The organism is Streptomyces sp. NPDC027663, assembly GCF_055566415.1.
Genome location: NZ_JBVHSK010000004.1, coordinates 401,808 through 456,497 on the forward strand (window position 1 = coordinate 401,808; position 54,690 = coordinate 456,497).

The following is a 54,690-nucleotide window of genomic DNA, read 5'->3' on the forward strand; positions in this document are numbered from 1 at the left end:
CCCCGCCCCGCCCCTGCGCACCCGACGGCTCTCCACACCACTACGGCCTCATCTGACCGTGCCGTTCGGCCCGGGAGACCGCCTGCTGCTGTACACGGACGGCTTCACCGAGGCCCGCGACCGGCGGGGCCGCTTCCTCGACCTGCCCGGCCACGTCGAGGCACACGCCGGCCGCCCCCTGGAGCGCTGGTGACCGGTCTGCGCCGCGACCTCCTGCGCCATGTGCACGGCGACCTCGGCGACGACGCGGCGCTGGTGGCACTGGAGCGGCTGCCCGAGCGGCCGGAGCCGCGGTGACCGGACGGGCCGTCCGGCCGATCGACCGCCCGCCGGACGGCGGACCGTCGATCGGACGTGGGCCGTCCGTGCACCTGCACCGCCACCGCCGTCTGCACCGGAGTCACCCGTGACCTTGTCGAACGTCCCGGAACCAGCGGGCCAATCCCCTGTCCGGCGCAATAACGGTGCGCCGGAGGGGCGCGTGGCCGTGACGGGTGTGACCGTGGGGAAAGGATCCGCGGACGCATCGACGGCGAGGAGAGAGCATGGCGAACGGAGTCGGCGAGGGCTGTGCGCAGCTGAGTGCCGTGGCGGACGCCGTGCTCTACGAGGGCTATCTGCTGTATCCCTATCGCCGGTCCTCGGCGAAGAACCGGGTCCGCTGGCAGTTCGGGGTGCTGCTGCCCCGCAACTGGGTGGAGCGGGACGCGCCGGTCGCGCCCGGGATCTCCGGCTCGGCGGACTCGTGGTACCAGCAGACCGAGTGCCTGCTGCGGGTCCGTGACGCCGACCCGGTCGTCCGGGTGCGGGTGCGGTATCTGCAGATGCAGCACAAGCAGGTGGAGGCGGCCGACGGCAACGGGGGGCATCGCCCGGTCGAGGCCCTGCGGACCGGCGACGGTGCGGCCCATCTGTCGTTCGAGGAGGCGGTGCCCCGCGAGAGCGAGCTGGTGCTGCCGCTGGCGGAGCTGCTGCAAGGCGGTCGGACCACCGCCGTCGGGGCACCCGCCGGGACGGAGTACGAGCCGTTGCCGGCGGGGGCGGGCCGGACGGTGCGCCGGCGCCGGGAGGTGCGGGCCGGGACGACGGTCGTGGCCGAGCCGCTCACGCCGGAGCTGTACCGGCTGCGGGTGCGCACCGAGAACACCGGCGAGGCCCCGGACTCCCGGGCTGCACGCGGTGCGGTGCTGGGCCAGGCGCTGCTCGCCACGCACACCCTCCTCACCGGGGACGGGGTGGAGTTCGTGTCGCTGATCGACCCGCCCGCCACCCTCGCGGAGCAGGCCCGCGGCTGCCGCAACGCCTTCACGTTCCCCGTGCTCGGCGGTGCACCCCCGCAGTCCGGCACCGAGGACGGGGCGACCGGCACCATGCTGCTCTCGGCGCCGATCATCCTGCCGGACCATCCGCAGGTGGCGCCGGAGAGCCCGGGCGACCTGCACGACGCGGCGGAGATCGACGAGATCCTCACGCTGCGCACGATGCTGCTGACCGACGAGGAGAAGGCCGAGGCGCGGGCCACCGATTCACGGGCCGCGCAGATCCTCGACCGGGTGGAGACCATGCCCCAGGAGGTCTTCGCCCGGCTGCACGGCACCATCCGTTCCCTGACCCCCGCTCGGACCGCTGCCGAAGCGCGGCCCTCCTGGTGGCAGGAGGGCGGTGACGACGGTCTGTCCCCGGCGACGGACACCGTGCTGGTGGACGGCGTGCCGGTGGGCGGCGGCAGCCGGGTGCGGCTCCGGCCGCGCGGCCGGGGTGCCGACGCCCAGGACATGTTCCTGGACGGGCGCACCGCGGAGGTCGCCGCGGTCTTCCACGACGTGGACGGCAGTGTCCACCTGGCCGTCACGGTGGACGACGACCCGGCCGCCGAACTGCACGGCTGGTACGGCCGGTTCCACTACTTCCGGCCCGACGAGGTGACACCGCTCGGCCGGACCGACGGCGACACGCCGTCCCGTCCCCCTGCGGACGCCCCCGAACAACTCCCTGCCCCTACCCTCGCGGCCCCTTCGGCCGCGGCCTACGACCGACTCCGAGACCGGCTGCAACGGAGGCCGCAGACATGACCACACAGAGCGGTACCACCGAGGTACGCGGCGAGCCCAGCAGGGCCGAGGCCCGCGAAGGCTTCGACGAGATCACCATCCTCTGGATCTCCGAGGGCATGAGCTGTGACGGTGACACCGTCTCGCTCACCGCCGCCGGCCAGCCCTCCATCGAGGACGTCGTGCTCGGCCTCATCCCGGGCCTGCCGAAGGTGAACCTCGTCAACAAGGTGCTGTCACCCAGCCTGGGCGGCGAGGACTTCCTGGCCCCGTACCGGGCCGCGGCCCGGGGCGAGCTGGAACCCTTCATCCTCGTCATCGAGGGCTCGATCCCGAACCAGAACATCATCGAGGGCGACGGCTACTGGACGTCGTTCGGCAACGACCCGGACACCGGTGAGCCGCAGACGCTGAACGACTGGATCGACCAGCTGGCGCCCAGGGCCTGGGCGGTGGTCGCCGCCGGTACCTGTGCGACGTTCGGCGGCATCCACGCCATGGCCGGCAACCCGACCGGCTGCATGGGCCTCGCGGACTACCTGGGCTGGGACTTCAAGGCCCGGTCGGGGCTGCCGGTCGTGAACGTGCCCGGCTGTCCGATCCAGCCGGAGAACTTCATGGAGACCCTGGTCTGGACACTGCAGCACGCCGCCGGTGCCGCTCCCCCGCCGCCGCTGGACCACATGCTGCGTCCGCAGTGGCTGTTCGGCAAGACCGTGCACGAGGGCTGTGACCGCGCCGCCTACTACGAGCAGGGCGACTTCTCGAAGGACTACAACTCCCCCAAGTGCCAGGTGAAGGTGGGCTGCTGGGGTCCGGTCGTCAACTGCAACGTGCCCAAGCGCGGCTGGATGGCCGGCATCGGCGGCTGCCCGAACGTCGGCGGCATCTGCATCGGCTGCACCATGCCGAGCTTCCCCGACGCCTTCATGCCGTTCATGGACGAACCCCCCGGCGGCACGCTGTCGTCGATGGTGATCAGGCCCTACGGCGCCGTCATCCGCCGGCTGCGCGGCCTGACCAACGACATGGTGAACCACGAGCCCAAGTGGCGCCACAACAAGCAGAAGCTGACCAGCGGTTACGACCCGCGCTGGCGCGCATGACACCGCCGCCGGCCGCGCCCGTCCCGCATCCCGCCACCGACCCGCGAAACCCGAACAGCGAGGGGCAGTACCGCAGATGACCACCACCGAGTCCCGGCAGTCAGCACGCAAACCCGCCCAGATCGTGGACATGTCGTGGGATCCGATCACCCGGATCATCGGCAACCTGGGGATCTACACGAAGATCGACTTCGCCAACCGGGAAGTCGTGGAGTGCCACAGCACCTCGTCACTGTTCCGCGGCTATTCGGTGTTCATGAAAGGCAAGGACCCGCGTGACGCCGGGTTCATCACCTCGCGGATCTGCGGCATCTGCGGCGACAACCACACCACCTGCTCCAACTACGCCCAGCAGATGGCGTACGGTGTGAAGCCGCCGAAGCTGGCCGAGCACATCACCAACCTGGGCGAGGCGGCGGAGTACATCTTCGACCACACGCTCTTCCAGGACAACCTGGTCTTCGTGGACTTCTGCGAGGCGATGGTCAAGGCCACCAACCCCGGTCTCCTCGCCCGCGCCGAGCGGACCGACGCGCCCCGCGGCGACATCCACGGCTACCGGACCATCGCCGAGATCATGAAGGCCTTCAACCCGTTCGAGGGCGAGGTCTACAAGGAGGCGCTGAAGGTCAGCCGGATCACCCGGGAGATGTTCTGTCTGATGGAGGGACGGCATGTGCACCCCTCCACGCTGTACCCGGGCGGGGTCGGCACGATGCCGCAGCCGAACACCTTCACCGACTACCTCAGCCGCCTGATGCGCATCATCGACTTCATCAAGAAGGCGGTGGCGATGAACGACGACGTCTTCGACTTCTTCTACGAGGCCCTGCCGGGCTACGAGGAGGTCGGCAAGCGCCGCATCATGCTGGGCTGCTGGGGCGCCTTCCAGAACCCGGACGTCGTCGACTACCGCTACGCGACGATGAACGAGTGGGGCAGGGCGATGTACGTCACCCCGGGCATCATCGTCGACGGGCAGCTCGTCACCAACAACCTCATCGACATCAACCTCGGCCTGCGCATCATGCTGGGCAGCTCGTTCTACGAGGACTGGGTCAACGAGGACCCGTTCGTCACCCACGACCCCCTCGGCAACCCCGTCGACATGCGCCACCCGTGGAACCAGACCACGGTGCCGGTGCCGCAGAAGCGGGACTTCGACGGCAACTACAGCTGGGTGATGAGCCCCCGCTGGTACCACCCGGGGACCGGGGAGCACCTGGCCCTGGACACCGGCGGCGGCCCGCTGGCCCGGCTGTGGTCGACCGCGCTGAGCGGCCTGGTCGACACGCCGTACATCAAGACGACGGGCGGCAGCATCCGCATCACCCTGCCCAAGGGCGAGAAGCTGCCGGAGACGACCCTGGAGTGGCGCATCCCCAAGTGGAGCAACACACTCGAACGGGACCGCGCCCGGCCGTACTTCATCGCCTACGCCGCCGCCATGGCCCTGCAGTTCCTGGAGGAGGCCATGGGAATGCTCAGGAACGGCGACACGAAGGTGTACGAGAACTTCGAGGTGCCGGACGAGTCGATCGGCTGCGGCTTCCACGAGGCGGTGCGCGGGGTCCTCTCGCACCACCTGGTGATCCGGGACAAGAAGATCGCCAACTACCACCCGTACCCGCCCACCCCGTGGAACGCCAGCCCCCGCGACATCTACGGCACCCCGGGACCGTACGAGGACGCCGTCCAGGGCCAGCCGATCTTCGAGGAGAACGGGCCCGACGACTTCAAGGGCGTCGACATCATGCGCACCGTCCGCAGCTTCGACCCCTGTCTGCCGTGCGGTGTCCACATGTACATGGGCAAGGGCAAGACCCTGACCACCGTGCACTCGCCGACGTACGGAGCCAACCATGGCTGAGGCCGCCGTACGGCTCCCGGACCCGGCGGTGGAGGCGCGGCTCGCCCGGCTCGACGAGGTGCTGGCCGCGCTGGAGGCCACGCCCGGCCCGGCGCTGGAGGCGGTGCGGCTGCTGACCGAGGTCTACGGCGAGGCCCTCGCCCGGGTGCTGGACCATGCGGAGGCGCCACTGCGGGAGCAGCTGGCCGACGACGAGTTGCTCGCGCATCTGCTGGTCCTGCACGACATCCACCCGGAGTCCCCGGAGGCCCGGGCCGCCCGGGCGGTGGAGAAGCTGCGGCCGGCGGTGCGCGAGCGCGGCGGTGACCTGGAGTGGGCCGGCGTCGACGGCCGGGTGGCGCGGGTGCGGCTGAGCACCGGCGGCGGATGCGGTTCGGGGTGCGGCGGCGGATCGGCCGGCATGGCCGAGGCCGTGCGGGCGACCGTGCTCGCGGTGGCCCCGGAGCTGGAGTCCGTCGAGCCGGTCGGCACGGAGCGCAAGGCGGCCCCCGCGTTCGTACCGCTGAGCACGATCAAGCGCCGGGCCGTGCCCCAGGAGGCCGGGTGAGCGTGGACGGGGCACTCGCCCGGGTGATCCGCTCCGCCGCCGGCCGCGCGGCGCGGGAGGATTCCGAGACCTGTGAGCTGTGCGCCGCCCGCGTCGGCGCGGACCATCCCCACCTGTACGACACCGGGCCCGCCGAGGTGCGGTGCGTGTGCGGCCCCTGCTCGGTGCTGTTCGCCGACGACGGGGCGGGCGAGGGCCGCTACCGGCTCGTGCCCCGGCGCCGGATGCGGCTGCCGCCGGTGGACACGGCAGTGCTGGGTGTCCCGGTGGGCCTGGTGTTCTTCGTGCCGCGCTCCGACGGCACGGTGACCGCGCAGGGGCCGAGCCCGGCCGGGGCCATGCGGTGGGAGGTGGACGCGGCGGCCTGGCAGCGGCTGGCCGCCACGGTTGCGCAGCTCGCCGCCATGACCCCCGATGTGGAGGCACTGCTGGTGAACACCGTGCGGGGCCTCGACGAACACTGGATCGTGCCGGTCGACGACTGCTACCGGATGATCGCCCTGGTCCGCCGCGAGTGGCAGGGCCTCTCCGGTGGCGGTCGGGTCTGGCCGGCCGTAGAACAGTTCTTCAGGGAGCTGACCGAGCGGTCGTAAGGACCCGGAAGGAGATCCGACATGGGCAGCATCCGAGTGGGCCGCCCCCAGGCCAAGCCCGACACGCCCAGCCACGTGCGCGGACTGCACCAGGGCAACAGGGGCCCGTACAAGCACCAGACCGGACACCACAAGGACGGCAGCTCCGATGCGCGCCGCTCCACCGGTATCCACTGGAAACGGCATGACGCCCTGATCAAGGACATGCCGAACATCTCGCCGGGATGAGAGGGCAGAAAGTGACCGCGATGAACATCGCCATCAGAAGACGAAGGGCCGGCCGGGCCGGGATGTCCGGACGCCGGCTGCTCATGGCCCAGGCAGCCCTGGTCGGCGGCCTGGCCACGGCCCTGTTCGTCAAGGAGTTCCCGGGGATCGTGCGCGAGCTGCGGATCTACCGGATGACCGGCGGGCTGCGCGCAGGCCGCCGGTATCCGTGAGGCCGGCGTGCACGAGCTGTCGATCGCGACCGCGATCGTGGAGCAGGCCGGGGAGATCGCCCGGGCGGACGGCGCCGGCGCAGTCTCGTCGGTGACCGTCCGCGTCGGCGAACTGGCGGGTGTGGTGCCGGACGCGCTGCACTTCGCCTTCGAGGTGGCCCGCGACGGCACGGCGCTCGCCGGGGCGCAGCTGGTCGTGGAGCAGGTGACCGCCCATGCCTGGTGCGCGGGGTGTGCCGAGGAGTTCGCGGTCGGTATGCCGCCGTTCTTCTGGTGCCCGCGCTGCGACCGGCCCTCGCAGGAGCTGCGCAGCGGGCGGGAGCTGGAGATCACGGGGGTCGAACCGGCCCCGGCCCCTGCTTGACGGCGCGAACCCCCCGGCCCCCGCCTGATGGCGGGGGCCGGGGGGTTCGTCGGCCGGCTCGGGGGCGACGGCTCAGCAGATGCGGGGCAGTTGTTCGCCCAGCGGCAGGTCCACCACCCGGGTTCCGCCGAGGCCGGTGGCGACGACGACCATGCCCGGGTGGTCCGCGACGCACTCCCCGATCAGTGCGGCACCCGCGCCCTGCGGATGGGCGTGCATGGCCGCCAGGACCGCTTCGGCGTGCTCCGGAGGCACGAAGGCGACCAGCCGGCCCTCGTTGGCGACGTACAGCGGGTCGAGGCCGAGGAAGCCGCAGGCGTTCGCGACCTCGTCCGGGACCGGCAGCGCCCGCTCCCGCAGCAGCACCCCGGTGCCGGAGGCGCGGGCGATCTCGTTGAGGGACGTGCCGAGGCCGCCCCGGGTGGGGTCGCGCAGCACGTGGATGGCCCGGGTGACCGCCAGCATGGCCGCCACCAGGTCCGCCAGGGGGGCGGTGTCGGAGGTGATCTCGATACCGAACTCCAGGCCTTCGCGCACGCTCATGACGGCCACGCCGTGCAGGCCGATGGGGCCGCTGACGATGACCGCGTCGCCCGGCCGGGCGCGCTGCGGGCGGATGTCGACTCCTTCGGGGACGAGACCGACGCCGGTCGTGGTGACGTAGACGCCGTCGCCGTGCCCGGACTCGACCACCTTGGTGTCGCCCGTGGCCACGGTGACGCCCGCCGCCTCGGCGGCAGCGCCGAGGGCGCGTGCCACGCGGTCCACGACGGCGATTTCCACGCCCTCCTCCAGGATGAAGGCGGCGGACAGGAACGCGGGCCGGGCACCGCTCATCGCCAGGTCGTTGACGGTGCCGTTGACGGCCAGGTCGCCGAGGCTGCCGCCGGGGAAGAACAGCGGGCGCACGACGTAGGAGTCGGTGGAGAAGGCCAGCCGGGCGCCGCCGAGGTGGAGCACGGCGGAGTCGGTGAGGGCGGCCAGGGTGGCGTTGCCGTAGGCGGGGGCGAAGACCTGCTCGACCAGTTCCGCCGACAGGGCACCGCCCCCGCCGTGGCCCAGGACCACGACGGGCTGGTCGCGCAAGGGGGCGGGGCAGGTCCAGCCGGCCGGGTCGAGGGGGGCCGTGTCGGGGGTGAAGAGGTCAGCCAACGGGGTTCATCTCCTCCTGCGGGATCCGGGATCCCTGGGCTGCCGGGGCGTTCATCCGGCGATACAGGTAGTAGGCGGCGCAGGCACCCTCGTTGGAGACCATGGTGGCGCCGAGCGGGGTGCGCGGGGTGCAGGAGGTGCCGAACGCCCCGCACTCGGTGGGTTTGATCAGCCCCTGGAGGACTTCGCCGGCTCGGCACACGGCGGGTTCCTCGGTGCGGATGCCGGTGACGTCGAAGCGGTGTTCGGCGTCGTACGCGCGGAAGGCGTCGGTCAGCCGCCAGCCGCTGCCCGGAATGCGGCCGATGCCCCGCCAGTTGCGGTCGGTGACCTCGAAGACCTCCTCGATCATGCGGACGGCCGCCGGGTTGCCCTGGTCGCGTACGGCGCGGGTGTAGGCGTTCTCCACCCGGTGCTCGCCGCGTTCGAGCTGGTGCACGGCACGGCGGATGCCTTCGAGGATGTCCAGCGGCTCGAAGCCGGTGACGACGACCGGGACCCGGTGCTTCTCGGCGAGGTCCGGGTACTCGGCCGTGCCCATCACGCTGCACACGTGCCCGGCGGCGAGGAAGCCCTGCACCCGGCAGGTGGGGGCCGTCATGATGGCCTCGATCGCCGGCGGGACGCGGACGTGGGAGACCAGCAGGCTGAAGTTGTCCACGCCCAGGCGCCGGGCCTGGTGGACGGCCATCGCGTTGGCCGGGGCGGTCGTCTCGAAGCCGATGGCGAAGAAGACCACCTGCCGTTCGGGGTGTCTGCGGGCCAGGTCCAGCGCGTCCAGCGGCGAATAGACGACCCGTACGTCGCCGCCCTCGCCCTTGACCCGGAACAGGTCCCGGTCGGTGCCGGGGACGCGCAGCATGTCCCCGAAGGAACAGAAGATCACGTCGGGGCGGGCGGCGATCGCCAGGGCCTTGTCGATGACGTCGAGCGGGGTCACGCACACCGGGCAGCCGGGCCCGTGGATCAGCTCCACCTGCTCGGGGAGGAGTTGGTCGATGCCGTGGCGGATGATGGAGTGGGTCTGGCCGCCGCAGACCTCCATCAGGGCCCAGGGGCGGGTGACGGTGGCCCGGATCTCGTCCAGCAGCCGGCGCGCCAGCTCAGGGTCGTTGAACTCGTCGATGTACTTCACCGGACCTCATTCCCGCTCTCCTGCCGCGCCGCCTGCTCCCAGGCGTCGCCGAACTCCTCTTCCAGCAACCCCAGTTGCCCGAACAGCTCCAGGGACGCCCGCGCCGACTGCTCGTCCAGGCGCTGCAGGGCGAAGCCGACGTGGACGATGACGTACTCCCCCACCTTGACGTCGGGCAGGTACTCCAGGCAGGCCTGTTTGCGTACACCGCCGAAGTCGATCAGCCCGGTGAGGGGGTCGGCACGATGGTCGATGGACACGACCTTGCCGGGCACTGCCAGACACATGGGTCACTCCGTCTCGTCGTTGACTGCTGTTCCCGCGACCATCAGCTGGCCGAGCGCCAGACCCCCGTCGTTCGGGGGGACTTCGCCGTGCAGGAGGACCGTGAAGCCGGCCGTGCCCAGAAGCGTGGCGGCCTCCTCCTCCAGCAGGGTGTTGGCGAAGACACCGCCGGTGAGGGCGACGGTGGTCAGGCCGGTCTCCGCACGGGCCCGGCGGCAGACGTGCGCCACCGCGCGGGCCACGCCCCGGTGGAAGCGGGCGGCCATCACGGGTACGGGGGTGTGGCGGGCCCGGTCGTTCAGGAGTGCACGCAGGAGGGGTGCCGGGTTGATCTCCCACCCGCCCGCCGGGCTCTGCCGGTCAGGAAGCCGGCGGCCCGGGACGGCACCCCGGCCGCCGGGGGTCCTGGCCAGCGCGACCGGGTACGCGACCCTGTCCGCGTCCCTGGCCTCCAGCGCCGCCGCCTCCAGCTCCATCGCCGCCTGCGCCTCGTAGCCGGCGCGCTGGCACAGTCCCACGAGGGACGACACCGCATCGAAGAGCCGGCCCATGCCGGAGGTCGGCACGCAGGCCACCTCGCGTGTCAACTGCTGACGCAGTACGGCGAGTTCGGTCTCGGTGCACGCCCGGACGCTCGGCAGGCCCGGATCCCAGGGCAGCCCCGCCGCCCACAGCCGGGCCAGGGCCAGCCGGCAGGGGTTCGCCACGCCCGCGTCGCCGCCGGGCAGCGGAGCGGGGGTCAGGTGGGCGTAGCGCCGGTAGCCGGTGTAGTCGGCGAGCAGGATTTCGCCGCCCCACACCGTGCCGTCGTCGCCGTATCCGGTGCCGTCGAAGGCGACGCCGATCACGGGCGTGGTGCCGTCGAGGCCGTGTTCGGCCATGGCGGCGGCGATGTGCGCGTGGTGGTGCTGGACCAGCCGCGGGATGCGCGGGCCGAGTCCGGCGGCGCGTCGGTGCGCCCAGCGCGTCGAGTGGTAGCCGGGATGCCGGTCGGCGGCGATCACAGCCGGGGTGACGTTGGTGAGGCGGGTGAGGTGGCGTTCGGCACGCTCGGCGGCCTCGACGGTGGCCAGGTCGCCCATGTCGCCGATGTGGGGCCCGAACCATGCGTGCTCGCCCTCGCCCATGCACAGGACGTTCTTCAGGTCGCCGCCGACCGCGAGCGTGGGGCGGACCGGGAGCGGAAGGCGCAGGGGGCGCGGGACGTAGCCGCGGGAGCGCCGCAGGACCTGTTCGGTGCCGTCGGGGCGGACGCGCAGCAGGGAGTCGTCGCACGGGGAGGCGATGGGCCGGTCGTGGCCGAGCCAGGCGTCGGCGAGTCCGGCGAGCCGGAGCAGGGCCTCGCCGTCGTCGGTGACGATGGGCTCGCCGGAGCGGTTGCCGCTGGTCATGACCAGCATCCGGGGGCCGGGAGGATCGCCGGGCAGCCCGAACAGCAGGGTGTGCACGGGGGTGTAGGGCAGCAGCACGCCGACGTGCGGGCTGCCCGGGCAGACCTCGCCGGCCAGGCGGGGGCCGTCCGTGGAGGTGCGCCGGCGCAGCAGGACGATGGGGCGCCGGGTGCTGGTGAGCGCGGTCCGTTCGGCGGCGGAGAGCACCGCGATGCGCTCCGCCGTGTCGAGGTCGGCGCACATCACCGCGAAGGCCTTGCCGCCCCGCTCCTTGCGGCTGCGCAGGGTGGAGACGGCCTGGGCGTCCGTGGCGTCACAGGCCAGGTGGTAGCCGCCGACTCCCTTCACGGCGACGATCCGCCCGGCGGCGAGCAGCGCCCGGGCCGTGGCGAGCGCCTCCGCGTCTTGGGCGGGCCGGACGCCGAGACCCGCGGCCGGAGTGAGGGTGAGGCGCGGGCCGCAGTGGGGGCAGGCGACGGGCTGGGCGTGGAAACGCCGGTCGGCCGGGTCGCCGTATTCGCGGGCGCAGGCGGGGCACATGGGGAAGCCCGCCATGGTGGTGGCCGGACGGTCGTACGGCATGCCGGTGGCGATGGTGAAGCGGGGGCCGCAGTGGGTGCAGGTGACGAACGGGTGGCGGTGCCGGCGGTCGCCGGGGTCGGCGAGTTCGCTCAGGCAGTCGGCGCAGGTCGCGGTGTCGGGCGGGAGCTGGGTGCGTCCCTGGGCCTGCTCGCTGGGGCGGATGGCGAAGGGCCCGGTGGTGCCGGTGGCGGGGATGTCCTCGCAGCCGACGCCGGTGACGGTGGCCAGCGGGGGCGGCTGCTCGGTCAGCCGGCCGGCGAACCGGTCCACGTCCTCGGCGGGGCCCTCCACCTCGATGAGGACGCCGTCCGCGGTGTTGCCGACGAACCCGGCCAGCGCGAGGCCGGCGGCCAGACGGTGCACATAGGGCCGGAAGCCGACGCCCTGCACCGTGCCGCGCACGATGATCCGGCGGCGTACCAGGCCGCCGGCGGGTGCGGTCACGAGGCGGGGGCGGAGACGGTGTGGTGGTGGCCGTGCGGGTGCGGGGCGAGCGGCGGGTGGTGCAGGGTGATGCCGTCGCGGGCGGCGAGGGCGCGGTCGAGCAGGGTGCCGACGCCGGCGCCGGTGCGCGCGCAGGACCTGACGATCTCCACGCCCGGGTTGACCCTGTGCACGTACTCGTGGAAGAGGCTCTCGTCGAAGCCGGCCGGTCCGGCGAGGTCCGTCTTGGTGATGACGACCAGGTGGGCGGAGCCGAACGCGGTCGGGTACTTCAGCGGCTTGTCCTCGCCCTCGGTGACCGCCATCAGCACGATCCGCAGGTTCTCGCCGAGGTCGTAGGCGGCCGGGCAGACCAGGTTGCCGACGTTCTCCACGAACAGCACGGAGGTCTCCGGGGGCAGCCAGTCGGTCAGCCGGGTGCGGACCTGGCGGGCCTCCAGGTGGCACAGTCCGTCGGTGTGCAGCTGCTGCACGGGCAGGCCGGAGCGGGCCAGCCGGACGGCGTCGTTCTCGGTCGCGAGGTCCGCGGTCAGCGCGGCGGCCGGCACGCCGCGCTCCCGTGCGCGGGCCAGTACCCGGCCGAGCAGTTCGGTCTTGCCGCTGCCGGGGCTGGACAGCAGGTTGACCAGGGCCACGCCCTGCCGGGCGAGGTCGGCGCGCAGGCTCGTGGCCAGGCCGTCGTTCTTCGCCAGGACGGCCTGCTGGACGTCGGACCGGCACATGGGCGCAGCTCCTCTGAGTCGGCGGCGGGGCCCGGGGCCGCGTCCCGTGCGGTCCGGGGTGTCACCGATCTTGTGCTGCTCCGGTCGTCAGGCCGGGCAGCGCTGCCGCGCGCGGCTGTCCGGATTCCACCGGGCGGCCCAACGGCGGTGCCGGTGCGGCCGGATCGGCCAGCAGGACGGGGACGAGGGTGTGCAGTGCGTCCACGGCCCGGTCGACGGCCTCCCGGACCGGTGCGCTGAGCCCCGGCAGCAGCTCGTCCTCGCGTTCGGGCAGCACGGCGGGCTCGCAGGCCAGGACGAGGATGCGGGGCAGAGGCTCCTCGCCCAGGTGTGTGGCCAGCGCCAGCACCTTCGCCGGGTCCATGCCGTGCGCCTCGGGCGGCGTGGTGCCGTCGGGGGGTTCGGCTTCGAGGAGGGTGAGGGTGCCGGGGCGCCGGCCGCGCGGGGCTGCGTCGACCAGGACCGCGGTGGCGTAGCCGGCCAGCAGGTCGTAGGCGAGGTCGAAGCCCCGGATGCCGTAGTCGTGGACGCGCACCTCGGGCGGCAGCGGGCGGTCTGCCAGGGCGCGGATCACTTCAGGGCCGAAGGAGTCGTCGCCGAGGAAGATGTTGCCGATGCCCGCCACCAGCAGCCGCGGCGTCACCGGACGTCTCCGGCGGGTGGGGTGAGGGGCCGGGTGGAGCCGGCCGGGGTCTTGCGGACGAAGGCCGCGCGCAGGGCGTGGTAGGGCGCCTCGGGGTCGAAGAAGATGGCGCGCATGCGGTCCAGTTCGGCCTGCCGGTAGGTGCTGAGGGGGCGTTCGCGTTCGCCGGCGGCGCGGGCGGCCGCCTTGGCGTCGATCGACCGTTCCGAGCCGGGCGCGGCGGCGAGTCCGGCCGCCAGCCGTTCCACCTCGGCCGCGAACTCCTGCGGTGCGGCCGGTACGAGCCGGTCCACGAGGCCGAGGCGTTCGGCGGACGCCGCGCTGACGGGCAGCGCCTCGGTCGTGAGCCGGTGCGCGTGGTCCGGACCGACGCGGCGGGGCAGGGTGTAGGTCCAGAACTCGGAGCCGTACAGGCCCATGCGCCGGTAGTGCGGGTTGAGGACGGCTCCGGTGCGGCACCAGACCTGGTCGGCGGCGAGGGCGAGCATGGCGCCGCCGGCCGCCGCGTTGCCCGCGAGTGCGGCCACCACGAGCCGGTCGGTGGTGCGCAGCACGGCCTCCACGAGGTCGTCCATGGCGTTGAGGTTGGTCCACGACTCCTGGGCCGGGTCGGGGGCCGCTTCGATGACGTTGAGGTGGATGCCGTTGGAGAAGAAGTCGCGCATCGAACCGAGGACGAGGACCCGGGTGGGGCGGGTGAGGGCGTGCTCGTAGGCGGCGAGCAGTCTGCGGCACTGGCCGGTGCTCATCGCGCCGCCCGGGAAGGAGAAGGTGAGGAAGCCGGCGTCACCATGCTGCCGGTAGCGGATGTCGGTCCAGGTGCGCCGGCCGGGCGGGAGTTCCAGCGGGGCGGGGTCCTCCGGGAGCGCGAGGCCGGGCTGGTACGCGGCGAGCACCGAGGTGGCCGGCCGGCGGAAGGGCGCCGGGTCACCGGAGTTCCTGCGGGGGCGCAGTTCCGGGATCCAGACCGCGCCGTCCCGGGTGGCCCGGCAGACGGCGCCCGCGCGCTGGGCCAGCAGGGCGCCGGGCCGGCCGCGCAGCCGGTCCTCGGGGTGGCCGCCGTGCAGGAAGACCTCGTGCCCGAGGAGTTCGTCGAGGACGCCCGGCTGTGAGTCGGCTCCGCGGAGCTTGCGCAGAACCGTCCCGGTGTCGTCGTGCTCCCAGTCGATCCGCCGCCGTTCCTGGCGGAAGAAGTCGCGCCGGACGACCGTGACCGACTCGTCGGTCTGTGCGAGCGGCTTGTGGGAGCCTTCGGCGTAGCGGCGTACGGCCGTCAGGACGGCGGTGACGGCGGCGTCCGAGGCCTCGTTGCGGTAGAGGTCGCTCTTGCCGGCGGGTGGCACGGGGAACGGCTCGTCCGCCCAGACGGGACCCGCGTCCATCGCCGCCTCGGCCTGGAGCACGGTCACGCCCCACTGGGGGGCCTGCCCGGAGATGGCCCAGTCCAGCGAGGAGGGGCCGCGGTCACCGGGCGGCCCGGGGTGGACGATCAGGCACGTGTACTGCTGCCAGACGTCTTCGGGCACGGCCGTTCTGAGCATCGGTGCGACGATCAGGTCCGGCCGCACCTCGTGCACGGCCGCCCGGACCGGGTCGGGGCCGTGCGTGGCGAGTACGACGTCCACCTGGTGCCCGTGGTCGGACAGTTCCGCGTACAGGCGCTGGGAGAGGCTGTTGAACGCACTGGCGACGAGCAGAATGTTCATGACACGGCATGGTCGTCCTTCCACGGGGTGCCGTGAAGAACCGCCGCGGCGTTTCGCCCGTCTATGTCAGGTCTCTTCCTCCATCCGGATCGCGTTCCGCAGATCCTCGAAGGCCTGGGCCGTCTGCTCCCTGTACGCCTCCAGCAGGGCCGCGGCGATCGCGTCGAGCTTGCGCTGGATGGCGTGCTCGGCGCGCATCTCGGCGTTCTTCAGCAGGGCCAGGAGGAGCAGGGCGACCGCGGTCATGGACTCGCCCGCGAGCAGCAGCAGTTCCAGGTCCAGATGGGCGGCGTGGGCGCCGATGAAGAAGCCGACGAGCAGCAGGCAGAAGAGGAAGAACAGCGGCGAGCTGGTGAAGTTGGAGGCGTACTCGGCGAACTGCTCGAACCGGCCGCGATGGGCCCCACCGCGCTGGACGGCGTTCTTGAAGGTCATGGCCCAGCCTTTCCCCGTGCCGGGCGGGCCCGCCCGGCCGTACCCACGACCAGGCGTACGGCACCGTGGACACCGGAGGCATCAGGCCGCCAGGGGACGCTCCGGGGTCAGGCGGTCGAGGAGCTGGCCGTGGTGGAGTTCCGCCACCGGGGCCAGCAGGTCGGGGTGGCGGAGCAGGGCCGCGGCGCGGCGGTCGCCGGCGTCGGGGGTGAGCAGCCGGCGGAACTCGGCCGCTGCGGCCGGGGTGTCCGCGCCCTCGGCGAGTGCGGCGACGGCCAGCTCGGCCAGCCCGGCGTCGGTGAGCAGCGCGGCGGCCCAGCTGGCCACGACCTCGTCGACCCAGGTGCGCCACGCCCACTCCTCGGCCGGGTGGTCGTCGGTGTGGTCGGCGCCGGTGATCCAGTCGAGGCGGGCCGCGCCGCCCGGGCCGGCCATCGTGACCAGGGCCGCGTCGATCTCGGTGGGGTACCGCAGCGCGGCGGCGACCGTCACGGCCTGCCGGGCCTGCGCCTCGCACAGCGCGGAGGCCAGCGCGCCGCCGCTCGGCGGGTAGGCGACCGTCAGCCAGCGTGCCGTCGCGGCTATCAGGGGGGACAGATCAGTGAGCACAGCCAGGCCGTCCGAGATGCGCTGGGAAACAGGGACTGCCCGCCACGGTAGCCCGGTGCCGGGCACGGCCGGGAGAGGGTGCGAAACAGGTCATATGTGACGTGACCCACGCATCGGGTGCGCCCACAGGCCCTCGCGAGCCCAGGTCCGTCACTCCCCCCACCGGGGTGCGAAGTAGTCGCGGAGCCGGGCGATCTTCCCGTCACGGAGGCGGAAGATCTGCACCAGCGAGACCACCTCCTGCGCCCCGCCTCGGTCTCCGTTCCCGTCTCCGTTCCCGTGTCCGTCTCCGTCGAAGACCGCATCGATCTCGACGATGAACACGTCGGGATCGGCGGTGGTGTGCAGCACGTACCCGGACTTTGCCGGATCGGGTGCCCTCGTCTCCGCTGTGTTCCGCTCGTAGTACGCGGCCATCGCCCTGCGGATCTCCTCGCGTCCCTCCATCCGCCGGGGCAGGGCAGCGCCCGCCGACAGGAGCGGTGCTTCGAAGACGCCGTCCTCGGTGAACTGGTCGGCGAGGGCGTCGGCGTTCCGGGTCAGGGTTCCGGCGTGGACGTAGCTCTGGAAGATCTCTAGCGGGGATCGGGACACGACGGCCTCCCTCGGCACGGCACGGAAGGGGTCCACTCCACCACAGCGGCGCAGAGCCGGTGGCGGTTTCGGCGAACGGCCACCGTGTGGTCGCGCGGCCACCGCGCCCCGGCGCGGGAAGGGGCCGGGGTGCTCAGTCCTGCGTACGGCGGTCGCGGATCCGGGCGGCCAGTACGGCGACGTCGTCCTCGGCCTGCTGGACGTCCAGCCGCGCGATCACCGTGTCGAGGACCTCCTCGACGCCGGAGGCGGTACCGAAGCCGACGCGGGTGAGCCTGTCCAGGGAGTGGTCGATGTCCTCGCCCCGTTGTTCGACGAGCCCGTCGGTGAACAGCATCAGCGTCTGGCCGGGGTCCAGCTGGTACGTGGCCGGCTCGTAGCCGCCCAGCCCGGTGCCGAGGGGCGGCCCGACCGGCACCCGAAGCAGCGAGGCACGGCCTTCCCCGTCGATCACGACAGGCGGCAGGTGACCGGCGCTCGCCAGGGTGACCTGGCCGCGGTTGGGGTCGATCCGGGCCACGAGGCAGGTGGCGGGCCTGCGGTCCGGTTCCGCGGACGCCATGTCGTCCAGCTGGCGCAGCACCCGGTGGGGCGGCAGGTCGGCGGAGGCGATGTACCGCAGGGACGATCGATAGGCGGTCATGTCGATGGCGGCTTCCAGGCCGTGCCCCATGACGTCACCGACGACCAGCAGCGTACGGCCGAAGTGCAGCCGGACGGTCTCGCACCAGTCGCCGCCGACCAGCGAGCTCTGCCCGACGGGCAGGTAGCGGACGGCGACGTCCAGGTTCGGGTGCGGCCGGCCCGGTTCGGCGAGCAGGGCCCGCTGCAGCTTGCCGATGATGCTGCTCACGGCGTCGTGTTCGCGGGCGTGCCGGATGTGGGAGGCGGCGCGTTCGGCGAGGAACGTCATGTGGTCCGCCTCGGCACGGGTGAACGGCGCCTCGGTACGTGCACACACCAGCGTGCCGTAGCAGTGTCCGCCGGTGGCCAGCGGCACGGACAGTGCGGTCCGGCCGGCGCCGGGGCCCCAGGAGACGGCCCTGCCCTCGGCCGGGTCCCCGGTCTCGCGTACCAGTGCCTCGGCCTGCCGGGCGTCGGGAAGGAGGTCCTCGTTGCCGCTGACGGCCACGTACCCCGGGCCGGCCGCGCCGCCGGCGGGCAGCACCGCGGCCGCGCCGCCCGCTCGCGCCACGGCCGCCCGGGTCAGCTCCAGGCGGGTCGTGCCCTCGTCGAGCGTCGTGCCGATCGCTGACGCTGCCGCGCGCAGCTCGGCCACACCCACGGGCTTGCGGAAGTCCGGGGCGGATACGCCGCCGCCGACAGTCTCCACCGCCGGCGGTCGAAAGGGCTGATGCCAGTTCGCCACGCCCCCACCATAAACGGTGACTTCCGCTAATCTTGCCATGCCCACGTCACGCTCTTACTCACGGTAAGAGGTCGGCGCGCGCCCCTACCGGGCAGGTGGGCGCCGCCCGGGTGCCGGACCGTTCGCCGGGTGCGGGTGCCGGACCGTACTTCGGGTGCGGGTACCGGACCGTGCGCCGGGTGCGGGTACCGGACCGCACTTCGGGTGCGGGTGCCGGACCGCATTTCGGGCGCGGGTGCGTCGCCGGCTTGCCGCCCCGCCCCCCTCGGGCAGTCTGCGCCGACGCCGACCCGAAGAGCCCGGAAGCCTGCGCGAACCCCCTTGGGTGAGGCATGTTCGATCCGCGCCGCTACGGCCGGGGCGAGACGTCACCCACGGGACCGTCGTCACCGGGGGCGCGGCTGTCCGACCGAGACGTGGCAGGCGCCTGTCGTCGGACCGCCGCGGCAGGGGGACGTTCCCGGAGGGCGCCGTAGGCCACGAAGTACGCGGGAAGCCTGCGCAGCCAGGGTGAACCGGCGACCAGCCCGGCCACCCTGCGGGCCCGCTCCGCGCTGCCCAGGGGCGGCCGGCCCCGCAGGACCGGGGCGATGAAGCGGGCGTGGGCCGCCCGCTGGAGTGCCTGTGTGACGACCGTGGTGGGACGGCGGCGACGCTGCACCCGGCGTACGTCGCGCAGCCGCACGGTCCCGCGGCGCAACGGCCCGGCCAGACACCGTGCGGTCGCCACGGCGTCCTGCACGGCGAGGTTGATCCCGATGCCGAAGACCGGGGACATGGCGTGCGCGGCGTCGCCGATGCACAGCAGCCCGGGGCGGTGCCAGCGGCGCAGGCGGTCCAGGTGCACGTCGAGGAGCTTGACGTCGTCCCACGAGCGCAGGGCCTGCATCCGGCCGGCGGTCCAGGGGACGGCGTCGGCGAAGGCGGCGAGGAAACGGTCCAGGCCCGCGGCGCGGCGCTCGGCGTCGGTGCCCTTGGGGATGAGTGCGGCGCACTGCCAGTAGTCACCGCGGTCGATCATGGCCGTCAGGAAACCGTCGCCCGCGCTGCCGAAGAGCCCGGACGGGTCGCCTTCGTGCCGCGGCAGACGGAACCACCAGGCGTCCATCGGGCAGGTGAAACGGTGCAGCGCCAGTTCCGGCCGGGAGCGGGCCAGCGATCCGCGTCCGTCGCAGGCGACGGTGAGGACGGCGTGCAGCTCGCCGGTGCGGCCGTCGGCGGTCCGGTAGCGCACCCCGGTCACCCGCCCGGACTCGACCAGGAAGGAGGTCGCCTCCGTGTTCATCCGGAGCCGGAAGGACGGCTCGCGGCCGGCCTCGTCGGCGAGCAGGTCCAGCAGGTCCCACTGGGGCACCATCGCCACATAGTCGTAGGGACCGGGCAGCACCGAGAGGTCCGCGACGGTGACCGGTGAGCGGCCGGCGCCCAGCGGCAGCTGGACGGTGCGGACCCGGCGCTGCGGCAGCCGGGCGAAGCGCTCGGCCAGCCCGAGGTCGTCCAGCAGTGCCAGGGTCGACGGGTGGACCGTGTCGCCGCGGAAGTCGCGCAGGAAGTCCGCGTGTTTCTCCAGGACCGTCACCTCGATCCCGGCCCGGGCCAGCAGCAGGGCGAGCACCATGCCCGCGGGGCCGCCTCCGACGACACAGCACGTGGTCTTTTCCATGACGGTCTGCCCTTCCCGGGAGCAGGGATCCAGGAATGCTTCGGCATTAATTCATCAGTCGATGAATACTATACCCCTTCCATCCCGCCCAAATCACGGCGTCCACCCGGCGCCGGGCGGCGCGGGGGGGGCCGGGCGGCACGGTGGGCCGGGCGGCACGGTGGGCCGGGCGGCACCGTGGGCCGGGCGGCACCGTGGGCCGGGCGGCACGGTGGGCCGGGCGGCACGGTGGGCCGGGCCGAGGAGAGTGTCGCCGCCGCACAGGAGGGAACTCGTTGCGGGCCTGAAGCAGGGCCGGCAGCTCGATGCGGCCCGAGGCAGGGCTGACAGCTTGCTACGGCCCGAGGCAGGGCCGGCAGCTCGATGCGGCCCGAGGCAGGGCCTGACACGCACCGGGGAGAACTCATGACGACGGACGCCGCACGCTACGACCCGCAGGGCGAGGTACCGCTCGGGGGCTATGCAGCGCTCGCTTCCGTGTTCGCGGCGGGCGTCGGCGGCTTCGCGCTGCTGGCCCGGCGCCGGGGCGTACAGCTGCCGCAGGAGATGCCGCCCTGGGACGTGGCGCTGCTGGGCGCGGCCACGTACAAGGCGTCCCGGGTGCTGACCAAGGACAAGATCACCAGCTTCCTCCGTGCACCGTTCACCCGCCGCACGGGCGACGCCGAGGCGAGCGAGGTCATGGACGAGCCCCGCGGCACCGGGCTCCGGCTGGCGGTCGGCGACCTGGTGTCCTGCCCGTTCTGCACCGCCGCCTGGGCCGCCGGAGCCCTGGTGTGCTCCTACGCGGCGGCGCCGCGGTTCACACGGCTGGTCTCCGGCGGGCTCGGCGCGCTGACCGTGGCGGACTGGCTGCAGTACGCCTGGACGCTGACCCAGCAGTCGGCCGAGGACTGAGGCGGAGCCGCGGAGGGCGGTCGGCCAACTGGCCGGCCTAGAACCGAACCGGAGGGCGGCGGCACACGGCCCGGTCAAGGATTGAACCGGAGGGCGGCGGTGTACAGGCGGCCGGGAACCGAGGCTGAGCGCGGCGGATCGCGGCGGATCGCGGCCGGCCGGGAACCCGGGGGCGGGTGCGGAGCGCGGCGCAGCGTGGCCGAGCGTGACGGCGGTCGGTCGGCCGGGAGCTGAACGGACGCGGTCCCGCTGGCCATGCGGTGTCCGTGGCCGCGGGCGACGCCATCGGGGCCGGGTATCCGTCGCCGGTGACCGGGCGCGGGTACGGGGTACTCGACGGGAGCCCCCACGCTCGCGGGGACGGGCGACCGTCAGGTACTTCGCGCGGAAGGGATGGGCCTCATGCGGCACGACGAGATGATCGGAAAGGTGCAGGCGCTGGCCCGGCTGCCCGACCGGGGCACGGCCGAGCGGGCTGCGCACGCTGTCGTGTGCACGCTCTCGGAACGGCTTCCGGCCGGTCTGGCCCGGCACGTGGCCGCACAGCTTCCGCCCGACATGGCGGCCGTCATGCGGGAGGCCGCCGACACGTCCGGCGGGCCGGACTCCGGAACGGCGGCCGAGCGGTTCGGGCTGACCGCCTTCGCCGGGCGTATCGCCGCCCGGGCCGGCACGGACGAGGACAGGGCGCTGCTGGACGCCGCCGCCGTGCTGGAGGTACTGGATGCCGCTCTGGCCCCGGAACTGACCGAACGGATGGCCATGGCGCTGCCCTCGGACATCCGCGAGCTGTTGCCGGTGAGCCGCGCGGACAGGGAATCCGAGGACGTCGGCTGATCCCGGACGACGGCCTTTCGGGGCGGGCGCCGCACCGGGCGGTCGGCGCGACCGGGATCCGCGATGCCGGTCCGATGCGCGTGCAAGCGGCCACCGGGGGCAGGCGTACCACTGACGCCCCCCATCCCGAAAAGGTGCTCCATGGCCTTCTTCGCCCTCTCCCGGCTGCAGCCGCTGACGCTGCTGTCGGCCACCGACCTGTCGATGCAGAACGACCGGCTGCGACACGAGAACGAGCAGCTGCGGCGCGCAGTGACCTCGCACGCCGTGATCGACCAGGCCATCGGTGCCGTCGTCGTGCTCGGGCAACTGGCACCGGAAGAGGGCTGGCGCGCGCTGCGGGACGTCTCGCAGCGGACGAACGTCAAACTGCGCACGGTCGCCGAGCACGTCCTCGCCTATGCGCGGGGCGGCACGCTTCCCGAGCCCGAGCGGATCGAACTCGGGAGGGCGATCAGCCGCTACCGCCGGTGCGGCGAGACGTCCGCCGTGCTCAGTGACGGCCGGCCCGCGCCCGCCGGCGGTGCCGGTGGCGACGGGTAGCAGGGGGCCGCAGCACCCATCGGTCCTCGACCTGGTCCAGCCCGTACAGCAGCAGACTGAGCACCGGAAGCAGCAGAAGCGAGACGGTGATCACTGGAGGTTCCCCCTCCCTGGCCGAGAACACCCGGCGAGTGCCCAGGTCCTGCTGCACCCACCCGCGCGGTCTGTGAAGGTCCTGTGACAGGCAGCCGTCCGACGTCTGCCACGACCTCGACCTCGTGACGGGCCGCACCCGCGTCGCCGAACTACCAGGCACGCCCCGCCGCCTGCCCGGACGTGCCGGGACCGTCGACCGGCGGTGGAGCATGCCCTCGATCGAGGCCGGTGACCGAGCCGCATGCGGGTGCCTTCCGCGCGCCCCTGGCCCGCCGTGTGCTTACGGTGCTGTGGAGGTGACCGGCCGTCAGCCGGCCCCCGGGCGGAGAGGAGACCGTGACGGTGGTGGGCGAGGCACGCCGGCGGGCGTCCCGGCGGGGCGGCGGGCGCCGGGCCGGAGGAGTGGTGCTGGGCAGCCGGCCCGCGCACTCCGTGCGGGCGACGGCCCCGTCCCGCCCGGAGCCGAGGGTGCCGCCGGTCGAGCAGCCGGTGCGCTGGCTGCGGATCGCCGCCGCCTACGCCTGGCGGCTGATTCTCGTCGGCATCGTCGTCTACGGCGTCTTCATCGTCCTCGGCAGCTTCCAGCTCATTGCCGTAGCCCTGTTCCTCGCGCTGATCGTGACCTCCGTCCTGCGCCCGCTCACCGATCTGCTCGCCCGGTTCCTGCCGCGTCCGCTGAGCGTGGCCGTGGCGCTGGTGGGCAGTGTGCTGCTGGTACTCGCCCTGCTGGCGCTGGTGGGCAGCGCGGTGGCGGATGAGTGGGACCGGCTGGTGGGTGACTTCCGTGGCGGTGTCCACCGGATCCAGGAGTGGCTTCAGCGACCGCCGTTCCGGGTGAGTGCCGACCGGCTCTCCGCGCTGCAGGACCAGTTGACGCGGTACATCACCACACACCGGTCGGCGCTGCTCAGCAGCGCGTTGAGCGAGTTCGGACGGGTGGTCGAGCTGGTCACGGGCGGTGCGCTCGCGCTGTTCGCCTCCGTGTTCTTCATCCACTCCGGCGAGCGCCTGTGGGGCTGGATGCGCGACCAGCTGCTGCCGAGCGGTGCGCGTGCGGCCTGGGACCGGGCGGGGCGGGCGGCCTGGCGGTCCTTCTCCGGGTACACGCGCGGCATCATCATCGTGGCCGCCACGAACGCCGTGCTGGTCGGCGTCGCCCTGCTCGTGCTGCGGGTGCCGCTCGCGGTGCCGCTGGCCCTGCTGGAGTTCTTCGCGGCGTTCGTGCCACTGGTGGGCTCGCCGGTGGCGCTCGGCGTCGCCACGATCGTCGCCCTCGCCGGCCGCGGACCGCTCACGGCCGTGGCGGTGCTGGTGCTCATCGTCGTGATCGGCCAGCTGGAGGGGCACGTGCTGCATCCGCTGGTGATGAGCTGGGCGGTACGGCTGCACCCGGTGGTCGTCGCGGTGTCCGTGATCGCGGGCAGCATCGTCGCGGGGGTGATCGGTGCCGTCGTGGCAGTCCCGCTGGTCTCGGTGGTCTGGGCGGTGCTGCGCGCCCTGCGCACGGCACCGCCCTGACGGCTCACCCCCTGCTCCCTCGCAGACCCGGCCGCGCCCGCCCGCCCGGTGGCATGACGCGCAGCCCGACGTGGCACCCGGTGCACCGTGCATGGGATACGAGTGACCTGGCAGGGCGTACGGCGTGATCTGGCGGCCGCGGCGGACACGGCACGCCGGGCCTGGGCGGGACCGGGCCGGGAACGGGACCTGGCCGTTCAGGCGGGGAAGGGCGCGCTGGCCGCGTGGGTGGCCTGGGCGGTCGCGGGCTGGTGGCTGCAGGCGCCAGTGGCGTTCGTCGCGCCCTGGGTGGCGGTGGTGCTGGTCGAGTCGACCGTGTACCGGTCGATCGCGCACGGCCTGCAGCAGCTCGCGGCGATCGCGGCCGGCACGGTGACGGCCACCGCGGTCGGACTGCTGCTGCACGACACGGTGGCCGCGATGGCGGTCGTCCTCCCGCTGGCGATGCTGCTGGGCCAGTGGCGGCGGCTGGGCAGCCAGGGGATCTACGCGGCCACCGGCGCCCTGTTCGTCCTCACCAACGGGTCCGTCTCCGTCGCCACCTCCGCGGCACGGCTCGGCGAGGCCCTGTTCGGCGCCGTCGTCGGCATCGCCGTCAACGCGCTGATCCGGCCCCCGTTGTATCTGCGCGACACGCGTGCCGTGCTGCAGGACGCGACCACGGAGGCGCACGACATCCTGCGGGCCGTGGCCGACGGGCTGGCCGAGGACGACTGGGACACCGAACGGGCCGGCGCCTGGCACGAGCGGGCCCTGCGACTGCACCGGCTGGTGGAACAGGCACGCTCGGCCGTCGACTGGGGCCGGGAGAGCCTGCGCGGCAACCTGCGCCGCCGCACCGACGCCCTGCCGCTGCCCGGCAAGGGGTACGACGACGCGCTCGTGGTCCTGGACTACGCGGCCGTGCACACCACCGGCGTGACCCGCACGGTGCTGGAGGCCGCCACCGAGGACCGCCCGGCGCGCCGCCCGCACCCCGGGCTCGCCCGGCGGTACGCGGAGTTCCTGCGCCAGACCGCCCGTGCCCTGCGGTTCTACAGCCACAGCCGGTTCGGCGACGTCTGCGACGACGAGCTGCGCGAGGCCGTGGCACAGCTCCGCGGGACCCTGGCGGAGCTGCGCCGCGACCTGGTCCGCTCCACGACGGACGATCCCGACGAGTTCGCCACCTACGGTGCACTTCTCACCCAGGCCCACCGGCTGGCCGACCGGCTGGTCCCCTCGGGCACGTGAACGCGCCGGCGGTCAGTCGACGGTGGCGCTGGCGAGGACGGCTTCCACGTCCTCGGTGACCGACGGTTGCGCCGCGCCCGTCGTGAGCCCGAGCAGGAAGGAGGTGCGCTTGCCGTCGATCGTCACCACGGTCATCTGCAGCCGAGCGGCGCCGTCTTCGGCCTTGATCCGCAGCACGACCGTGTGTGCAGGCTGGCCGTCGACCACGGTGGCGTGCGAGTCCTCCAGGGTGGCGGGCTGGTCGGGGAAGAAGAACTCCGCGTTGGAACGCGCAACGGACTCCGTCGTCCGGCCGAGGTCGGCGCGGGGCACGACCTGCCCCGCTCTGCCCGCGAGCACGGTTGCGCCGGTGTCGGCGGACTTGCCGGCCGGGACATTGCGGATCTGTGAGGAGAATGCGCCGATCAGGTCCTTGTCCTTCGCCGCGTCGTGCTTCCAGCCGTCGGGGACGCCGTAGGAGAGTCCGGCGCTGCTGTCCGTCACCCGGGGCCTGCCCGCGAGCGGCTCGGAGTCGCCGTCCCGCATCCACCGGACGGCCGCCACCGCGGCCACGACGACCAGCAGTGCCACGAGACCGGCGATCAGCCACCGGGCCCGGCCCGGCCTGGACGGCGGCGGCCCGGCGGGGTGCGGAGGGGTCGGGTACGTCAGCGGGGAGGGTGTCGGCGTTGTCATGCCCTCAGACTTGCGGATCTTCGGGGGCCGGCGCCTGAGTCGTCGTACTCAGTCGTACTCAAGTCGTGCTCAGCCGTACTCGATCGTGATGCGTGGTGTCCCTGGAGCGCCACGACGGCACTCCGGCTCCAGACCCCCGCCGGACCGGAGGTTACACGTGTAACATCGCGCTGCGCCGACGGTTTCACCGACCGTCGGCCCCGCCCGGCCGTCGACGGAAGGCCCCCGACATGACCTCTGCCGCTCCCGCCCAGCTCGAGACCGCGTGGCCGCCGCCCCGATTCCTGGCCCCCGCACCCGCCGTGACCGGCACCGGCGGCGTACGCCGCTTCGACGGGCTGAGCTATGCCAGGTCTCCTGGCTACCGGCCGCGTCTGCTGGACGTGCATGTGCCGCCGGGCAGGGCGCCCGTACCGGCCGTGGTGTGGATCCACGGCGGCGGCTGGCTGGACGGCGACCGCCGCTACCCGCCGCCCACGGTGCCGGTGGAGTTGCTGCACGGCGCCGTCCTCGGCGCCGGCCTGGCCCTCGTCCCGATCGACTACCGGCACAGCCTCGAAGCGCCGTTCCCCGCCCAGCTGCACGACGTCAAGGCCGCCGTCCGGTACGTACGACGGCACGCCGACGCTCTCGGCATCGACCCCCTGCGGATCGGCGTCTGGGGCGAGTCGGCCGGCGGTCATCTCGCCGCTCTGGCCGGCCTGGTCCGCGCCGACGCCCACGGGGCCGGCCTCGAGGGCCGGGAGGGCGTCCCGGACGGGGACAGCACGGTGCGGGCCGTGGTCGACTGGTACGGCGTGTCCGACATCGAACCGCTCCTCACGCAGCCGTTCCCGGCCCCGCCCGTCCCGCCGGACGTGCCGCCCTATCCGCATCCGTTCGACGCCCTGCTCGGCGGCCCCGGTGGCGACCTGCGGGAACGGGCCCGCGCCGCCAGCCCCGTGACGTACGCAGCAGGCGCCACTCCGCCCCCGTTCCTGCTGGTCCACGGCCGCGACGACCAGGTCGTCCCCTACCACCAGAGCGAGATCCTCGCGCGGGCTCTGGCGGCCGCGGGAGGTGAGGCCACACTGCGGCCCGTCGAGGGCGCAGACCACGTCTTCCTCGGCTCCTCGGAGGTGCCCGCCATCGTGGCGGAGAGCGTGGACTTCCTGCGGCGCCGTCTGACCGCCTGACCGGCAGCTGCTCGAACTCCGCCTGCCCGACGGCTGCTTACCGGGGCACCGGCGGACGGCCGGGGTTCGCCGTTGCCGGACACCGGCGGGCGGCAGGCGGCGGGCAGCGGGCAGCGGGCGGCCAGGATCCAGGTGCCACCCGGACACCCGGCGGTCACCAGGGTCCCGGCATCCCGTCGTCACCGGGTCACCGGCGGTCGGCAGGCGCCCGGGGTCCGCCCCGTCGCGCTCGTGGTCCGCCCGGTCAGGCGGACTCGCGGCGTACGAGCACCGGGTCCGTCGCGGGCAGCGGCTCGGCGGTGCCGTGTTCGATCAGGCTGTGCAGCGCCGCGGCGATCCGGGCGGCGGAGAGCACGTCCAGCCGGACCGTGGTGAGCGCGGGGCGCTGCAGGACGGCGGTGACCAGGTCGTCGCAGCCGACGACGGCGACCTCGCCGGGCACGTCGAGGCCGGTGTCCTGCAGGGCTCGCAGCAGCAGGGCCGCGTACTCGTCGTTGTAGGCGAAGACGCCGTCCAGGCCGAGCGCGGCCCAGCCGCGGGCCAGCTCGAGGGCGGACGCGTAGGTGTACTCCATCTCCACCGGGGTCACGGCCGCCGCGGTCCGGGCGGCGACGCTCCGGGCGCCGGCCAGGCGGGGCGCGGCGAACGCGGACAGTCCGCGCTCGCGGGGCATGACGACCCCGAGGCGCAGCCTGCCCTGCGCGACGAGGTGTTCGGTGGCGAGCACGCCGGCACGCCGGTCGTCGTAGGGGACCGTGAAGACCCCTCTGACCGGGTCCGGCGCGAGCGCCATGAGGGCCTGCACCCCGGCCCGCCGCAGCACGCCGGCGCCGGCCTCGGTCAGGCTCGCGCCGTCCAGCGCCAGTACGGCGCCTGGGCGCAGTTCGGCCCAGGCGCGCGCCGCACCGACGGAGTCGGAGAACCGCCCGGCGTGCAGGACGGTCGTGTAGCCGTACCGCTCCAGCTCCGTGTGCAGGTCGTCGATCCAGCCGCTCAGGAGGCGGCCGATGGCGGACACGGCGGCCGGGATCAGCACCATGTCGGTGCGGCCGGCGCGCAGTGAACGGGCCGCCGCGTGCGGCACGTACCCGAGCGTGTCCGCGGCTTCGAGCACCTTGGTGCGGGTGGCCTCGCTGATCCGGTGTGTCCGGGTGTCGTTCAGCACGAAGGAAACGGTGGCCCGCGAGACGCCTGCCAGGCGGGCCACGTCGGCGCTGGTGACGGCCGCGGCCGGTTTCCTCGCCATGCTTGCCTTCCGCTCGTCGGTACCGCGCGCGCAGGTAGCCAGGTTACACGCGTAAATAAGCCAGGGGGACGCCGGCGGAGCTGTCTGGTAACACGAGTCAGCAAGGAAGGACGGCACGGGCACCGTGCGCGGGGCCGGCGTCACCACCCAGGAGCCGTGCCCCGCGCTCACCTACGACGGGCAGCCGGGGTGACCCGTCCTCTCCGGCTATGCCGACTTCTCGAGGAAGGCGGACAGTTCGGCGTTGAAGCGAGCCGGGTTCTCCATGTTCGGGTAGTGGGCCGCACCCGGGACGCCGACGGTGCGGCCGCCCTGGACGAGGCCGGCCAGGCGGGTGGCCATGGCCAGGTGGTCCGCGGTGTCCAGCTCACCGTTGATGGCGATCAGGGGCACCTTGATGCCCGGCACCCGCTCCCAGGTCTCCGTGACGGGTATGTGGTGGTCGGGCTCGTCGGGGGTGTGCTTGCCCAGGGTGCCCAGGCCCATCTCGCGCAGGCCGAGCGCGATGGCGGGGTCGAGGTCGGCCAGGTCGCGGTGCGGTCCGACGCCCCACTGCACGAACGCGTCGGCCCAGCCCGCCAGGTCGAGAGCGGCCAGGGCCCGCTGCTGGGCGGCGATCGACTCCAGCACCCACGGGTCCTCGAAGACGGGTTCACTGGTGCCCGAACCGCTGACGACGACCGCGCGGACCAGCTCGGGGTACTCGAGAGCGCAGTCGACCGCGATGCCGCCGCCCATGCACAGTCCTACGAGCACGGCGGGAGCGGCGTCGAGGCCCCGGAGCAGCGCGGCGAGGTCGTCGACCTGCCGGAAGGGGCGGGTCGCGTTGTCGGAGGCGCCGTGGCCGCGGGCGTCCCAGGCGATGACCCGGTGACTCGGCGCGAAGGCCCGGATCTGCTCCTCCCACATGCGGTGGTCGGTGTAGCCACCGTGCAGGAGGACAAGGGGCGTACCGGAGCCGGCCTCGCGGTAGGCGAGGCAGCCGTCGGCGGTCTGCAGTGAACGGACAGGAAGGGAGGCCAAGTCGAAATTCATGACAACCAAGGTGTCATCTTTCTGGCGTGTTGGCAACCAAGGTGTCATCCTTGTCCCATGAGTGACGACCGCACCACGCCCGCGCCCGACGCCTCCGGACCCTGCAGGGACGAGCTGGCCGAGCGCCTGACCGAGGTCTTCGACCTGGTCGGGCCGCTCTACCGGCGCGTGCAGCGCAAGGTGGAGGAGGGGGCGCCGATCGAGGGACTGTCCGTCGGAGTGCGCGCGGTGCTCGATCTGCTGCGCGCCCGGGGGCCGCTGACGGTCCCGCAGATGGGCCGGGCGCAGGCGCTCAGCCGGCAGTTCGTCCAGCGCATGGTGAACGACGCGGCACGGCAGGGCCTGGTGGAGAGCGTGGCGAACCCGGCGCACCGCAGGTCCCCGCTCATCCGGCTCACCGACCCGGGCCGGGCGGCGATCGCGGCCGTACGGGCCCGCGAGCACGAGCTGCTGCGCCGGGTGGACGGCGAGCTGACCATGGCGGACGTCGAAACGTGCCTGCGCGTGCTCGGCGCGATGCACGCGCTGTTCGCCGACGTGGACGTCGACTGAGCGCACCGCGCGAGTGCTCAGCCGGTGGCCAGGCTCTTCAGCTGCTCCTGGGAGCCGTTGAAGCGGTCGTGGTCGCCGACCGTCTTGCCCGTGGAGGTGTACTGCCACATCGTGTGCGCCGACCAGCCCGCCGGCAGTGTGCCCACGGCCGAGGCGTAGCGCGCGATCCACAGCGGGTTGGTCGTACCGAAGCCGGCGTAGTTGCCGGTGCAGTCGGTCCACCAGCTGGTGGCGGTGTAGATGACCGCGTCTCGGCCGGTACGGGACTTGTAGCGGTTCAGGAAGTCACGGATCCAGCTGACCATGGCGCTCTTGGACTTGCCGTAGCAGGCGTCGCCGTACGGGTTCCACTCCATGTCGAGGGCGCCGGGCAGGGTCTTGGCGTCCTTGGACCAGCCGCCGCCATGGTCCACGAAGTAGTCGGCCTGGGCGGCGCCGCCTGCCGTGTCCGGGGTGGCGAAGTGGTAGGCGCCGCGGGTCATGCCGATGTCGTACGAGCCGTTGTACTGCTGGGTGAAGTAGGGGTTGGTGTAGGACGTCCCTTCCGTGGCCTTGGTGTAGGCCCACCTGGTGCCGCCGCCCCACAGCGTCTGCCAGTCGACGCTGAGCTGGTGGCTGGAGACGTCCACGCCCTCGATCTGGGAGGCGCGGCCGGCCTGGGGCGGGGTACCGGAGGATCCGTCATGGGCGAGGACGCCGATGCCCATGTAGGCGGTGCCCCGCGCTGGAGTGCCCCCGGCCGGCGCGGGCACGGCCGGGGAGCTGGACAGGAGGAGGCCGGTCAGGGCGCCCGTGAGGCACCGGAGGGACCGGCCGCGGAGAAGGCATATGGAGCTTCGCACGGGATCCATCTGACCCGGGGTCGGGTCGTCCCGCACTCCGGGTGCCCTCCGAAGTCCGCCATCCGCGGCCGGTGTTGAGCCATGTGGGTGCCGGTCAGCACTCGATGGGGTGCTGGGCCATGCGGGTGCCGGTCAGCCCTCGATGCGGTGCTGGGTCCAGAAGGAGGTCAGGTCTGTGCTCGTGGCGGCCTGCGCTGCCGCCTTGAACGCGGCCGTGGTGGACACGCCGTACCAGTGCGCGGTCGCGTAGTCCTTCAGCAGCTTGGCCATGGCGGTGTCGCCGAGGACGCGCCGCAGGTCGTGCAGGGCGCACTTGCCGTAGCCGTAGACGACGGTGGAGTACCGGGAGGAGTGCGCGTCCCAGTACGCCATCGAGTTGGTGATCTTCTCGGCGCTGGAGGCCCAGGAGACGCCGCTCCAGCAGCCGGTTCCGGTCTTGCCCTGGGCGAGGTCGGTGGCGTAGTCCGTGAACGACTCGTCCAGCCAGGGGCTGGTGTACTCGTCGTCGCCGACGATGCCGTACCACCACTGGTGGGCGATCTCATGGGTGAGTGCCGTGGTGCTGACCACGTCGAGGACGAAGCCCGGGTACTCCATGCCGCCGAACCAGTAGTTGTTGTCGATGACGGCGTCCAGTTCGCCGTACGGGTAGGCGCCGAACCGGCCGGCGTGGGCGTCGACCGCGCTCTTGGCGGTGCTGAGCATCGACTGGGCGCTGGAGGAGCTGATGCCCGAGACGGAGTAGACGTTCACCGGGACGCCGGCGGCGGAGGTACCGGAGATCTTGGTGAAGGGGCCGGCGGCCCAGGCGAAGTCGCGGACCTCGGCGGCGGTGGCCGTGGTGACCGTGCGGCCGCTGGAGCCGGGGGTGTCGGTGGAGGTGCCGGTGGCCGGGACCAGCAGGCTGCTGGGATGGTCGAGGGTGACCTTGAAGTCGGCGGCCAGGGAGTAGAAGGACTCGCCGTTGTCGGTGTACGGGTCCACGTGCCAGCCGGCGCCGTCGCGGACGGCGAGGACGGGCAGGGCGTTGCCGATGAAGCTGTACGCGCCGTCGTGGCCGAAGCGGTCGGCGCCGCTGGGCACGGTGATGCCGAGGTCGAAGCCGATCGTGGCGCTCTGGCCCTGGGCGAGCGGGCTCGGCAGGTCGATCTTCAGTGCGGTGCAGGCGACGGAGAGCGCGCCGGCGGTGCCGCCGGTGACGTTGCCGACCCGGATCGGCATCGCGTCGCAGGTGCCGTGGTAGTTGTCCCACAGCCTCAGGTACACCTCGCCGAGCGCGGTGGCGGACGCGTTGGTGAAGGTCACGCTCTCGTGCCCGGTCCAGACGGTGCCGCTCGTGTCACTGCTGAGGTTCACCGTGTACGCGGGTGCCGCCGGGGTGCGGGTGGAGTCGGTGGACGGCGGGGTGGTGTCGCCGGAGGTGTCGAGGGCGATGTCGTCCAGGACGAAGCTGGTCCGGAGGCTGGAGTCCTCGGTGCCGGTGAAGGACAGGCTGACGGTCTGGCCGGCGAACGAGGACACGTCGAGGGACTTCTGGACGTAGCCGGTGTTCTTGTCCAGGTTCGAGTAGGTGGCCAGTACCGTGCTGCCGATCTTGGCCGTGAGCTTGTCGTACGCGATGGACGAGGTCGTCTCGGCGGTGTCGATGTGCAGCCAGAAGGTCAGCGTGGCCGTGCTGCAGCCGGACGGGATCGTCACGCTCTGGGTGAGGCTGTCGGTGTGGGTGCTGCCGACGCCGTCCAGCCAGGCGTAGGAGCTGCCGCCGTGGGCGGTCTGTCCGGAGCGGCTGGTGATCACGGTGGAGGAGGAGGCCGTCCAGGGTGATGTGCCGCTCTCGAACCCTCCGTTGGTGACCGCCTGGGCCGGAGTGCAGGCGGCGGCCGCGGGCGCCGGGGCGGGCCGGGCGGCGGCGGGGGTGCCGGGGAGGACGAGGGCGGCCAGCGCGGCGACGGTGACCGCACCGGCGCCGAGGGCCTTGTGGGGAGTCGATCTCACACGCTACTCCTTTGCGGCGGCCGGGGTCCCGGCCTGCTCGATGGCCGCCCGGCCGGCTGGGGTGTGCCGGCGGCGGCCGTGGACGGTGCTTGCGTGATCGCCGTACTGGGGAGCGAGTCGCCCCATGGGGGCGGGACGACGATTGCCGAAAGAGTGACAGACTTGACCGGTTCATGCCAGAGCGGTTCACGGAGGTGTGCGCCGGAAGGGTCACTGGGCGCCGTGCCCCGCCGACGCCACCGTGGGCGCCGCCCGACGGCCGTCGGGCGGCGCCGGGATCAGGCGGAGCGCAGCGTCATGAAGACGGCCCGCAGCCGGGTGTCGTCCGGGCCCGCCCAGCCGCTCGCGACATGGCCGGCCGCTCCCTGGGGAGGCAGCGGCGGGTTCTCCGCGACGGGCCGCAGGACGCGGTGGACGTACAGGGTCGCGCCGTGGGGCGTGACCAGACGGGTGCCGTCCCGGTCGTCGGCCGGCGCGGGGACGAAGCCGTCGACGGCGAAGGGGGTTCCGCCGTAGGAGCGGGTCACCTCGTGGTCGGGGGTGTCACTGATGCTCTGGGCCATCGCCTGCGCCCGGCCCTCGATCAGCGACAGCAGTGCGGTGACCAGCACCGGGTCGTGGCAGCCGTCGTACGCCCAGCGCTTGCCGAGCACCCCGTGCTCCATCGTGCCGACGAGGGCGTGTTCGGCCCCCGCCAGCGGCGCGCCGCGGTAGGTGAGCGGCACCAGGTAGGCGGTCCGCTCGGGGCCCGAGGTGTCGGTGGCCACCATGAACTCGATGCCGACCTCTCCCTCGGGGTCGTCCAGCCGGAACCCGCCGGACTTCTCCAGAACGGGCGCGTCCGCACCGCCGCGGTACCAGGGGCGGGTGGGCAGCCACTCGGTGAGCAGTTCGAGCTTGGTGGGCTTGATGGTGGTGTGATGGATGAGGGCCATGCGGGTGGTTGCCTCCCGTTCCTGCGGATGCTGACCCTGCTCAGCCTTCCACACCCTCCTCGCCGGTCAGCGCCGGACTCAATCCGGCCCAGGGATTGGGCATTTCACCCGTCACCGGCCCGCACACCGCGGCGCCCCGCTCGTGTGCGGTGCGCACGGCGAGCGGGACCAGTGCCGCCGGGACGCCGTAGACGAGGTGGCAGAACCGGTCCGACGGGTGCCGGGCGGTCCAGGCCGGGCGGGTGAACGCCGAGACGTACGTCGACCAGTGCCCCTCGAACGTCACCGTCAGGTCGGCGAGCCGGCCGTAGCCGGGCTCCGGGTGGACGCCCGGGTTGAGGACGACGGTTCCGGCGCCGAGCCGCCGCAGGTCCCTCACCAGGCGGCGGCAGGCGGGCAGCCCCTGCGCGGTGGCGGTCACCCGGTCCAGGAAGCAGCCGTCGGCCGCGTACCACTCCTGGTGCCGGCGCACCTCCTCGGTGATGACCGCCGGGTCCCGGACGCCGTAGTCGGTGTCGACGTAGCCCAGCAGCCGGGCCCCGGCCGCGCGCAAGGCCCGGGCCGCCGCAATGAACGCGGGGTCCGCAGCGGTGCCGGGCCCGCTCGCCGGGTTGAGGACGACCCCGTAGGTCCGGGCCGCCGCCCCGATCAGCCGGTGCCAGGCGCCGGGGTCCTCGGCCGGGTGCACGTACAGCGGCACCAGCAGGCTCACCGCACCCGCTCCGTGGTGGCCGCCCACAGCGACGCGAGGGCCTCGTCCAGGCTGTGCACCGGGCGCCAGCCCAGGGCCCGGGCGGCCGCGGAGACGTCCGAGCACTGCCACGAGACCTGCGCGGAGCGCGCCGAACCCGCCGTACCCTCGTCCAGCCGGCCCCGGAAGCCCGCCAGCCGGGCCAGTCCGTGCGCCAACTCCCTTACGGGCAGGGCCGTCCCGCAGCTGATGTTGAGGACGGGGGGCAGCGGTGCCGGGGCGGTGACGGCGAACTCGGCCGCCCGGGCGACATCGCGGACGTCGACGAAGTCGCGGTGCGCGGAGAGGTCTCCGAGGCGCAGCACCGCCTCGGGGTCCTGGCCTGCCGCGGCGAGCAGCGCAGCCAGCCGGCCGGGCAGGCTCGCGACGGGTGCGCCGGGGCCGACCGGGTTGCCGACCCGCAGCACGACCGCGTCCAGGGCGGCGGAGGTCACCGCGACCGTACCCGCCAGCTTCGTGGCGCCGTAGGGCGTGACCGGGCAGGCGGGTGCCGACTCGGCGACCGTCACGTCCGGGGTGCCCGGCCCGTACTCGGCGGCCGAGCCGAGGTGCACCAGACGGGCCGTGGGGGCCGCCTCGTGCAGCGCCGTGCACAGGACGGCGGGGCCGCGGGCGTTGACCTCGGCCAGGGTCACGGTGTCGCCGCCGGTGACGCCCGCACAGTTGACGACGGCGTCGGGGGCGGCCGCCGCCAGCGTCTTCGTGAGCCGTTCCGGCCGGTCGGCGGCGAGGTCGACGGCGAACTCGGCGCCAGAGTCGCGGCCGGCGGCGAGGACGTGCGCGCCCGGGAGGGCGCGCAGCCGCTCGGCCACGTGGCGGCCCAGGTATCCGGTGCCGCCCAGGACGAGAATGCGCATGTGGTACTCAGGCTCCCTTGAGCAGGAGGGACTTGCGGGTGGTGAACTCGGCGTTGGCCCGGTCGTAGTCGTCGGGCCGGCCGATGTCGAGCCAGTAGCCGTCGAACTCGTAGGCGTGCGGCGGATTCTGGGACTTCAGCAGGTCGAGGACGAGTTCGTCGAAGCCCAGCGGCAGACCCGGCGTGTACCCGTCCAGGGTCGAGCGGCTGAGGCCGTAGACGCCCATGGAGACGCGGTAGTCCATGCTGGGCTTCTCGGTGAACGCGACGACCTTGCTCTCGGCGGTGGTGAGGACGCCGAAGTCGATGTGCACCTTGCGGGCGTACGTCGCGATGGTGAGCGGGGCGCCCGACCCCCGGTGGCGGTGCAGCACGTCGGCGTAGTCGAGGTCGGTGAGTATGTCGCCGTTCATCACCAGGAACGTCTCGGGCAGCCGGTCTTTCAGGCCCAGCAGCGGGCCCATGGTACCGAGCGGGCTCTCCTCGGTGGCGTAGTCGACGTTCATGCCCCATTGGGAGCCGTCGCCGACGTAGGCGCGGATGATCTCGCCGAGATGTCCGATGGCGATGGTGCAGCGGGTGAAGCCCGCGGTCGACAGCTGGCGCAGCACGATCTCCAGGATGGCGTGCTGGTCGCCGATCGGGACGAGCGGCTTGGGCAGCGCGGTGGTGTACGGCCGCAGCCGGACGCCCTTGCCTCCCGCCAGGATCACTGCATGCATGGGGCTCCTCCTTCGTCGAGTGGGGCCGTGCCGGACGGGTCAGATGTTGTAGATGCCGGTCTTGTAGCGGGCCAGGTTGGCCGGGTCTCGGAAGAACTCCACGGTGTGCGCGAGGCCTTGCTCCAGGGTGTGGCCGGGCTGCCAGCCGGTGGCCGCGGCGAGCCTGGTGGCGTCGGCGACGAGCCGCATGACCTCGGAGGCCGCGGGGCGGATCCGGGCGGAGTCCTCGCGGACGTCGAGGGCGGTGTCCATGACCTTGCCGATCAGCGCGACCAGGTCACCGACCGAGATCTCGCCGCCCGTACCGGCGTTGAAGGTGCGTCCGACGACCTGCTCGGCGGGGGCGGTGCCGACCGCGAGGAACGCCCGCGCGGTGTCCTTGACGAAGGTGAAGTCCCGGGTGGGACGCAGATCGCCGAGGGTGATGGTGCGCTCCCCCGCCGCGACCTGGCCGATGACGGTGGGGATGACCGCGCGCATCGACTGGCGTGGCCCGAACGTGTTGAACGGCCGGAGGGTGACGACCGGGGTGCCGAAGCTGGCGTGGTAGCTGTCCGCGAGCCGGTCGCCGCCGGCCTTCGAAGCGGCGTACGGGGACTGGGTGTTGATGGGATGGTCCTCGGTGATGGGCACGGTCTCCGCGGTGCCGTAGGTCTCGCTGGTGGAGGTGTGCACCAGCCGGGGCGTGCCCAGCGCCCGTACGGCCTCCAGCACGTTGAGGGTGCCGGTGACGTTGGTCTCCACGTAGCTGTGCGGAGCCTGGTAGGAGTACGGGATCGCGATCAGGGCGGCCAGGTGGTAGGCGACGTCGGCGCCTTCGAGCAGGCCGCGCACCGAGCCGGGGTCGCGGACGTCGCCCAGCACGATGTCCACCTGGTCCAGGACGTCCGGGGCGAGGGTCTCCAGCCAGCCGTAGGAGGAGAAGGAGTTGTACTGGGCCATGGCTCTGACCCGGTGTCCGGAGGCGACCAGGGCCTCGGTGAGGTGGGAGCCGATGAAGCCCTCGGCTCCGGTGACGGCGGCGAGCGGTGCGGAGGTCAACTCGTGGGTCCTTCCGGTCGGTTGCACAGGTGTGAGCGGTGTGGGTCAGGCGTGCCGGGCGGGCCGGCCGAGCAGACGAAGGACGCAGGCCACCAGGGCCACCACGGCGGCGCCGCAGCACAGCGGCAGCGCGGTGGAGCCCGGGGGCAGGCGGAGCAGCACGGCCGCGCCGGCCGCGCCGGCGGCGGCCAGGCAGATCACGGCCGGCGGCCAGGCGGTCCCGAACGCCTGGAGGAGCAGCGCGGTCCACAGGGTGGCCGCGAGCAGCAGCAGGGTGGCCGGTGCCGCGCCGGTCAGCCAGGCGGCGGGCAGCAGCGGCAGGAGGTAGAGGAGCAGGCAGCAACCGAGGACGGCGGCGGAGCGCAGCAGGAATCCGGCGGGGGTGGCCGTGGCCCGCAGCGCGGCGACGGACATGCCCCGGTACCGGTACAGCAGCCACTCGGCGGGGCCCATGCTGACGGTCAGCACGATCACCGCGTACGGCTCGCGCCGCCCTTCCAGCAGCACCAGGACCGCCGCGGCCAGCCCGAACAGCCCGTAGGGCAGGGACCGCACGAGCCGGGGGCGGCTGCCGCCGGACGCGGCCGGGGCGGCGAGGGCCCCGCGCAGGACGTGGCCGGTCACGGCGAGGGTGGCCAGCAGCGCCAGCAGCACCAGCCCGGTCCGCAGCCCGGTGCCGGGTTCCCACCAGGGCAGGACCGCGGCACCCGCGATCAGCGGGGTGAGCGCGGCCAGGAGCAGCCGCTCCCTGGCCAGCACGAGCAGGACGCCCGCCGCCGCGAGGTACAGCGACTGAGCCGCCGTCGCCAGGAGCACCGGGCCGCGGCCGGCGAGCGGTGCGGCGACGGCGGTGGCGAGGGCCGCGCCCAGTGGTGTGCCGGCCAGCAGGGTACGGGCGGCCTCCCGGCGGCCGGCCGTCATCCGCAGATGGGCGCGATGGCCGAGCGCCTGCCCCCACGCCCAGGAGAACACGCCCGCGGTGACGAGCGCGGCGGCGTGCCGGCCGGGGTGCCACAGGGGTGCGGTGAGCAGATAGGCGAGGCCTGGCAGCGCGAAGAGTACGCCGCGCAGCAGGCAGCGGACGGTGTCCGGGCGCCATGGGTCGGCCGTGGGCGCGGGCTCCGGAAAGGTCCGGGGCACCTGCTCGTAGAGCGCGGTGGCCAGCGAGAACAGGTCGGGGTGGCCGTACCGCTCCTTGATCTGGTCGGCCGTCAGGCCCTCGGCCTCCAGCAGGGCGGCCACCTCGTAGGGGTGGACGGCGGGGCCGATGCGGTCGGCTAGGCCGGCGGCCAGCCGGCTCACCGCCTCCGGGTCGGGGAGGTGGCCGGGCAGCCGTAGGGTCAGGGTGTGGTCGTCACGGCGGCGGGGTGTGCCGGCGAGCCGCAGTGCGAGGGTTTCCTGTTCGCTGCCGCCCGGTTCGAGCGCCATGGGTCCGCTCATCCGGCCAGGCTCCCCGCGGCGACCCGGAGGCCCTGCCCGCGCGCGGCCGGCGTGGCGAACGGCCGGGCGTGTGTGGGCAGTTCGAGGTATATGGTGCGGAAGGTGTCGATGGTCTGGCGCAGGGTGAACTGCTCGATCACCCGCAGCCGGGCCGCCTCCCCCATCCGTCCGCGCCGTTCGGCGTCGCCGAGCAGTTCCAGTGCCGCCGCCGCCATGCGCGCGGGGTCGCGCGGCGGGACGACGAGCCCGGTGTCGCCGACGGCCTCCCGTACCCCGCCCACGTCGGTGGAGACGGTGGCCCGGCCGCAGGACATGGCCTCGATGAGGGTGAACGGGAAGCCCTCGCTGATGCTGGAGAGCATCACGACGTTGCCGGCCGCGTAGGCGTCCTTGATGTCGTCGACCCGGCCCTCGAAGGTGACGGCGTCGGCGTGCCCGAGTTCCGCCGCGAGGGCCTCGCAGCGTTCCCGGTACGCCTCTCCGCCGCGCGGCGTGCCGCCGAAGAGCCGCAGTGAGGCCTCGGGTATCTCCTTGCGGACCAGGGCGAAGGCGCGGATCAGGGTCTCCAGGTCCTTGATGGGGTCGACGCGGCCGGCCCAGCTGAGCGTGGGCGCTTCCGGTTCGGGGCCGGCGGGCGGGAAGGCGGCGGGGTCCACGCCGTTGTAGACCGTGCGGATGGCCTCGGGGTCGGCGCCGCCCTGTTCCTCCCACAGCCGGTTGTAGCGGTTGCCCGGGGTGATCAGGGCGGCCCTGCGGTAGGTCTCCTCGGCCAGCAGCCGGAAGAAGCCGAGGACGACGGCCTTCACGGGCCAGCGGTAGGGGGCGGTGCGATAGCCGAGATACCGTTCCCGCAGGTAGACGCCGTGTTCGGTGAGCAGCAGCGGCACCTCGTACCGTTCCAGACCGGCGAGGCCGGGCAGCACGGCCACCCCGCCGCTGACCGCGTGGGCCACGCCCTGGCGGGGCGGGGGCGCGGCGAGCGGGCGCAGGGCGTGTTCCAGCAGGGCGGTGGCGGTGACCGCGTCGTGCAGGGTGGGCCGGGCCTCCCGGACGGGCAGCCCCGGGCGGTTCCACACCGCGGCGAGGATGGCGATGGCCCGGTCGCCGCGCAGGAACGGGCTCAGTGTGCCGTCGGCGGCGGCGCGCGCCATCGTGTACAGCGCGGGCGGGAACTGGTCCTCGGCGCGCGGGTCGAGCAGCGCGGTCAGAAAGCGTTCGTAGGCGGCGTCGAGCTGGTTGCGGGCCCGGCCCCGGGGCGGCCGGCCCTCCGGCGGGGCGCCCCACATGGGCACGGAGAGCACGTTGTGGACGTGCGCGGGCAGGTCCCATACGACGGGTTCGCGTCCGGTGCCGGTGACGGCGATGACGTCGAAGCCGAGGTCGGGCATGCCCTGGACGAGTTGGTCGCACCAGACGCTGACGCCGCCATGGCTGTGCGGGTAGGTGCCTTCGGTGAGCAGGGTGACGTGCGCCGCGCCGGAGCGGCGCGCGCCGTGCTGAACGTGCATCGATGGGGCTCCACGGCCGAGGTGTGGGGTGGTCGTACGCATGCCGGCCGCCGGTGGGCGGCCGGGACCCGGGCCGGTCCGGCCGGCTCCCTTCGCGACGGCGCGCGGGAGTCGCCGGACCGGCCCTGGGGCCGGTGCGCCGGTCAGCTGTCCGGGGTGTACGGCACCTGCTCGGTGACGCCCGCGGGGACCTCGGTGCGCGGGGCCGGGCCGGTGGTGGCGGCGGCGCCCGGGGTCGCGGCGGGTGCGGCGGCGGAGGACGGCAGGGTGAAGGTCAGCGCGCTGCCGGTGGATGCGGTCCAGCCGGAGGCCGCGCCCGCGTAGGCGGTGCCGAAGCCGGTGCCGGCGCGGGTGGTGCCGCTGGGCAGGGTCGCCGGTACGGCGGTGCCGTCCGGGCCCTGCACGGTGACGGTGTCGCCGATGCGGTAGGCGGTGACCTGGCCCGCCTGCACGGCGGTCTTCCAGGCGGCACGGCGCCGGAGTTCGACGCCGATGTCCTTCATCCGCAGGTTCACCACCGGCGTGTTGTCCGCGAACAGGGCGTCGTAGCCGTCCAGTACGCCGTTGAGGACGGGATAGGCGATGCGGTCCTCGGCGAGGTTGGACTGGTGGATGAAGTGCGGTTTGGGGTCGTTGGAGAGCACGTGCCCGAGGGCGATCCGGGTCTCCAGCGGCACGATGTGGTCGCCGTAGCCGCTGCCGGTGTCGAGCGGGGCCGGCAGGCAGGTGGTCGTCGCCGGGTTGTCCTCGCAGATGCCGCTGCCGCCCTGGGCGCGGCTGGTGTAGAGCCAGTTGTACTCGTCGACCTGCTCGGCGGCCCTGCCCGCGTTGTAGAAGACGTTCATCGGGTAGCGGGCGACCGTGGTGGCGGGGCCGACCTGGCGCTGTACGGGGTCGCGGGAGTTGTCCGAGGCGAGCCAGCCGATGTTGTTGTCGGCGAGAGCGAGGGCCAGGTTGGGGTTGTCCGCGGGCTGTTGCGGCAGGAGCTTCAGACCGGAGTGCTCGCCGGTGACCAACTCGTCGTCCTGCAAGGGCAGTCCGGCGGCCTGTCCCCATGCGCGGTTGGCGGCGATCTCCTGGTCGAGCGTGCTGCGGCTGACCCACTTGGTGCTGCCGTCGGCGTTGGTGGCGCAGGTCCAGGGCACGACGGTGACGTTCTGCTCGCAGCCCAGGAAGGCGTGCGTGTAGGTGTGGTTCACCCAGCGGAACTGGTTCCGGTCGGCGATCAGCTTGTCGGCGAGCTGGTCGACGCCGTTGTTGTCCTCGCGCTGGTCGACGCTGCCGGCGCCGTTGTAGACCAGGTCGAGCGTGAAGTGGCGGCTGCTCTGCCAGTCGGTGGCGTGGTCGACGTCTGCGGCGGTCATCCGGATCGGGTGGGGCGTGCCGGCCCCGTTGGTGCAGTCGACGTCACCGGGCGTGCAGTTGAGCTGGGTGTCCCAGCGGTCGTCGGCGGCGAGGACGTCGTCCACGTGGACGGCGAAGTAGTTGCGGGAGGCGCCGAGGTGCACGCCACCGGTCATCCACTGGATGATGCCCCGGGCCAGCAGCCGGAACTGCTGCTGGTACTGGTTGTAGACGAAGGTGACGACCAGTTCGCGCCGTCCGTCGTGCCGGTATTCGCCGATCAGGGATCCCTGCTTGCCGGTGCCAGGGACGGGGGCCTGGACGTACGGGGTGAAGTCCGCGCCGGGGGCCGGGGTGGAGAGGTAGGCGTAACTCTCGCCGACGGTGGGCGAGTTGTCCTCGAAGGGCACCGCACCGTCCAGGTAGCCGAAGGGTCCGGCCTGGCCGGCGGCGGTGACCTGGGCCTGGATGCCGTCGACGCTGCCCGAGTAGCCACCGGAGGTGGGGACCTGCAGGCCGGCCTGGGGGCGGGCGTAGGTGTAGGCGTCGACCTGTGGGACGGCGTACGTCTTCTCGTAGGCGACGAGCGCCGCCATCTCGGGGCTGCCGGCCGCGAACGGGTTGTCGTTGGGCAGGACGACGGCCTGGAACCTGGCGCGCGGCCGGCCGTCGACGGTGTCGGCGAGGAACCCGGCGTCGATGGTGGGACGGTCGGAGCGAGTGAGGTCGACCTTCGTGTACGGCGTTCCGGCGGCGTCGAGTTCGGCGGCGATGGCGTCGGTGGCCGGACCGCCGTCGCTCACCACCAGGACTCTGAGGTCGATGCGCGCTGCGGTGGTGTCGGCCTCCGCCGGGCCGGCCTGCAGGCCGAGCGCGGCGATGAGCGCGCCCACCGTGAGCGCGGTGGTGCGTATGGTCCGCTTCATGCGGTGAAGTCCCCTCCCCGGGCAGGGGCGAGCACGGCTCCCATGGAGCGGACGCACCCCCTCGCGTGACGCCGGCGTCCCCCTCAGAGGCCGGTCGTCGACGCTTCCGTCGCGTCACATGGTGATGTCTCTGTGTAGCTTTTGTGGTCGTCTTACGAAACCTGACGGAAAAGTGCAGGTGTCCAACGACGTCCGGACGCAACCGGACAAGCCGTTCTCCCGTCACCGCCGCGCGGGGACCGCGGGGAAATGGGCAGCTCACGACCGCTGTTCCGCACTGGTACGACGCACCGGCGGACCGTGATGGCCCGCCGGGCGACGTGTCGTGGTCCGTTCCGCGCGGGTTGTCCGGCCAGGAGGCCTATTTCAGTCACCCGGGCCGCGGAACCGGGGAGTCCGTCAGGCGCAGAGCACGCGCGTCTCGGGCGTGTAGACCGGTCCGCCGCTGGTGTTGGTGCTGTCGCTGAACTCGGCGTAGTAGTACGAGTAGAAGCCGATGTTCCCGTTGCAGCCGGAGTCGGCGGCGACCTGGAGGGTCAGCGTCACGGTGCGGCTCTGGCCGGGCGGAATGGTGGCGCCGTAGTTGCCGCCGAGGTTGCTCGGGCCGGTGCCGGAACAGGGGGTGCTGCCGCTCACGCCCGCCAGGCTGCAGCCGGTGAAGCTGTACTTCAGGTCCGGGCGCTGGGTGGTGAGCCAGGTCGGGTCGATGGTCTGGTAGACGAACCAGATGTCGTAGGTCTTGTTGTTGGTGATCGTCATCGACAGTTTCACCGTGCCGCCGGGGGTGGTGGTGGCGGTGTCGGTGGCGAAGGTCAGACCGGCCGGCGCGGGGTCGGCGCTGGCGCTGGGCGCGAGGCCGAAGACGGCGACGAGGAAAGCGAGGACGGCGGTGAGACCGAGGCGTCTCGGCAGAGGTGATCGCATGGCCCGGGAGGCTAGGCACGCGCTCGGCACGGCGTCTGCCCCGCCGCCGGGCGCGGACGACGGATCGGCCGAAAGTGGTCGTCCCGTGAAGGAGATGCGGGAATGCCGTGACGAGCCGTCACCCACCGTGTTCGCGCATGCCGGAGACGGGTGACGGGAGGGGGTCGCGAGGCACGCCGGACCGGTGGTGCCGACGGCGGCATTGGCGCGGATGAGACGCCCGGCGGCGGACGGAACCAGGGAGACCGGTTGTGACGGAGGCTCATTCTCGGCCAGAGTGCGGTTTCCGGCCGGACACCGAAGGGCGGGCCGCGTCCAGCCGCCCGCCCGGGCGCTCCCCTCGGGGCGCCGTCCCGACGTCGCGCCCGTCGGACGGCCGCTCGCCCGGGCACTCGTGTCAGCGCGGCGGCCTGACGTCGCGCCGCTGGACGGCCGCGGTGCCGCCGAGGTCGTCCAGGACGTCGAGGAGCAGCGTCCGGGCGGCCTCCAGCGCCGCAGCGCCGTAGCGCTCACCCAGGCGCGCTTCCAGCTGCTCCCGGGCGCGGCGGGCGGCGGCCACGGCCTGCCGGCCCCGCCCGGTGAGGGCCACGCGGCGGATGCGGGCGTCACGGGGGTCCGGCAGGCGTTCGGCGTAGCCGAGGCGCTCCAGTTCCGCGACGGCCTTGGAGGCTCCCTGCTGGGTCATTCCGAGGCGGTCCGCGAGGTCGCCGACCGTGGGCCGGGCGTCGATGAGGTGCTGGAACACATAGCCGTGGGACACACGCAGGTCACCGAAGCCAAGGGAGGCGAGTTCTCCCTGGACGGCGGCGGTGGAGGCGAAGCCGACGAAGAGGGCGAGGCTGCCCGTGTCCAGGTCACGCGGTTCGACGAGTGGCTGTTGCATGTCCCCCATTCTCACTTTGACAACCACGGTTGTACAACTATGGTTGTCGACATGACGGAGAACGAAGAGCATCCGCATGTCCGAACAGCCCTCCGCTATCACCAGGCAGTGGCCCGGCTGGCCCCGCCGGAGGAACTCGCGCAGTACCTGCATCCGGAGGCGGTCCACGCCCAGTTGCCCAACGCCCTGTTCCCGGACGGCACCGTCCGGGCCCTGCACGAGACGCTTGCCGCCTCGCAGCAGGCCCGCACCCTGCTCCGCAGCCAGCACTACGAAGTGATCAACGCGGTGGCCTCGGACGCTCAGGTCGCCCTGGAGGTCAAGTGGTCCGGCACCCTGGCCGTCCCGTTCGGCGAGGTGCCCGCGGGCCACGTCCTGCGCGCCCACATCGCGGCATTCCTCGAGTTCCGCGACGGCCGGATCATCGCTCAGCGGAATTACGACTGCTACGAGCGCCTCCCGTAACCCGGCGCCCCGACGGCACCGTCGGCCGGGCGGCAGGCGGCGATGGCCGGGCGGCAGCGGCACACGGCGGCACACGGCACACGGCACACGGCATGGAGATCGCCGGCGCGGGTATTCGCGCTCTCGACTTCGCACATCGGCGACCCATCCGGGAGGCGGAACGCATGCTCATGGCTCACCCCGCAGTACTGAAGGACCTCGTCTCCCAGTACCAGGCCCTGACTCTGCTCGGAGCCGAGGAGAGCACCCCACAGGCCCGGCAGCGGCTCGCGGACATCTCCTACACGCTGTGCGTGGCGACAGGCACCCGGGACGTCGACATGGCTCTGATCGCCGCCCGTCACCGGCTCTCCGGAGCCCGCCCGGAGGACGACTCCCTGCTCCAGGCGCCCGCCCCGGCGCAGCAGCCGTCCGCGGTCTGAACGGTCCGCGCCGTCGGAGCAGTTGTCCCCGCCTCCCCCTGAACTCGTTGCCTCCCGCTTATGGTCGGCGGGACCTACCGGACGGTATACAGGCCCAGTCCGACGCGCGAGGGCCGCTCTGCGGTGCCGTAACCGCGCGATGCAGCGGCCTCAGGGGGAGGACTCATGGCGAACGACGAGCGGCCGGCGGGCACGGCGGGCAGCCGGCGGCGCAGCGCGGTGCTGGGGGCGGCGCTGGGCGGATGCGCCCTGGTCGCGGCCGGCACGGCACCGGCCGCGGCGCACCCGGCCGGGCACGGCCGCGAAACCGCCTACGTCGCGCTCGGCGACTCGTACACCTCGGGCCCCGGCATCCCGCGCCAGGTGGACGCCGACTGCGCCCGCTCCGACCGCAACTACCCCTCGCTCGTGGCCGCCGCGCTGCAGGTGGGCGCGTTCACGGACGTGAGCTGCGGCGGGGCCACCACGGCCGAGATGTGGCAGGCACAGGGCACCAACAAGCCCCAGCTCGACGCCCTCGACCGGCACACGGACCTGGTCACGGTGCAGATCGGCGGCAACGACGTCGGCTTCGGCTCCATCATCGGCACCTGTGCCCGCCTCGCCGCCCAGGACCCGGCGGGCAACCCCTGCGAGCGGTCCTACCATGCTTCAGGCTACGACCAGTTGGCCCTCACCATCGCGAAGACCGCGCCGAAGGTCGACCGGGTGCTGCGCGCCGTGCACGCCCGGGCGCCGCACGCCCGGGTGGTCGTCGTCGGCTATCCGGACCTGCTCCCCGACGACGGCAGCGGCTGCTTTCCGCAAGTGCCGTTCGCGCGGCAGGACTTTCCCTACCTCCGCGACACCGAGAAGCGGCTGAACCTGATGCTGCGCCTGGTGGCCGCCGTGAACCGGGCCGAGTACGTCGACACCTACGGCCCCACGGTCGGCCACGACATGTGCAAGGCGCCCGCGGACCGCTGGATCGAGCCGCTCCGGCCGGCCTCCCCCGCGGCCCCCGCGCACCCCAACGCGAAGGGCGAACAGGCCATGTCGGAAGCGGTCCTGGGCCGGCTGTCCCACGGCCGCGGACGCGGCTGAGGACCCACCGCGACCGGCGGCCGTCCGGCGGCGCGGCCGGCGGAAGGCCGCGGTGACGGGCCGTCAGCCGCCGAGCGCCCCCAGCACCACGCCCTGGGCCTCCTCCTGGACGCGGGCGAGGTGGTCCGGGCCGAGGAAGGACTCGGCGTACACCTTGTAGACGTCCTCGGTGCCCGAAGGCCGGGCGGCGAACCAGGCGTTCTCGGTGGTGACCTTGATGCCCCCGATCGCCGCGCCGTTGCCGGGCGCCTCGGTGAGCACGGCCGTGACCGCCTCCCCGGCGAGCGTGTCGGCGGTGACCTGCGTCGGCGACAACTTGCCGAGCAGTGCCTTCTGTTCGCGGCTCGCGGGCGCGTCGATGCGGGCGTATGCGGGTGCGCCGAAGCGTGCGGTCAGGTCCGCGTAGTGCTCCGACGGGGTCTTGTCGGTGACGGCCGTGATCTCGGAGGCGAGGAGGGCAAGGATGATGCCGTCCTTGTCGGTGGTCCACACCGAGCCGTCCCGGCGCAGGAAGGACGCACCGGCCGACTCCTCGCCACCGAATCCGATGTCGCCGCTGACGAGTCCGTCCACGAACCACTTGAACCCGACCGGCACCTCGACCAGCCGGCGGCCGAGGTCGGCGGCGACCCGGTCGATCATCGTGGACGAGACGAGGGTCTTGCCGATGCCGGCAGCGGCCGGCCACTGCTCGCGGTGCCGGTAGAGGTAGGAGATGGCGACCGCGAGGTAGTGGTTGGGGTTCATCAGACCGGCGTCCGGGGTGACGATGCCGTGCCGGTCGGCGTCGGCGTCGTTGCCGGTGGCGATGTTGAACCGGTCGCGCTGCTCGATGAGGGAGGCCATGGCGTACGGCGAGGAGCAGTCCATGCGGATCCGGCCGTCCCAGTCCAGCGTCATGAACCGCCAGGTGGGGTCGGTGTGCGGGTTGACCACCGTCAGGTCGATGCCGTGCTGTTCGGCGATCCGGCCCCAGTAGCCGACGGAGGCCCCGCCGAGCGGGTCGGCTCCGATGCGCACGCCGGCCGCGCGGACGGCGTCCAGGTCCAGCACGCTCGGCAGGTCGCCGACGTAGGCGCCGAGGAAGTCGTACCGCCGGGTGGTGTCCGCGGCGAGTGCGCGGGCGTACGGCAGCCGGCGTACGTCCTTCAGACCGCCCGTGATGATCTGGTTGGCGCGGTCCTGGATCCACGAGGTCGCGTCGGAGGCCGCCGGACCGCCACTCGGCGGGTTGTACTTGAAGCCTCCGTCGGCGGGCGGGTTGTGCGACGGGGTGACGACCACGCCGTCGGCGAGGTCTGAGGCGCGGTCCCGGTTGTGGGTGAGGATGGCGTGCGAGACGGCGGGGGTGGGCGTGTAGCCGTCCTCGCTGTCGATGAGCACGGTCACGTCGTTGGCGGCGAACACCTCCAGCGCGGTGACCTTCGCGGGCTCCGACAGGGCGTGCGTGTCGGCCCCCAGGAACAGCGGCCCGTCGGTGCCCTGGGCGGCGCGGTACTCACAGATGGCCTGGCTGGTGGCGGCGATGTGGTCCTCGTTGAACGCGGTCGCCAGGGACGAACCGCGGTGTCCCGAGGTGCCGAACGCCACCCGCTGCGCCGGGTCGGACGGGTCCGGGTGCAGCGCGTAGTACGCGGTGACCAGCCGTGCCACGTCGACAAGGTCCTCGGGACCGGCCGGCCGGCCGGCTCGCTCGTGCGGCATGAGTCCGTTCCTCCGCATCGGTGGGATGGTTCGCTCACCGCCCATCTTTCCTCGTCAGGGGCGCAGCATGCGAGTACGCCCCACCGGCCGGAGCCACCCGTCCCGGCTGCCGCGTGATGCGGTCCTCCGCCGGTCGCCGCCGCGCCGGCGAGCGCGGTGATCCGGCGCGTCACGGCGCGGCGGGCTGCCGGGCCGGACTCCGTGGCACCGGTGTCCGCGCCCGCCGGCCTGCCGTACGCTCCCTGGCTCCGGGCGGATCAGCCGATGTGGTAACTGTCGCCGTACACCTTCCAGTCGAGCGGGGTGTTCAGGTCGAGGTTGCCCTTGCGCAGGAAGACCCGCTGCTCGGTGTCGACACGGCTGGTGTCGCTGTGCGCCTCCTCCTGCTTCATGGCCCACACCCGGGCGTCCAGGAAGGCGTTGAGGTACGTCGTCTCGTTGCCGCCCTGGGCCGGCGGCTTGGCGGTGCGCAGGGCGCGCTTGCGTATGTTGCGGAAGCTGGTCGGGTCGTCGCCGTCGCCGTGCATGACCATGGCGTCGTAGTAGGTGAACTGGCCGAGGGCGCGCAGTCCGTCGGCCTTGCCCTGGGCGACCGCGGGATGGAAGTAGACGCGGTCGCGCTCGTCGTTCTGGGCCTGCTGGAACGCCGTGTCCTGGGCGGCCTTGCGCCAGTCCCTGGGATAGTTCGGGTCGAGACCCTGGTGCGAGTCCGTGCCGTTCACCCTGCGCAGGGCGGGCAGGTATGCGGCGAGGACGTTGCCGGGCTTGCGGTCGGCGTAGAGCTGGACCAGGTCGAGCATGTCGCCGGTGCCGGAGCAGAAGCCGATGATGCCGGCCGTGTACCCGCGCCCGTCGCCGATGTCCTCGATGTACTTGTACTGCGCCTTCCAGTCGAGCGAGGAGTTCTCCGCACTCGACACCAGCTTCATGGCGATCTCCTTCTTCGCGGGATCGTCCAGCCCCGGCGCGGCCGCCCCGGCGGAGCCCGCGGAGGAGACGCCGATCAGGGCGCCGGAGGCCATGGCACCGAGGGCGGCCACGACGCTCCGGCGGGAGAGAGGCGCGGCGGAAGGGGTTTCGCGGTCCGAGTAGACCACAGCGGCTCCAAGGGAGAGTGGGGGGTGGGGAGTTGGCCCGTACCGATACTGGTAGGAAAGTTTCCTATCAAACATGGTGCGGACCGGAAACCCGGCTCGGCGGAACTTCGTACGATCAGACAACCCTATGTCAACCCCGGGACCCGTCCCTCGCGCTCAGCCGTGCCGCGCCTTCTCCCGTTCCCGGGTGACGGTGTACAGCTCCTTCGAGGCCGCGATCAGCTCGTGCCTCTCCTCGCGCGATCCGACCATCGGCTGCGAGCCCTCGAGCGGGACCTGGGCGCTCTCGGGCAGGAACCTGACGGTGAGCAGGCCGACCGGGTCGCCGAGCCGGCCGAGGAACGTGATCAGCACGACGATCCACAGCATGCCGGCCCGAAGACCAGCCCGCCGAGTGGCCGTACGACAGGCGGCGAACGTCGCGAACGAGGAGATGACCTGGGCGGCCGGGGAGGCGGCCGGGAAGGACACCTTGCCGAGGGTGGCGGCGAGGTAGCTGCAGACGCCGCCCTGTCGGCCGATTGAGAAACGGAACCGCTCAATCCCATCCGGGACGCCGGTTGGACTTGTCCAGCGTCAGGACGCAGGGTGTACGGGCCCGTGCGCACACGCAGGGGCACTCCTACGGCACCACCGGAGAACACCCGATGACGTACGTCGCGGACCCCGCTCGCTACGACGGCACCATGCGCTACCGGCGCACCGGCCGCTCCGGACTGGACCTCCCGGTCCTGTCCCTGGGCTACTGGCACAACTTCGGCGACGACCGCCCGTTCGAGACCCAGCGCGAGATCGCGCTGCGCGCCTTCGACCTCGGCATCACCCACCACGACCTGGCGAACAACTACGGCCCGCCGTACGGCGCCGCCGAGAGCAACTTCGGCCGGCTGCTGCGGCGGGACCTCGCGCCCTACCGGGACGAGCTGGTGATCTCCACCAAGGCCGGCTGGGACATGTGGCCCGGCCCCTACGGGCAGGGCGGCGGCTCCCGCAAGTACCTGCTGGCGTCGCTCGACCAGTCGCTCGGCCGGATGGGCGTGGACTACGTGGACATCTTCTACTCCCACCGGCTGGACGCGAGCACGCCGCTGGAAGAGACCATGGGCGCGCTCGACACCGCCGTCCGCCAGGGCAAGGCACTCTACGTCGGCATCTCCTCGTACGACGCCGAGCGCACCCGGCAGGCCGCGGCGATCCTGCGTGACCTCGGCACGCCGCTGCTGATCCACCAGCCGTCGTACAGCATGCTCAACCGCTGGATCGAGACCGACGGCCTGCTGGACGCGGCCCGGGAGGAGGGCTTCGGGGTCATCGGGTTCACGGCGCTCGCCCAAGGGCTGCTCACCGACCGGTACCTGGAGGGCGTCCCGCAGGATTCACGGGCCGCCCGGGGGACGTCCCTGGACGCCGCCTGGCTGACCGACGACATGCGGGGCCGGCTCCGCGCCCTGAACGACGTCGCGGCCCGGCGCGGTCAGACGCTGGCCCAGCTGGCGCTGGCATGGGCCCTGCGGGACGAGCGGGTGACGTCCCTCATCATCGGCGCCTCCCGGACCGAGCAGCTGGAGCAGAACGTGGCCGCCCTGGAGAACCTCGCCTTCAGCGAAGAGGAGCTGGCCGAGATCGACAAGCTCGCGACGGACGGCGGGGTGGACCTGTGGCGCGAGGCCCGGCTCGGCAATCTCGGCTGATCTCCGTGATTGTGACCTGCATCACAGACGTATGGGAAAAGTAGGACATAATGGAAGTCGACCGGACAGCGTTGTCATCCCTGCCCTCGCGACACGACCGCGATCTCAAGGAGCCGCTCACCGTATGGCGTACGGAGCCCACTGCACCCCTGTCCTGCCTCCCCGCCCCGATCTGAGCCTCGCCCGCGACTGCGAGCTGTGCCTCGGCTGGGGAACCGTCGTCACCCGCGACGGCGACCACGAGCTGTGCCGGGCGTGCCAGCCCGGCCACGGCGAGGACGACGCCGCGGCCGCCGCAGGCGCGTAGCCCTCCCTCTTGCCTCGCCCGCCGAGTCAGGAGGGACGTCGTCCTGGCGCCGGCCTTTTTGGGCGCCCCGCTCAGCCCCCCCTTCCCGGGCACCCGCTCGGGGTGGGCGGCCGAGCGGGCCGCCCCTGTCAGCAGGAGCACACTCGAAGCGACCGGCCACTCGGTGCCGTCGGCCCGGGGCTCCTCCGGTTCGGACAAATGGTGGAGGAGTCTCGAAGCCCCGCTCCCCTCGCTGCCCTCCTCCCCCTGTTCCTCCGCTGCGCGCCATCTGATGCGTGCCTGGGTGTTACCTGTGGGTAATCCCTGATGGTTTGATGTGCGGCGCCACTCAGCCCCTTCATCCACAGGGAGAACCAGTGACGCCCTTCGCACCGCGCCGCGCCCTCGCCGCGGCCGTGCTCGCCCTCGCCCTTCCCGCGGCGGCGCTCGCCGCTCCCGCAGCTGCCGCCGAGCCGGCGCCGGCGCCGGCACTCCGGGTGTTGACGTACAACGTCTTTCTGATGAGCAAGAACCTGTACCCCAACTGGGGCCAGGACCACCGGGCTGCGGAGATACCGAAGGCGTCCTTCTTCCAGGGCAACGACGTGGTGGTCCTGCAGGAGGCGTTCGACAACTCCTCGTCGGACGCGCTGAAGAGCAAGGCGGCGGCCCAATACCCGTACCAGACACCGGTGGTGGGCCGCAGCCGGGACGGCTGGGACGCGACCGGCGGATCGTACTCGTCCACCACGCCCGAGGACGGCGGGGTCACCGTGCTGAGCAAGTGGCCGGTCCTGCGCAAGGAGCAGTACGTCTACAAGGACGCCTGCGGCGCCGACTGGTGGTCCAACAAGGGTTTCGCCTATGTGGTGCTGGACGTCAACGGCACCAGGGTGCACGTCGTCGGCACACACGCGCAGTCCACCGACCCGGGGTGCGACGCGGGTGAGGCGGCACGGATGAGGGCCCGTCAGTTCCGGGCCATCGACGCTTTCCTGGACGCCAAGAACATCCCCGCGAACGAGGAGGTGCTCGTCGCGGGCGACCTGAACGTCGACTCGCGCAGTGCCGAGTACGCGACCATGCTCGCCGACGCGGGTCTGGCCGGGGCCGACGCCCGCACCGGGCACCCGTACTCCTTCGACACACAGGAGAACTCCATCGCCCGCTACCGCTACCCGGACGATCCGCGCGAAGACCTGGACTACGTCCTCGCCCGGGCCGGCAACGCCCGGCCGGCCGGGTGGCGCAACGAGGTCGTCAAGGAGCAGTCGGCACCCTGGACCGTGACGAGCTGGGGTACGTCGTACACATACACGAACCTCTCGGACCACTACCCGCTGCGGGCCTTCACGGGCTAGACGGGGGCACACCGCGGCGGGCCCCGGCCGGGCGGACGACGAAGCCGACGAGCCACAGCACGAGCACGACGACCGCGATCCACCACAACGCCTTCAGCGCGAAGCCCGCGCCGAAAAGAATCAATGCCAGCAGAAGAACCAAGAGCAAAGGAACCATGTATATCCACCTCCGTTCCGCCGGGTTCCCTGTAATTTCCCGGGCAGGCCTCTCTTTTTCCGCCGGATACAGGATTCGGATGACGGGTTTGGACGGCGACGGAACGGAAATCCGGATGTGGACCAGAGACCGCGTCGACATGGGGAAGTGACACGCAATGGCTGGCAACCAGAAGGCAAAGGCCAAGGCGGAGCAGGCCAAGGGCAAGCTCAAGGAGGCCGCGGGCCGGGCCGTCGGAAACGAGCGCATGGAGGCCGAGGGCCGTATGGAGGGTGCCCGCGGAGATGCCCGGCAGGCGAAGGAGAAGGCGAAGGACACCTTCAAGCACTGACAAGCACCGAGGCGTGCGCCGATTCGGATGCCGAACGGGTCCGGAAATCCAGCGGAAGCGGATTTCCCGGGCCCGTTCATCTGTGTGTCCGGACGCCCGGGCCGGCCGCGTCGAGCGACCGGCGCGCCCGTGCGCCACCCCTCACCAGCCTTTCGTGTGCATCTGGAGGATTCCTCGCGAACGTCCTCTTGACGGGCGATCCAGCGGGTAGCCGAGCAGGGACGGCACGACCCCCTGTGCACACGAAGGGACCCTCACCCCAGAGGAAAAGGGCAACGAGGTATGGACATCCCGCTCAGGACGCACGCGATCACGCAGGCCCGCCCGGCGCACCTGCGCTTCAGCCGCACCTGGGACACCGGTGTATCCAGCATCGCGGAGGCGAGAGACGCCGTGACCGCCCTGCTCGCCCGGGCGCGGCCCGCCCCCGGGCGGCGCGCGGTGCAGGATGCCCAGCTGGTGGTGAGCGAACTCGTGACCAACGCGGCCAAGCACGCCCCAGGCCCGTGCACCCTGCGCCTGGAGCTGCCGCCCGGCGCCGGCACGTTGCTCATCACCGTCACGGACACGTCCCGGGAAGCGCCGCGGCGGCGCCCTCCCGACCCCCGGCGCATCGGCGGCCACGGGCTGCTCCTCGTGACGATGCTGTCACGCGAGCTGGAGGTGACCTGGCTGCCGGGCGGCAAGCGGGTCACGGCGACCGTGCCGCTCGCCCCGGCGGCAGCCGGCTGACCGGTCAGGCGACCCGGATGCCGACGATGCAGGTGTCGTCGTCGGTGTCCGACCTGCTGTAGGTGAGCAGCCGGTCCAGTTGCTGGTCGAGGGTGGTGGTCACCGCACCCGCCGTCTCCAGGAGGTGGGACACGGACTCCTCCACCGAGCGGTCCCGCCGCTCGATCAGGCCGTCGGTGTACATCAGCAGGGTGTCTCCCGCGGCCAGCTGCAGTTCCGTCTCCTCGTAGCGCGCCTCCGGCACGGCACCGAGCAGCATCCCCTTGACCGGGGGCAGCGCGGTGGCCTGTGTGTCCCGCACCAGCACCGGCGGCAGATGACCGGCCCGCGCCCAGCGCAGGGTGCGCCGTTCACCGTCGTACAGCCCGCAGACGGCGGTGGCGGTGATCCCGCCCGTCAGATGGTGGGCGACGATGTTCAGCCACGCCAGCAGCTGTGCCGGGCCCGCACCGGTCACGGCGAGGCCGCGCAGCGCGTTGCGCAGGACGACCATGCTGGTCGCCGCCTCGATGCCGTGCCCGGCGACGTCGCCGACGCACAGCAGGACCAGTCCGGAGGGCAGCACGACGGCGTCGTACCAGTCGCCGCCGACCAGGTGCTCGGTCTCGGCGGGCCGGTAGCGCACGGCCACCCGGAGGTCGGGCACCTGCAGTGGCGCCTGTGCCGGGGGCATGATGGCGTGCTGGAGCTGGAGGGTCAGCCGGTTGCGCTCCAGGGCCTGCTGCTCGGTGTGGGCCAGCTGGTCCCGGGTGGCGGCGAGGGCGACCTCGGTCCAGTGCTGGGCGGAGATGTCCTGGTAGGCGCCGCGCACGCCGAGGAGCTGGCCGTCGGTGTCGAGGACCGGTTCGGCCACGACCCGCATGTGCCGGGTCACGCTGTCCGGGCGCAGCAGCCGGAACGCGGCGGAGGCGGGCCTGCGATGGTGCAGCAGGGTGCGCAGGAAGCGGCCGAGCGTGACGGCGTCGTCGGGGTGGGCGTGGGCGGGCAGATCCTGCAGGGCGACCGGGACGCTGGTGGGCGGGCGGCCGTACAGGCTGAACAGCTGGCCGTTCCAGGTGATCTCGCCGGTGAGCAGGTTCTCCTCGAACCCGCCGATCCGGCCGAGCCGCTGGGCGTGCTGGAGCAGGCTGGCCAGGCGGGCCGCCTCGTCCTCGATTCGCCAGATCAGCAGCACGCCGGCGCCGTGCCGGCTGATGCTGATGTCGGCGACGGCGGCGAGCGGCACCTGGTCGACCAGCGCGGTGAGCCGCATACGGCGGGCGCGGAACGGCTCGCCGGTGGCGTGGACCCGCTCCACTCGCTGGAACAGCTCGCTGGCACCGGCGGCCATCGGGTAGGCCTCCAGCAGCAAGGCACCGCCCACGACGGCCCGGGGCCGGCCCGCCGGGTCGAGGAAGCGGCTGTTGACGTGCTGGATACGGAAGTCGACCAGCTGCCCGGCGTCGTCCAGGTGCGGAACCAGCACCAGGGCGGGGTCGTGCAGCCCGTCCGCCAGGTCCATCAGCTCGACCACGTCGGGAAGCAGTCCGTGTTCCGGCCCGGTGCCCGGCGTCGGTGCGACGGTCTCCAGGGTGTGCGCACACAGCTCGGCGAGGGCCTCGACCTGCCGGAGGACCGGCCGTGGCAGCGGTGCCTCGGGCTTGGGCCAGGCGATCTCAAGGACGCCGTGGATCCGGCCGCCGGCGC

General features: G+C 72.8%; 56 protein-coding genes (2 of these 56 running past the window's edge). 24 read left to right on the top strand and 32 right to left on the bottom strand.

The window, feature by feature from the left end; all coding sequences use genetic code 11:
- From ACZ4SF_RS14765 to hypA, 9 genes are all read left to right on the top strand, one after another.
- Nucleotides 1-193 carry the 3' portion of a SpoIIE family protein phosphatase gene (locus tag ACZ4SF_RS14765; protein ID WP_468383338.1) on the top strand. The gene continues 290 nt to the left of window position 1, outside the view, so only the last 193 of its 483 coding nucleotides appear in the window; its start codon lies beyond the left edge, outside the window; its stop codon occupies nt 191-193.
- Nucleotides 194-545: 352 nt separating this feature from the next.
- A complete protein-coding gene (locus ACZ4SF_RS14770; RefSeq protein WP_468383341.1) occupies nt 546-2,072 on the top strand; it encodes a hypothetical protein in 1,527 nt (508 codons plus the stop codon).
- On the top strand, nt 2,069-3,157 hold the full coding sequence (locus ACZ4SF_RS14775) for an NADH-quinone oxidoreductase subunit B family protein (RefSeq protein WP_468383344.1): 1,089 nt from the start codon (nt 2,069-2,071) through the stop codon (nt 3,155-3,157). Before ACZ4SF_RS14770 ends, ACZ4SF_RS14775 begins: the two co-directional genes overlap by 4 nt.
- A 76-nt stretch (nt 3,158-3,233) precedes the next feature.
- Nucleotides 3,234-5,027, top strand: coding sequence for a nickel-dependent hydrogenase large subunit (locus ACZ4SF_RS14780; protein WP_468383346.1), 1,794 nt, complete (start codon nt 3,234-3,236; stop codon nt 5,025-5,027).
- Nucleotides 5,020-5,574: a NifU family protein gene (locus tag ACZ4SF_RS14785; RefSeq protein ID WP_468383349.1), complete on the top strand. Its 555-nt coding sequence runs from the start codon at nt 5,020-5,022 to the stop codon at nt 5,572-5,574. Before ACZ4SF_RS14780 ends, ACZ4SF_RS14785 begins: the two co-directional genes overlap by 8 nt.
- On the top strand, nt 5,571-6,167 hold the full coding sequence (locus tag ACZ4SF_RS14790) for a DUF5947 family protein (RefSeq protein WP_468383351.1): 597 nt from the start codon (nt 5,571-5,573) through the stop codon (nt 6,165-6,167). The genes ACZ4SF_RS14785 and ACZ4SF_RS14790 overlap by 4 nt, the downstream gene beginning before the upstream one ends.
- Nucleotides 6,168-6,188: 21 nt before the next feature.
- A complete protein-coding gene (locus ACZ4SF_RS14795) occupies nt 6,189-6,395 on the top strand; it encodes a hypothetical protein (RefSeq protein WP_201834439.1) in 207 nt (68 codons plus the stop codon).
- A 20-nt stretch (nt 6,396-6,415) separates the two neighbouring features.
- Complete coding sequence (locus ACZ4SF_RS14800) at nt 6,416-6,607, top strand: hypothetical protein (RefSeq protein WP_468383354.1); 192 nt, start codon at nt 6,416-6,418, stop codon at nt 6,605-6,607.
- Nucleotides 6,608-6,614: 7 nt separating this feature from the next.
- Nucleotides 6,615-6,971 (top strand): hydrogenase maturation nickel metallochaperone HypA, encoded by a 357-nt coding sequence (gene hypA, locus ACZ4SF_RS14805; protein WP_468383356.1) that lies wholly within the window; start codon nt 6,615-6,617, stop codon nt 6,969-6,971.
- A gap of 72 nt (nt 6,972-7,043) precedes the next feature.
- Here the strand turns inward: hypA and hypE are convergent, their stop codons facing one another.
- From hypE to ACZ4SF_RS14865, 12 genes are all read right to left on the bottom strand, one after another.
- Nucleotides 7,044-8,123: a hydrogenase expression/formation protein HypE gene (gene hypE / locus ACZ4SF_RS14810; protein WP_468383357.1), complete on the bottom strand. Its 1,080-nt coding sequence runs from the start codon at nt 8,121-8,123 to the stop codon at nt 7,044-7,046.
- The gene (gene hypD / locus ACZ4SF_RS14815; protein ID WP_468383360.1) at nt 8,116-9,258 is read right to left on the bottom strand and encodes a hydrogenase formation protein HypD; all 1,143 of its coding nucleotides are present in this window, start codon (nt 9,256-9,258) and stop codon (nt 8,116-8,118) included. Before hypD ends, hypE begins: the two co-directional genes overlap by 8 nt.
- Complete coding sequence (locus ACZ4SF_RS14820; protein WP_468383362.1) at nt 9,255-9,545, bottom strand: HypC/HybG/HupF family hydrogenase formation chaperone; 291 nt, start codon at nt 9,543-9,545, stop codon at nt 9,255-9,257. The genes hypD and ACZ4SF_RS14820 overlap by 4 nt, the downstream gene beginning before the upstream one ends.
- Before the next feature lie 3 nt (nt 9,546-9,548).
- Complete coding sequence (gene hypF / locus ACZ4SF_RS14825; RefSeq protein WP_468383364.1) at nt 9,549-11,960, bottom strand: carbamoyltransferase HypF; 2,412 nt, start codon at nt 11,958-11,960, stop codon at nt 9,549-9,551.
- On the bottom strand, nt 11,957-12,682 hold the full coding sequence (gene hypB, locus ACZ4SF_RS14830) for a hydrogenase nickel incorporation protein HypB (protein WP_468383367.1): 726 nt from the start codon (nt 12,680-12,682) through the stop codon (nt 11,957-11,959). Before hypB ends, hypF begins: the two co-directional genes overlap by 4 nt.
- A gap of 61 nt (nt 12,683-12,743) precedes the next feature.
- Nucleotides 12,744-13,325: a hydrogenase maturation protease gene (locus ACZ4SF_RS14835; RefSeq protein WP_468383370.1), complete on the bottom strand. Its 582-nt coding sequence runs from the start codon at nt 13,323-13,325 to the stop codon at nt 12,744-12,746.
- Entirely contained in the window at nt 13,322-15,031 is a 1,710-nt protein-coding gene (locus tag ACZ4SF_RS14840) for a hydrogenase maturation protein (protein ID WP_468383372.1), read from the bottom strand. The genes ACZ4SF_RS14835 and ACZ4SF_RS14840 overlap by 4 nt, the downstream gene beginning before the upstream one ends.
- 66 nt (nt 15,032-15,097) lie before the next feature.
- Nucleotides 15,098-15,466 (bottom strand): hypothetical protein, encoded by a 369-nt coding sequence (locus ACZ4SF_RS14845; RefSeq protein WP_468383375.1) that lies wholly within the window; start codon nt 15,464-15,466, stop codon nt 15,098-15,100.
- 81 nt (nt 15,467-15,547) lie between these two features.
- A complete protein-coding gene (locus tag ACZ4SF_RS14850; RefSeq protein ID WP_468383378.1) occupies nt 15,548-16,075 on the bottom strand; it encodes a hypothetical protein in 528 nt (175 codons plus the stop codon).
- A 150-nt stretch (nt 16,076-16,225) separates the two neighbouring features.
- Nucleotides 16,226-16,669, bottom strand: a complete 444-nt coding sequence (locus tag ACZ4SF_RS14855) for a nuclear transport factor 2 family protein (protein WP_468383381.1) — start codon at nt 16,667-16,669, stop codon at nt 16,226-16,228.
- Between the two features lie 133 nt (nt 16,670-16,802).
- Nucleotides 16,803-18,038 (bottom strand): PP2C family protein-serine/threonine phosphatase, encoded by a 1,236-nt coding sequence (locus ACZ4SF_RS14860; protein ID WP_468383384.1) that lies wholly within the window; start codon nt 18,036-18,038, stop codon nt 16,803-16,805.
- Between the two features lie 349 nt (nt 18,039-18,387).
- Complete coding sequence (locus tag ACZ4SF_RS14865) at nt 18,388-19,701, bottom strand: FAD-dependent oxidoreductase (protein ID WP_468383386.1); 1,314 nt, start codon at nt 19,699-19,701, stop codon at nt 18,388-18,390.
- A gap of 405 nt (nt 19,702-20,106) precedes the next feature.
- Here ACZ4SF_RS14865 and ACZ4SF_RS14870 point away from each other — a divergent pair, with 405 nt between their 5' ends.
- The 5 genes from ACZ4SF_RS14870 to ACZ4SF_RS14890 all read left to right on the top strand — a co-directional run bounded on the left by ACZ4SF_RS14870 (nt 20,107) and on the right by ACZ4SF_RS14890 (nt 24,825).
- On the top strand, nt 20,107-20,598 hold the full coding sequence (locus ACZ4SF_RS14870) for a DUF1360 domain-containing protein (RefSeq protein WP_468383389.1): 492 nt from the start codon (nt 20,107-20,109) through the stop codon (nt 20,596-20,598).
- Between the two features lie 402 nt (nt 20,599-21,000).
- Entirely contained in the window at nt 21,001-21,435 is a 435-nt protein-coding gene (locus tag ACZ4SF_RS14875; RefSeq protein ID WP_468383392.1) for a DUF2267 domain-containing protein, read from the top strand.
- Nucleotides 21,436-21,576: 141 nt separating this feature from the next.
- Nucleotides 21,577-21,978 (top strand): ANTAR domain-containing protein, encoded by a 402-nt coding sequence (locus tag ACZ4SF_RS14880; protein ID WP_468383394.1) that lies wholly within the window; start codon nt 21,577-21,579, stop codon nt 21,976-21,978.
- 438 nt (nt 21,979-22,416) lie between these two features.
- The gene (locus tag ACZ4SF_RS14885) at nt 22,417-23,592 is read left to right on the top strand and encodes an AI-2E family transporter (RefSeq protein WP_468383701.1); all 1,176 of its coding nucleotides are present in this window, start codon (nt 22,417-22,419) and stop codon (nt 23,590-23,592) included.
- A gap of 87 nt (nt 23,593-23,679) precedes the next feature.
- Nucleotides 23,680-24,825, top strand: a complete 1,146-nt coding sequence (locus tag ACZ4SF_RS14890) for an FUSC family protein (RefSeq protein WP_468383397.1) — start codon at nt 23,680-23,682, stop codon at nt 24,823-24,825.
- Nucleotides 24,826-24,837: 12 nt separating this feature from the next.
- Here ACZ4SF_RS14890 and ACZ4SF_RS14895 read toward each other — a convergent pair whose 3' ends face one another.
- Entirely contained in the window at nt 24,838-25,500 is a 663-nt protein-coding gene (locus ACZ4SF_RS14895; protein WP_468383399.1) for a hypothetical protein, read from the bottom strand.
- A gap of 230 nt (nt 25,501-25,730) precedes the next feature.
- On the opposite strand from ACZ4SF_RS14895, the gene ACZ4SF_RS14900 reads away from it, so the two are divergent.
- On the top strand, nt 25,731-26,675 hold the full coding sequence (locus tag ACZ4SF_RS14900) for an alpha/beta hydrolase fold domain-containing protein (protein WP_468383401.1): 945 nt from the start codon (nt 25,731-25,733) through the stop codon (nt 26,673-26,675).
- A 244-nt stretch (nt 26,676-26,919) separates the two neighbouring features.
- Here ACZ4SF_RS14900 and ACZ4SF_RS14905 read toward each other — a convergent pair whose 3' ends face one another.
- Entirely contained in the window at nt 26,920-27,921 is a 1,002-nt protein-coding gene (locus ACZ4SF_RS14905) for a LacI family DNA-binding transcriptional regulator (protein WP_468383404.1), read from the bottom strand.
- A gap of 207 nt (nt 27,922-28,128) precedes the next feature.
- The gene (locus tag ACZ4SF_RS14910; protein WP_468383407.1) at nt 28,129-28,956 is read right to left on the bottom strand and encodes an alpha/beta fold hydrolase; all 828 of its coding nucleotides are present in this window, start codon (nt 28,954-28,956) and stop codon (nt 28,129-28,131) included.
- A gap of 57 nt (nt 28,957-29,013) precedes the next feature.
- On the opposite strand from ACZ4SF_RS14910, the gene ACZ4SF_RS14915 reads away from it, so the two are divergent.
- Nucleotides 29,014-29,508, top strand: coding sequence for a MarR family winged helix-turn-helix transcriptional regulator (locus tag ACZ4SF_RS14915; protein WP_468383410.1), 495 nt, complete (start codon nt 29,014-29,016; stop codon nt 29,506-29,508).
- Nucleotides 29,509-29,525: 17 nt separating this feature from the next.
- Here the strand turns inward: ACZ4SF_RS14915 and ACZ4SF_RS14920 are convergent, their stop codons facing one another.
- The 12 genes from ACZ4SF_RS14920 to ACZ4SF_RS14975 all read right to left on the bottom strand — a co-directional run bounded on the left by ACZ4SF_RS14920 (nt 29,526) and on the right by ACZ4SF_RS14975 (nt 43,675).
- On the bottom strand, nt 29,526-30,359 hold the full coding sequence (locus tag ACZ4SF_RS14920; RefSeq protein ID WP_468383412.1) for a lysozyme: 834 nt from the start codon (nt 30,357-30,359) through the stop codon (nt 29,526-29,528).
- Between the two features lie 123 nt (nt 30,360-30,482).
- On the bottom strand, nt 30,483-32,345 hold the full coding sequence (locus ACZ4SF_RS14925) for a M1 family metallopeptidase (RefSeq protein WP_468383414.1): 1,863 nt from the start codon (nt 32,343-32,345) through the stop codon (nt 30,483-30,485).
- Between the two features lie 278 nt (nt 32,346-32,623).
- Nucleotides 32,624-33,280 carry a maltokinase N-terminal cap-like domain-containing protein gene (locus ACZ4SF_RS14930; RefSeq protein ID WP_468383417.1) on the bottom strand — a complete coding sequence of 219 codons (657 nt, stop codon included), beginning with the start codon at nt 33,278-33,280 and terminating at the stop codon, nt 32,624-32,626.
- 40 nt (nt 33,281-33,320) lie between these two features.
- Nucleotides 33,321-33,992: a spherulation-specific family 4 protein gene (locus tag ACZ4SF_RS14935; RefSeq protein ID WP_468383419.1), complete on the bottom strand. Its 672-nt coding sequence runs from the start codon at nt 33,990-33,992 to the stop codon at nt 33,321-33,323.
- Nucleotides 33,989-34,888: an NAD-dependent epimerase/dehydratase family protein gene (locus tag ACZ4SF_RS14940; protein ID WP_468383422.1), complete on the bottom strand. Its 900-nt coding sequence runs from the start codon at nt 34,886-34,888 to the stop codon at nt 33,989-33,991. The genes ACZ4SF_RS14935 and ACZ4SF_RS14940 overlap by 4 nt, the downstream gene beginning before the upstream one ends.
- A 7-nt stretch (nt 34,889-34,895) precedes the next feature.
- Nucleotides 34,896-35,609, bottom strand: a complete 714-nt coding sequence (locus ACZ4SF_RS14945; protein WP_468383424.1) for a nucleotidyltransferase family protein — start codon at nt 35,607-35,609, stop codon at nt 34,896-34,898.
- A gap of 39 nt (nt 35,610-35,648) precedes the next feature.
- A complete protein-coding gene (locus tag ACZ4SF_RS14950; protein WP_468383426.1) occupies nt 35,649-36,650 on the bottom strand; it encodes a GDP-mannose 4,6-dehydratase in 1,002 nt (333 codons plus the stop codon).
- Between the two features lie 45 nt (nt 36,651-36,695).
- Entirely contained in the window at nt 36,696-38,090 is a 1,395-nt protein-coding gene (locus ACZ4SF_RS14955) for a hypothetical protein (RefSeq protein ID WP_468383428.1), read from the bottom strand.
- Nucleotides 38,087-39,598 carry a GT4 family glycosyltransferase PelF gene (gene pelF, locus ACZ4SF_RS14960; RefSeq protein ID WP_468383431.1) on the bottom strand — a complete coding sequence of 504 codons (1,512 nt, stop codon included), beginning with the start codon at nt 39,596-39,598 and terminating at the stop codon, nt 38,087-38,089. Before pelF ends, ACZ4SF_RS14955 begins: the two co-directional genes overlap by 4 nt.
- Nucleotides 39,599-39,741: 143 nt before the next feature.
- Complete coding sequence (locus ACZ4SF_RS14965; RefSeq protein WP_468383434.1) at nt 39,742-41,868, bottom strand: hypothetical protein; 2,127 nt, start codon at nt 41,866-41,868, stop codon at nt 39,742-39,744.
- A 399-nt stretch (nt 41,869-42,267) separates the two neighbouring features.
- Entirely contained in the window at nt 42,268-42,792 is a 525-nt protein-coding gene (locus ACZ4SF_RS14970; protein WP_468383436.1) for a hypothetical protein, read from the bottom strand.
- Between the two features lie 397 nt (nt 42,793-43,189).
- On the bottom strand, nt 43,190-43,675 hold the full coding sequence (locus ACZ4SF_RS14975; protein ID WP_468383438.1) for a MarR family winged helix-turn-helix transcriptional regulator: 486 nt from the start codon (nt 43,673-43,675) through the stop codon (nt 43,190-43,192).
- A gap of 51 nt (nt 43,676-43,726) precedes the next feature.
- Here ACZ4SF_RS14975 and ACZ4SF_RS14980 point away from each other — a divergent pair, with 51 nt between their 5' ends.
- The 3 genes from ACZ4SF_RS14980 (at nt 43,727) to ACZ4SF_RS14990 (ending at nt 45,645) form a co-directional block, all read left to right on the top strand.
- Nucleotides 43,727-44,140: a nuclear transport factor 2 family protein gene (locus ACZ4SF_RS14980; RefSeq protein WP_468383441.1), complete on the top strand. Its 414-nt coding sequence runs from the start codon at nt 43,727-43,729 to the stop codon at nt 44,138-44,140.
- 164 nt (nt 44,141-44,304) lie between these two features.
- Nucleotides 44,305-44,562 (top strand): DUF5133 domain-containing protein, encoded by a 258-nt coding sequence (locus tag ACZ4SF_RS14985; RefSeq protein WP_468383443.1) that lies wholly within the window; start codon nt 44,305-44,307, stop codon nt 44,560-44,562.
- Nucleotides 44,563-44,727: 165 nt separating this feature from the next.
- The gene (locus tag ACZ4SF_RS14990; RefSeq protein ID WP_468383446.1) at nt 44,728-45,645 is read left to right on the top strand and encodes an SGNH/GDSL hydrolase family protein; all 918 of its coding nucleotides are present in this window, start codon (nt 44,728-44,730) and stop codon (nt 45,643-45,645) included.
- A gap of 63 nt (nt 45,646-45,708) precedes the next feature.
- Here the strand turns inward: ACZ4SF_RS14990 and pgm are convergent, their stop codons facing one another.
- The 3 genes from pgm to ACZ4SF_RS15005 all read right to left on the bottom strand — a co-directional run bounded on the left by pgm (nt 45,709) and on the right by ACZ4SF_RS15005 (nt 48,917).
- Complete coding sequence (gene pgm, locus ACZ4SF_RS14995) at nt 45,709-47,349, bottom strand: phosphoglucomutase (alpha-D-glucose-1,6-bisphosphate-dependent) (protein ID WP_468383448.1); 1,641 nt, start codon at nt 47,347-47,349, stop codon at nt 45,709-45,711.
- Between the two features lie 257 nt (nt 47,350-47,606).
- Entirely contained in the window at nt 47,607-48,371 is a 765-nt protein-coding gene (locus ACZ4SF_RS15000) for a chitosanase (protein ID WP_468383704.1), read from the bottom strand.
- Nucleotides 48,372-48,602: 231 nt separating this feature from the next.
- The gene (locus ACZ4SF_RS15005; RefSeq protein WP_468383722.1) at nt 48,603-48,917 is read right to left on the bottom strand and encodes a hypothetical protein; all 315 of its coding nucleotides are present in this window, start codon (nt 48,915-48,917) and stop codon (nt 48,603-48,605) included.
- Between the two features lie 176 nt (nt 48,918-49,093).
- Between ACZ4SF_RS15005 and mgrA the strand changes: the two genes are divergently transcribed.
- From mgrA to sph, 3 genes are all read left to right on the top strand, one after another.
- Complete coding sequence (mgrA, locus tag ACZ4SF_RS15010; RefSeq protein ID WP_468383451.1) at nt 49,094-50,137, top strand: L-glyceraldehyde 3-phosphate reductase; 1,044 nt, start codon at nt 49,094-49,096, stop codon at nt 50,135-50,137.
- Between the two features lie 124 nt (nt 50,138-50,261).
- On the top strand, nt 50,262-50,444 hold the full coding sequence (locus ACZ4SF_RS15015) for a hypothetical protein (protein ID WP_468383454.1): 183 nt from the start codon (nt 50,262-50,264) through the stop codon (nt 50,442-50,444).
- 314 nt (nt 50,445-50,758) lie between these two features.
- On the top strand, nt 50,759-51,784 hold the full coding sequence (sph, locus tag ACZ4SF_RS15020) for a sphingomyelin phosphodiesterase (protein WP_468383456.1): 1,026 nt from the start codon (nt 50,759-50,761) through the stop codon (nt 51,782-51,784).
- Here sph and ACZ4SF_RS15025 read toward each other — a convergent pair.
- The gene (locus ACZ4SF_RS15025; RefSeq protein ID WP_468383459.1) at nt 51,774-51,941 is read right to left on the bottom strand and encodes a hydrophobic protein; all 168 of its coding nucleotides are present in this window, start codon (nt 51,939-51,941) and stop codon (nt 51,774-51,776) included. The two genes, sph and ACZ4SF_RS15025, sit on opposite strands and share 11 nt — an antisense overlap.
- 157 nt (nt 51,942-52,098) lie before the next feature.
- On the opposite strand from ACZ4SF_RS15025, the gene ACZ4SF_RS15030 reads away from it, so the two are divergent.
- Together ACZ4SF_RS15030 and ACZ4SF_RS15035 are read left to right on the top strand one after the other, a co-directional pair.
- The gene (locus ACZ4SF_RS15030) at nt 52,099-52,272 is read left to right on the top strand and encodes a CsbD family protein (RefSeq protein WP_468383462.1); all 174 of its coding nucleotides are present in this window, start codon (nt 52,099-52,101) and stop codon (nt 52,270-52,272) included.
- A gap of 282 nt (nt 52,273-52,554) precedes the next feature.
- Nucleotides 52,555-53,004, top strand: a complete 450-nt coding sequence (locus tag ACZ4SF_RS15035) for an ATP-binding protein (protein WP_468383465.1) — start codon at nt 52,555-52,557, stop codon at nt 53,002-53,004.
- Between the two features lie 4 nt (nt 53,005-53,008).
- Here ACZ4SF_RS15035 and ACZ4SF_RS15040 read toward each other — a convergent pair whose 3' ends face one another.
- Nucleotides 53,009-54,690, bottom strand: the 3' portion of a protein-coding gene (locus ACZ4SF_RS15040) for a GAF domain-containing SpoIIE family protein phosphatase (protein WP_468383706.1). 664 nt of this gene lie beyond the right edge of the window; only the last 1,682 of its 2,346 coding nucleotides appear in the window; its start codon lies beyond the right edge, outside the window; its stop codon occupies nt 53,009-53,011.

What these genes read in the sequence shown, in the direction of transcription:
- ACZ4SF_RS14910 (WP_468383407.1), bottom strand. Translation starts at nt 28,956, where the DNA reads ATGAATTTCGACTTGGCCTCCCTTCCTGTCCGTTCACTGCAGACCGCC.
- hypB (WP_468383367.1), bottom strand. Translation starts at nt 12,682, where the DNA reads ATGTGCCGGTCCGACGTCCAGCAGGCCGTCCTGGCGAAGAACGACGGC.
- ACZ4SF_RS14785 (WP_468383349.1), top strand. Translation starts at nt 5,020, where the DNA reads ATGGCTGAGGCCGCCGTACGGCTCCCGGACCCGGCGGTGGAGGCGCGG.
- pelF (WP_468383431.1), bottom strand. Translation starts at nt 39,598, where the DNA reads ATGCACGTTCAGCACGGCGCGCGCCGCTCCGGCGCGGCGCACGTCACC.
- ACZ4SF_RS14905 (WP_468383404.1), bottom strand. Translation starts at nt 27,921, where the DNA reads ATGGCGAGGAAACCGGCCGCGGCCGTCACCAGCGCCGACGTGGCCCGC.
- ACZ4SF_RS14970 (WP_468383436.1), bottom strand. Translation starts at nt 42,792, where the DNA reads ATGCGATCACCTCTGCCGAGACGCCTCGGTCTCACCGCCGTCCTCGCT.
- ACZ4SF_RS14915 (WP_468383410.1), top strand. Translation starts at nt 29,014, where the DNA reads ATGAGTGACGACCGCACCACGCCCGCGCCCGACGCCTCCGGACCCTGC.
- ACZ4SF_RS14840 (WP_468383372.1), bottom strand. Translation starts at nt 15,031, where the DNA reads ATGAACATTCTGCTCGTCGCCAGTGCGTTCAACAGCCTCTCCCAGCGC.
- ACZ4SF_RS15035 (WP_468383465.1), top strand. Translation starts at nt 52,555, where the DNA reads ATGGACATCCCGCTCAGGACGCACGCGATCACGCAGGCCCGCCCGGCG.
- ACZ4SF_RS14895 (WP_468383399.1), bottom strand. Translation starts at nt 25,500, where the DNA reads ATGACAACGCCGACACCCTCCCCGCTGACGTACCCGACCCCTCCGCAC.
- ACZ4SF_RS14770 (WP_468383341.1), top strand. Translation starts at nt 546, where the DNA reads ATGGCGAACGGAGTCGGCGAGGGCTGTGCGCAGCTGAGTGCCGTGGCG.
- ACZ4SF_RS14820 (WP_468383362.1), bottom strand. Translation starts at nt 9,545, where the DNA reads ATGTGTCTGGCAGTGCCCGGCAAGGTCGTGTCCATCGACCATCGTGCC.
- ACZ4SF_RS14965 (WP_468383434.1), bottom strand. Translation starts at nt 41,868, where the DNA reads ATGAAGCGGACCATACGCACCACCGCGCTCACGGTGGGCGCGCTCATC.
- mgrA (WP_468383451.1), top strand. Translation starts at nt 49,094, where the DNA reads ATGACGTACGTCGCGGACCCCGCTCGCTACGACGGCACCATGCGCTAC.
- ACZ4SF_RS14800 (WP_468383354.1), top strand. Translation starts at nt 6,416, where the DNA reads ATGAACATCGCCATCAGAAGACGAAGGGCCGGCCGGGCCGGGATGTCC.
- ACZ4SF_RS15015 (WP_468383454.1), top strand. Translation starts at nt 50,262, where the DNA reads ATGGCGTACGGAGCCCACTGCACCCCTGTCCTGCCTCCCCGCCCCGAT.
- ACZ4SF_RS14945 (WP_468383424.1), bottom strand. Translation starts at nt 35,609, where the DNA reads ATGCATGCAGTGATCCTGGCGGGAGGCAAGGGCGTCCGGCTGCGGCCG.
- ACZ4SF_RS14775 (WP_468383344.1), top strand. Translation starts at nt 2,069, where the DNA reads ATGACCACACAGAGCGGTACCACCGAGGTACGCGGCGAGCCCAGCAGG.
- ACZ4SF_RS14930 (WP_468383417.1), bottom strand. Translation starts at nt 33,280, where the DNA reads ATGGCCCTCATCCATCACACCACCATCAAGCCCACCAAGCTCGAACTG.
- ACZ4SF_RS14980 (WP_468383441.1), top strand. Translation starts at nt 43,727, where the DNA reads ATGACGGAGAACGAAGAGCATCCGCATGTCCGAACAGCCCTCCGCTAT.
- ACZ4SF_RS14865 (WP_468383386.1), bottom strand. Translation starts at nt 19,701, where the DNA reads ATGGAAAAGACCACGTGCTGTGTCGTCGGAGGCGGCCCCGCGGGCATG.
- sph (WP_468383456.1), top strand. Translation starts at nt 50,759, where the DNA reads ATGTGCGGCGCCACTCAGCCCCTTCATCCACAGGGAGAACCAGTGACG.
- ACZ4SF_RS14920 (WP_468383412.1), bottom strand. Translation starts at nt 30,359, where the DNA reads ATGGATCCCGTGCGAAGCTCCATATGCCTTCTCCGCGGCCGGTCCCTC.
- ACZ4SF_RS14870 (WP_468383389.1), top strand. Translation starts at nt 20,107, where the DNA reads ATGACGACGGACGCCGCACGCTACGACCCGCAGGGCGAGGTACCGCTC.
- ACZ4SF_RS14845 (WP_468383375.1), bottom strand. Translation starts at nt 15,466, where the DNA reads ATGACCTTCAAGAACGCCGTCCAGCGCGGTGGGGCCCATCGCGGCCGG.
- ACZ4SF_RS15030 (WP_468383462.1), top strand. Translation starts at nt 52,099, where the DNA reads ATGGCTGGCAACCAGAAGGCAAAGGCCAAGGCGGAGCAGGCCAAGGGC.
- ACZ4SF_RS14955 (WP_468383428.1), bottom strand. Translation starts at nt 38,090, where the DNA reads ATGAGCGGACCCATGGCGCTCGAACCGGGCGGCAGCGAACAGGAAACC.
- ACZ4SF_RS14940 (WP_468383422.1), bottom strand. Translation starts at nt 34,888, where the DNA reads ATGCGCATTCTCGTCCTGGGCGGCACCGGATACCTGGGCCGCCACGTG.
- ACZ4SF_RS14990 (WP_468383446.1), top strand. Translation starts at nt 44,728, where the DNA reads ATGGCGAACGACGAGCGGCCGGCGGGCACGGCGGGCAGCCGGCGGCGC.
- pgm (WP_468383448.1), bottom strand. Translation starts at nt 47,349, where the DNA reads ATGCCGCACGAGCGAGCCGGCCGGCCGGCCGGTCCCGAGGACCTTGTC.
- ACZ4SF_RS15000 (WP_468383704.1), bottom strand. Translation starts at nt 48,371, where the DNA reads ATGGCCTCCGGCGCCCTGATCGGCGTCTCCTCCGCGGGCTCCGCCGGG.
- ACZ4SF_RS14780 (WP_468383346.1), top strand. Translation starts at nt 3,234, where the DNA reads ATGACCACCACCGAGTCCCGGCAGTCAGCACGCAAACCCGCCCAGATC.
- ACZ4SF_RS14875 (WP_468383392.1), top strand. Translation starts at nt 21,001, where the DNA reads ATGCGGCACGACGAGATGATCGGAAAGGTGCAGGCGCTGGCCCGGCTG.
- ACZ4SF_RS14985 (WP_468383443.1), top strand. Translation starts at nt 44,305, where the DNA reads ATGCTCATGGCTCACCCCGCAGTACTGAAGGACCTCGTCTCCCAGTAC.
- ACZ4SF_RS14900 (WP_468383401.1), top strand. Translation starts at nt 25,731, where the DNA reads ATGACCTCTGCCGCTCCCGCCCAGCTCGAGACCGCGTGGCCGCCGCCC.
- ACZ4SF_RS14975 (WP_468383438.1), bottom strand. Translation starts at nt 43,675, where the DNA reads ATGCAACAGCCACTCGTCGAACCGCGTGACCTGGACACGGGCAGCCTC.
- ACZ4SF_RS14880 (WP_468383394.1), top strand. Translation starts at nt 21,577, where the DNA reads ATGGCCTTCTTCGCCCTCTCCCGGCTGCAGCCGCTGACGCTGCTGTCG.
- ACZ4SF_RS14795 (WP_201834439.1), top strand. Translation starts at nt 6,189, where the DNA reads ATGGGCAGCATCCGAGTGGGCCGCCCCCAGGCCAAGCCCGACACGCCC.
- ACZ4SF_RS15025 (WP_468383459.1), bottom strand. Translation starts at nt 51,941, where the DNA reads ATGGTTCCTTTGCTCTTGGTTCTTCTGCTGGCATTGATTCTTTTCGGC.